The following is a 57,495-nucleotide window of genomic DNA, read 5'->3' on the forward strand; positions in this document are numbered from 1 at the left end:
GGTGCTGGTCGCCGTCCCAAGGGATATCCGGCTGCAGCGAATCAGGAACCGCTCTCTTCAGCAATTTGGCGACAGGGCGTTGCCGGGCGGAGATTTATATGACAGGCAGGAGGGCTTCTTCCATTTCGCCGCTGCCAGGGCGGAGGATACCGTGGAAGAATGGATCAAAGTCCTGGACTGCCCCATCCTGCGGGTGGACGGCACGAGGCCCATCGCAGAAAATACGGCCTTGATCATAGAACAGCTGTAAAGCCATCGCCCCACAGCTTCACCTTACAGGATATCCGATTTCCTGTAAAGCAAAGCCGCGGGGCGATGCGGGTTTCAGTCCTCCAGGTACTCTCTATAGTCTGCCTCGCTGGCAAAGAGGACATATCTTCCGTCCACCAGTCCCATGTAACCGTCCGATGTATTGTATCCTTTCATAAAATTACCTCCTATTCAAAATCAGCCTGTCTGCTGTTCTGAATAGAATGTAACATTTTTTGAGGGTCATAAAACTCCCTCAAAATTTTCATCCGGCCACTAAAGCCAATTTTCATGCAACTCTGCCCTCAGCTACCCTCCATCCCCTCCAAAAGCATCTCCGCCTCTTTCAGGAAATCCTCCGTGCGCTCCATCAAAAGCTCCGCATCCTTTTCTATCAGCCCGGTCTTCTTATATTTATAGGCAAAAGACGGCTTACCGTAGGCCGTAAAAGTCAGGTTCGGGCCATATTTCCGAAGAAAATCCGGAATCTTCGCCGGATTGATGCCGGCGTCCGGGCGGAAGAGGAAAGTGATTTTCTCATTCTTGCCCTTGATATCCGTCATATACAGTCTGTGGGCGGCCACCCGAATCAGGGCGATGCGCAGCAGATTGTCCACAGACTTGGGAATCTCCCCGAACCGGTCCAGAAGCTCGTCCTTCATGTCATCCCGCTCTTTCATGTTCTCAATGCTGGCAATCCGCTTGTAGATATCCAGTTTCTGCACCTCATTGACAATATAGGCAGGCGGGATAAAGGCGTCCACATCCAAATCAATCACCGTGGCGAAATCCTGCGCCACTTTGCCTCCCTTTAAGGTATGCACAGCCTCATTAAGCATCTTGCAGTACAGGTCGTAGCCCACGGCCTCCATGTGCCCATGCTGGCGCACCCCCAGCAGATTCCCCGCGCCCCGGATTTCCAGATCCCGCATGGCAATCTTGAAGCCGCTGCCCAGATCCGTGAACTCCCGGATGGCGGACAGACGCTTCTCCGCCACCTCCTTCAGCATCTTGTCCCTTTTGTACATCAAAAAGGCATAGGCAGTGCGGTTGGAACGGCCCACCCGGCCCCTGAGCTGATACAGCTGGGACAGCCCCAGGTTGTCGGAATCGTGGATAATCATGGTGTTGACGTTAGAAATGTCTAACCCGGTCTCTATGATCGTAGTGGACACCAGCACGTCTATCTCCCCGCCGATGAAGTCGAACATGATTTTCTCCAGCTCGCTCTCTTTCATCTGGCCATGGGCATAGGACACGGTGGCCTCTGGCAGCAGCGCAGCCAGCCCCGCGGTCACATCCGCGATATTGTTCACGCGGTTGTAGACATAGTACACCTGCCCGCCTCTGGCCAGCTCTCGGGAGATGGCCTCCCGCACCAGCTCTTCATTGTATTCGCACACAAATGTCTGGATGGGATGCCTGTCCCCGGGCGGCTCCTCCAGCACGCTCATGTCCCTTATGCCTATCAGGCTCATGTGGAGCGTCCGGGGGATAGGGGTGGCCGTCAGGGTCAGCACGTCCACGTTTTCTTTCAGCTTCTTGATTTTCTCCTTGTGGGTGACGCCGAAGCGCTGTTCCTCATCTATGATCAGCAGACCTAAATCCTTGAATTTCACATCCGCCGACAGCACCCGGTGGGTGCCGATGACGATGTCCACCAGACCTTTCTGCAAGTCCGTTATGGTCTTCTTGATTTCTCCCGGAGTGCGGAAACGGCTCATCAGATCCACCCGGATGGGGTAATCTTTCATGCGCTGCACAAAGGTGGTATGGTGCTGTTGCGCCAGTATGGTGGTGGGCACCAGGTACACCACCTGTTTGCCATCCTGCACTGCCTTGAAAGCGGCCCTGATGGCGATTTCCGTCTTGCCGTAGCCCACGTCCCCGCAGATCAGGCGGTCCATGATTTTGGTGCTCTCCATATCCGCCTTGGTGTCCTCGATTGCCGCCAGCTGGTCCTCCGTCTCCTCAAAGGGGAACATCTCCTCGAACTCCCGCTGCCATACAGTGTCCCTTTCAAAGGCATGGCCCTCACTCTGCTGGCGCAGAGCGTAGAGCTCCACCAGGTCTGCGGCCACCTCGTTCACGGCGCTGCGGACTTTTGTCTTGGTGCGCTCCCACTCTTTCGATCCCAGCTTGTTCAGCTTCGGTTTCCTGGCATCGGCGGAGGCATACTTCTGTATCACGTCCAGCCCGGTGGCCAGCACGTAGAGATTGCCGCCGTCCCGGTATTCTATCTTGATGTAATCCTTTACCACGCCCTCCATCTCTACCTTTTCGATGCCTTTGTAGATTCCAAGGCCGTGGCTTTCGTGCACCACGTAGTCCCCTACTTTCAGTTCGCCCCAATCCTTGATTTTCTGGCCCTCGTAGAGTTTTTTGGCGCGCTTTTTCTTTTTTTCCGCGCCGAAGATATCTGTCTCGGACAGCACAACGAATTTCAGCATCGGATACTCGAAGCCTTTGTTTACATGGCCATAGTAGGTGACTACCTCCCCCGCCTGGGCCTCTCTCAAAGGATCCTCCGTGTAAATAGCCGTGAGCTCCTGATCCCGCAAGTCCTCCGCCAGACGCTTCGCCCGCATGCGGGATCCGGACAGCAGCAGGACACGGTAGCCGTTCCTGCGGAACATCCTCAAATCCCGCACCAGGGCCTCGAAGCTGTTGTTGTAGGGGGCCACGTTCCTGGCGGCCACGTCCATTTTCCTGTCAGGCTTGAAATAGCCCTTTGTCTCCAGCGTGGACACGGTGACCACGCTGCCCCGCAGCAGCCCGGCCGCCACCTGTTCCCCGCTGTAGAGGATGTCCATCTGGCCGGGCAGGATATAGCCCTTTTCCGCCCGCTGCCTCATGCTCTCGGAGAATTCCAGTTCTATGGCATCGGCCTGCTCTTTGACGCGGGCCGGTTCCTCCAGGAAGAAGACAGGCCTGGCGTTGCCGTTTCCCGCCAGGTGCACCAGCAGCTCCGGCAGAGTCATGGTGTCCTCATAGAAGTACCGGATGTACCCCTCCAGGTTCACCTTTGCCTTGAATTCCAGGAGCTGTTCTTTCAATTCCTTTACCTGGGAAGCGATACGGTGGGCTTCTTCCGTCCGAAAAGCATCCCGGAAGATTTTCTGCTGCTTTACGCTCTCCGCCTCCAGCTTTTTCAAGCCCGCACGGATACGCTCCTCCTCCAGCACGAATTCCGTGGCGGGAAAGACGGAGACGCCCTCCAGGTTCTCGATGGAGCGCTGGCTTAAGATGTCGAAGCTGCGGATGGACTCCACCTCATCCCCCCACAGCTCGATGCGGTAGGGATTCTCCTCCGTCAGGTCAAAGATATCGATGATGCCGCCCCGGACGGAGAACTGTCCCGGGCTCTCCACCTGGTAGCTCTTCTCATAGCCCATGTCCACCAGCCGCCCGCACAGCTCCCCCTCATCCAGGGAACTGCCCTTGTACACGTCTATCACATCTTTGTCCGCATCCCACAGAACCTGGGGCGTCATCAGGGCCGCATAGGTGGTGACGATGGTCACGGGCTTTTTCTCCATAAGCCTGCGCAGCACCTTCACCCTGTCTTTCACCAGTTGGTTGCCGTGGATGTCCGCCTGGAAGAAAATCAGGTCCTTGGCCGGATACAACATGACATTCCTGTCATAAAATTTGTACTCCTCGAAGATTTCCTTTGCTTTCAGGTCACTGTAAGTGACGATGACCTTGATGCGGAAGCCATCGCCAAGTCCGTAAATCATATGCAGTTTCTGGGAATCCACGCATCCCGTCAGGGACGTGACCCCGGCGCCCTTTTTGATGGCCTCCCTGATATTGCCGTATTCCGCCAGCTCCTGCAGCGGTGCCAGTAATGCCTGCATCCTGTCCTCCTAACTCTTTGTCGCCTCCGGCTCCAGGGGCGCTTTCTTCACGCTGTTGAACTGATTCATGGCAGCGTCCGCGCCCTCCGAGATAATCGTGTGGATGGCGTCCGCGGCCCGGTCCGCCGCCTCTTCCACAGCCTCCCTGTCCTTAGGCGAGAATCTGCCCAGCACATAGTCTGCCAGGTCCCAGCCCCTGGGTTTCTCTCCCACTCCCATCTTCACCCGGATGAAGCTGTCGTGACCCAGATGGGCAATGATGTTCTTCAGACCGTTGTGGCCTCCTGCGCTGCCCTTCTTGCGGATGCGTATCTGCCCCGGCTCCAGGCTGATGTCGTCGGAGATGACTATCAGCTCCGAGGTCTCGTCTGCCTTGTAGTAATCCAGCATCTGCCGGACGCTCTCCCCGCTCAGGTTCATATAGGTCTGGGGCTTGGCCAGGATACACTTTGCGCCCGCCACGACTCCCTTTCCGATGATGGCCTTATGTTTTTTCTCCAAAATGGAGATGTTCTCTTTTGCCGCCAGCTTCTCCAGCACAAGGAAGCCCACATTGTGTCTCGTGCCCTCATATTCTCTGCCGGGATTCCCCAGTCCGACTATGATTATCATTTCCTCTCCAATCTGCCCGCCCGGGCTTTAGACCCGGCCAGGCTCTGCTCTATAATCCCTCTCCAAGCTTTTCACCGCGTATCAAATCAAATTTTATATCAAATATCGCTTCCTCGATCACTTTAATGCATTCATCCGTATTCTTCAAGATTTCTCTGCCCCAAAAACGAATCACTGTCCACCCGAGAAAAAGAAGTTCTTTATTTATTTCATCATCATGTTCCATATTTCTGGCAATTTTTCTTACCCAGAAATTACCATTATCACCTTTTTCAAGCCGTGGCTTTAAAACCTCCCAGTCCTTCCCGTGAAAAAACTCGCTGTCACAAAAAATTGCAATCTTATACTTCGTGATTACTATATCCGGTTTTCCAGGGAGTTCCCTGTAATTCTTTCGGTATCGATATCCTTTTTCCCACAAAGCTTTCCTCAGACATAATTCAATTTTTGTGTCCTTTGAGTGGATATTCTGCATGTTTTTTCTCCGCTGTTCCGGAGTAAGTACATCCGCCATCCTAAACCACCTCTACACCTTACAGTTATTCAACACATTTATCACTAAGATAATCGGCAACCTTTTTGGCAATATGCCAGAACATTACCGGAGGAACTGCATTGCCAATCTGACGGTAAGCATCCGTTTCACTGCCTGAAAATTCAAAACTGTCGGGAAAGGATTGTATCCTGGCGGCTTCCCTTGGTGTAAAACGCCTGTAAAGCTCTTTGTGCGGATCTACCAAGAGCACTGGATCTCTTGAATTTAAGCTGACTTTTGCCAAATGGCTGGTCACTGTCAAACATGGCTCATCCAGTTTTTGCCATAAGCCTCTTTTCATGTTTGGCTTGGCATTTTTCATCCCTAATACCGCTTTTTCAGAAAAATAATACTTTTGCTCATCTATGGCAAGCCTAGGTACGGCAACTGACAGAGGCACCCAGGCACCTTTATTTGTTTCCCCGGGAAATTCAAACTTTATGTTTAAATCATTCCGAAATCCTACCAAAATGACTCTTTCTCGCTTCTGTGGCACACCATAATCGGCTGCATTCAATAAGCTGTGTGTTACTGTATATCCTGCTTCCTCAAATGCCTCACAAATCCTTTTAAATATAGCACCCTTATGCAATGTCTTCAAGCCTTTTACATTCTCCGCAATAAATACCAACGGCTGTTTATCTTTCACAATGCGTACCATTTGTTTATACAGATTTGCCCGTGCATCAAAAGGATCCTTTGTGGGATTTACAGTGCTGAATGACTGACAGGGAAATCCTCCGATTATCACATCACAGTTCGGTATTTCCGCAGATTTTACTTCACATACATCCGCACGCTTGACTATACTGGCATGAAAATTTAGCATATGTGTATCCAGCGCTTTCTGGTCTATATCCATCGCATATGTCAAATCAAAAGGAAGTCTTTCATATTTTTTATTGTTAAATATAAAATCCCCTACAATTCCCTGATCGCATCCGCCGCATCCGGCAAACAAAGAAACAACCTTATACATCAATCTGCCTCTTTTCTAATCAATATCAGCCTGTCTACGCTATTGCTGGAAAAATCAAAACGATATGTCATCGGTATAGCCTGAATCCTTCCATCGTCAATTTTATCGGCGACATTATCAATCACGAAAACCGAAACACCCTGCCGGGTAAAGAACACCCTGTATATAGCATAATATCCCCGGTGCTGACGAGCAGCTATCCACTCGTTTCTTGTTACATTCAGAGTATCGATCCAAAGCGTATCGTTTAAATCCGGACATGTAAGCCTCTTGGTGGATTTAACTTCTATATATTTCACAAATTCCGCTTCATCACCTGGTTCCGCTATGACAGACTGAATATCATAACCAATCCCTTTTGTTTTTCCAAGAGAAAGCACCTTGTTAGCCAGTCTGGCGCTATATGCAGCAACTCTCTTTTTTTCATACTCATATATGAGCGCCTCTCCTTCATCCCCAAAATCAGTAAGATTCACTCTCGTTTTGGCAGACTGTTTTTTATCAATTCCGTCACTCTCTCTTTTTTCTTCAAACATAAGAGCATCCGAATATGTGGCAAACTTCGAGGCATAGACAGATAAGCCCGCATAATATGCATCCCAGTCATACTGAAACTTCTTTCTTACTTCAACGTCTCTTAAATTATATGAATATACGTCAAAAGCAGGCTTTTCTTTATATGCTGCTGCAAACAAATCTAAGGTTTCTTTTTCATTTGGATTTAGTACCACTCTTTTATCATCAGTAATCCGAATGAGATTTGCCAACTCCAGGTAATTAATCTGCTCATTAATATGCTGATGTGTGTATGAAGATGCTTTCCCCGGCATTTTTATATCCCATTCCACCCCGGCTTTCTGATCCTTTTCTATTACCTCCAGCACCTCATACGGGCTCGCATTTCCCTGCAGTACATCCAAAGAATTCAGGACATAATATCCTAATGCTTTCTTTGTTATATTAACTTTTGCAACTTGTGCAATTTGCAATAATTTGATTATGAATGAATTGGGTCTTATATTTATTTCATTTTTCGTGCGCTCAATCACCGTTGTGGCAACCTTCTGCATTCCATTTGGGAACTGCATTTTAAAGCACACATCCTTAAAAAAAGCTGGTTGATCGTTATCCTCAAGATATTTCTGAGTTCGTTCAGACTCATATACCATTCCATCATCTGCAAAAAAATACATTCCAAAAAGTTTTCCGGAAATTTCTGTCCTGTGATTGTCCAATGTCTTCTTTATGCGCTCAGACTCCGGCAGAAACCGTCTAAACGCATTATTAAATAATTGCTCGAAGTCTTCATGGGTACATGGGCATATTTCATCAATAACTTTTGCATATGCCGGAAGAAGATCATCCATTTCTTTTTGTGATTTTCCCCTGATTATCGTACATCTATACTGTTTTCTATGATCATACATTATACCACCTCTAAACAATATTTTCTTTTCTTGCTTTATCACGTACTTTGCCGCCAACTATATCACACTATACTGCTCTGCCGGATTATATGCCATTATTCTTCCTCCTTCAAAATATCTTTCAAGCTTTCTGCTATAGCTTTGGCCAACAAAGGAGGCACTGCATTCCCTACCTGTTTTAACTGGCTTGTCTTTATGCCCACAAATTCAAATGTATCCGGAAACGACTGTATTCTCGCAGATTCTCTTACCGTAGGCACCCTGTTCTCCTTATAATGGAAATGATGGTTATGTCCTGTATCTATTGTAAAACATGGTTTTCTGCTATCCATCCTTGTCCAGGCAATATGTACTTTCCTTGTATTCCACAATTCTTCCGGCAAATCTTTATAATTTCCACCATCCGGAACCATCGCTATAATCTCTTTCGTCCTGGTATTATGCAGAGTTATCGAATGGTTCAATATACTCTTACTGCCCTGCCGCATTGTTTTCTGATAATCATTTTCTGCAGGCAGTTTATACGCAATATCCTCGCCGAGAACCCTGTCATCAGGCACAAAATCCAAATCGCTTATGGCATCCTTGCTAGTCCAGACATCCAATCCCATTCCCACCCCTCTCACAGGTTCCGGGTAAGAATATTCGATACCCCTTTCAGCCAAATCATCTCTGATACCGACGAAAAACACTCTTTTTCTCTGCTGCGGAACGCCATAAGCATCCGCCGATAGTATCTGCATTTGCACATGATATCCGATATTTGTAAAATCTTCCTTTACCTGTTCTGCAACCTGACCTTTAAACAGTCTCACAAGCCCTGGCACATTCTCCATTACGAACACTTTAGGTTTTATTTGAGAAACAATCTGTACATAAGATTTGTAAAGCCTGTTCCTTTCATCATCTATCATTCTCTTCCCGGACACGGAAAAACCCTGGCACGGGGGACCTCCGATAATGACGTCAACTTCATTCGCATTTAGTCTGCTACCTTCCAGAATGTCCTTTCCTGAAACCTTTGTTATGTCTTCATTCAGAACTGCTGCTTCCGGAAAATTTTTCTGATATGTAATCGTAGCATCTTTCCACATATCAATTCCAAAACAGATTTTAAAACCGGCTTCTTCAAATCCCTTTGAAAATCCCCCGCATCCGCAAAAGAGATCCACAACATTAAGCTTTCTCATAATGGCAATCCGCCTTCCTTCTTTTATCATTTGGTTTTTCCGCATCCAACGGAATTGCCCAGTTTTCACCAAGTTTAAAAACGCCCTCTATTCTGTTTTGGGCACACAGAATCTGAACCCGTCTTTGCGATATATTCCATTTATCTGCTGCTTGACTTGCCGTCATATATTTCATATTGTACCTCCACCAATACGTCTCCGTACATTCCATATTATATTCGATGGGGCGAATAATAGCAAGCATTTTCTTACTTTTATACCACAGCAATGGCCGAAATCAAAAAAATTTCTTGCCATCCAGATTCCATTATGCTAAAATAAAGCCAGTCAACAGAAAGGTACCATTCGGTAGAAGGTGAAAGAATGAGCAGTCGATAACATGATTTGGAGCAGCAGACAGTTTAAAGCAAGCCTGTGGTACAGGTTTGTTTGCGTATGCCGAATCAGTCTATCGCCTCATTTTTGAAGCCTTTTTCTATGCCGCTATTCCACAGGGATTTCATTATAGCGCCCCAAAACCCGGAAAAGATTCCTGCCGGGCAGTTTTTCCCATTTACGGCATATTCCCCAGCAACAGGACACAGGCTTCCTTCGAGCGCAGACTTAAGGCCGGCTCCGCAGGCAAAAGCCCAGGCTTTAGCAAGGAGTCCGCTGAAAGCATCCCGGCGGGCTTAAAGCAGGAGGCCTTATATGTTACAGATAAGAAAATTAAGCATCACCCACAAAAAAGATTTCCGCGTCATCCTGCAGGACTTTACCTGCGCGCTGAATAGCGGAGACAAAGCCGTCATCATCGGCGAGGAGGGCAATGGCAAGTCCACTCTGCTGAAATGGCTCTATGACCCGGAACTGATTGAAAATTATGCCGAAGCTAAGGGCGAGCGAATCACGGCCCGGGAACAGATGGCGTATCTGCCCCAGGAACTGCCCAGGGAAGACCGCGAGAAGACCCTCTACGAATTCTTTGCGGATTGTCCGGCATTCTACGAGCAGTCCCCCCGGGATCTAAGCGCTCTCGCAGGCAAGTTCCACCTGCCCCAGGACTTCTTCTACGGCGACCAGCTCATGGGCACCCTGTCCGGCGGCGAAAAGGTCAAGGCACAGATGATGCGCCTGCTTTTGTCCCGGCCCACAGCCCTTTTGCTGGATGAGCCCTCCAATGACCTGGACATCGAGACCCTGGAATGGCTGGAAGCCCTGATTCTGGAATGGCCGGGCATCGTGCTCTTCATCTCCCACGACGAGACGCTGATCGAACGCACCGCCAACATGGTCATCCACATCGAACAGCTTCGCCGCAAAAGCGTCTGCCGATATACGGTAGCCCATGTTCCCTATCTGCGGTACAAAGACGAGCGCGGCGATAAGTTTGAAAGGCAGGCCAGGCAGGCGGCAGCCGAGCGCCGGGAAAAGGAAATCCGGGATGAGAAAATCCTCAAAATCGAGCAGAGCGTGGCCTCCCGTCTGGACAATATCTCCAAAGCGGACCGCGACGCAAAGGGCAGGCTCCTGAAGAAAAAGATGAAAGCGGTCAAAAGCCTGGAGCATCGCTTCGAGCGGCAGGACGCCGAAATGACCCAGATGCCGGAGGAAGAATCCGCCATCTTCTTCAAGCTTGGTGAAAAATCCCGGGCGATTCCCGCCGGGAAGACCGTCATCGAATTTTCCCTGGACTGCCTGCGCACGCCGGACCAGTCCCATGTGCTGGCCGAAAATATCTCCCTGCACATCCGCGGCCCTGAAAAAATCGGCATCATCGGCAAAAACGGCGCGGGAAAGACCACGCTGCTCCGGCTGATAGCAAAGCAGCTTCTTGCCCGGACGGACATCCGCGCCGCGTATATGCCCCAGAATTACGAAGACCTGCTGCATCTGGAGATGACGCCGGTGGAATACCTTGCCGCATCCGGCGACAAGGAAGAGACCACCCGCATCCGGACTTTCCTGGGCTCCCTGAAATATACCGCCGACGAGATGGACCACTCCATCGCCGAGCTGTCCGGCGGCCAGAAAGCGAAAGTGCTGCTATTGAAAATGAGCCTGTCCGGAGCAAACGTGCTGGTTCTGGACGAGCCCACCAGGAACTTCTCCGCTCTGTCCGCCCCTGTGATACGGGGCATGCTGTCAGAATTCCCGGGAGCCATCCTCAGCATCTCCCACGACAGGAAATATATTTCGGAAGTCTGCCGGAAAGTATACCGGCTGACGCAGGACGGTCTTCTGAAAGAAGACGAAAAGCAGTAAACACATGTAAAAAAAGCCATGGCGCTTACCGCCATGGCTTTTTGGGGATTTAATTGTCTTTTATCCTATGCTGTCACGTCTCATTCCCCGTCCGGCTCCGTCAGGGCCCTCCTGTAGCTCTCCAGGATGACTTTCTGGATCGCTTCTCTGGCGGACGCATTGATGGGATGGGCAATATCCTTGTATTCTCCATCTGCCGTCCTCTTGCTGGGCATTGCAATGAACAGCCCCTTGTCTCCTTCTATTACCTTGATATCATGTACTACGAATTCCTCGTCCAAGGTAATGGACACAATCGCCTTCATCCTGCCCTCCTTCGCAATCTTTCGCACGCGAACATCTGTAACCTGCATCTCTTAAACCCCCTTACTCGGAATCCATACCGCACACCAGTAAAACTTGCTACAAATCCCGACTGCAGATCACCGACGGGATCTTTGTTCGTTTTCCTAATTGTAAAGCCCGGCGGTCTGCAGTATAAAGCCACCTATGTCACATCGTGTATCTTTCGTTTCTCTCTACTACAATGCGAATCTGCCCATCTTCCCCCACATAGCGGGAATTTGCCCGAATGGTGCTATGGCTTTCTAAGATGCAATTCTCGATGTAAGTGTTGTCGCCGATATACACATCATTCAGAATGATGGAATTCTTGATGACACAATTATTGCCTATATAACTCTTTTTGAATACGACGGAGTTCTCTACAACACCGTTGACGATGCAGCCGCTGGATATCAGGCTGTTCCGCACGCTGGCTCCCACATTATACTTTGCAGGGGCCAGGTCGTCCACCTTGGAATAGATGTCCGGGTATTGCTTGAAGAAATAATTCCGCACCTCGGATTTCAGGAAGTCCATGTTGGTGCTGTAGTAATCCTCCACCGAGGCTATGTTCCTCCAGTAATCCTTTATCTTGTAACCAAAGATTCGTTTCACATCCTTATGGCGGATGAGGATGTCCCTGACGAAATCGTACCGGTCCTCCTCGATGCATTTCTCCACCATCTCTATGAGCTGGCGCCTGCGGAGGATGTAGATGCCGCAGGAGATGACCCTGGATATAGCCTGCAGCGGCTTTTCCTCGAATTCCTCGATACGGCTCTCCTCATTCATGCGGATGGTCCCGAAGCGCTCCAGATCCGCCTGGGGGCTCATATCCCGGCAGACCACGGTGATATCCGCCTTTCTCTCGATATGATATTCCAGCACCTTGCCATAATCCATCTTGTACACGCCGTCCCCCGATGCCACCAGCACATAGGGTTCATGGCTGCTCTTTAGGAAATCCAGATTCTGGTAAATGGCATCCGCCGTGCCCCTGTACCAGTTGCTGTTCTGCGCTGTCACCGCCGGTGTGAATACATATAAGCCGCCCTGCTTGCGCCCGAAATCCCACCATTTGGAGGAGCTTAGGTGTTCATGCAGGCTGCTGGCATTGTACTGGGTCAGCACCGCCACCTTCTGGATATGGGAATTCGACATGTTGCTCAAGGTAAAATCGATACTGCGGTAGCTGCCCGCGATAGGCATGGCGCACACGGCGCGTTTGTGTGACAGCTCCTGCATCCTGCGGTTATTGCCGCCGGCCAAAATGATTCCGATTGCCCTCATTGCTGTTCACCTGCCTTAATCAAAGTTTTGCCCCCTGGCAGATAGGAATTCTCGTAATCCAGTCCTGTGGTGACGCCGGAAATCACCGCGTTCTTCCCCACCGTAATGCCGTTGGGGATGACACTCCGCTCCCCTATAGTCACGATGTCATGGTTATAGATATGCGGGGCGATTTCATTCTCCACCGGCTCTCCCAGCCCCAGCTTCACGTAATCGCCTATCCGCACCTCCTCCGCCACGATGGCCTTGTATAGCTCGCAATGGTTTCCAATCTGGGTCTGGTTCATGATGATGGAATCCCGGACTACCGTGTCCCTGCCGATGGTGACCCCGCAGCCTATGACGGAGTTGTACACCTTGCCGTAGACATCCGTGCCCTCGCCGATGATGCTTGTCTCCACTATGCTGTCCGGCGCAAAATACTGGGGCGGCTGAATCTCGCTCTTGGTGTAGATCTTCCAGTATTCCTCATACAGATTGAACTCCGGTACGATGTCGATCAGCTCCATATTGGCCTGCCAGTAGGAATGCAGAGTGCCTACATCCTTCCAGTAACCGTTGAACTCGTAGGCGTAAAGGAACGCGCCTTTCCTGTGACAGTAGGGAATCACATGCTTGCCAAAGTCCAGCGCAGGCTGTTCCGCCATGGCTACCAGGGCCTTTTTCAGGGTCTTCCAGTTGAAGATATAGATGCCCATACTGGCCAGATTGCTCCTGGGATGTCTGGGCTTTTCTTCAAAATCCGTAATCCTGCGCTTCTCATCGGCTATCATGATGCCGAAGCGGCCAGCCTCCTCCATGGGCACCGGCATGACGGCGATGGTCACATCCGCATTGTTGTCCTTATGAAAGTCCAGCATGAGCTCGTAGTCCATCTTGTAGATATGGTCCCCTGACAGAATCAGCACATAATCGGGGTGATAGCCCTCCATATATTCCAGATTCTGGTAGATGGCGTTGGCCGTGCCCGTATACCATTCGCTGTTGGAGCTTCTCTCATAGGGCGGCAGCACCGTGACGCCGCCGATATTGCGGTCCAGATCCCAGGGGATGCCTATTCCGATATGGGAATTCAGCCGCAGGGGCTGATACTGGGTCAGGACTCCCACCGTGTCCACTCCCGAATTGATGCAGTTGGAGAGCGGAAAGTCAATGATTCGGTACTTTCCTCCGAACGCCACGGCAGGCTTTGCCATCTTGGACGTCAGTACGCCCAGCCGACTGCCCTGCCCGCCTGCCAGCAGCATGGCAATCATTTCTTTCTTTACCATGGTTGTCACCTCTGTTTCGTGTATTATCGGAGCAAGTCAAATCTGATAATCAACGCGCGCCACACGGCTTTCTGCGCTCGACTTTCATGCTTTGGTTGAAGTCATTATGCCACAGTTCCGTGCGCCCCGGCGCACATGGAATCAAAAGTTGACACAATGTCCTTGTGTGTCAACATTATATCATACGGCTTGACAAAATGGAATATTTAATGTCAAAATATTTATTTTTTATATTCTTATTTGTGTTGAAAATTAACATATTTTCAGCATAATGGACTCTATTTTTATATATTTTTTCTATTTTTTATATTTTATGCACACAATTTTCTCTGTCACCTTGGTCAACTTTGGAAACTGTATTTCATATTGATTTTTTTTCGCCGCCGGTGCTATAATAATAATGAAAAGAAAATCCAACAAGGAAGTACAGCGATATGTATACAATTGATTTCAATCATCCCTCCTCCCTCTACTTTGTGGGCATCGGCGGCATCAGCATGTCCGGGCTGGCGGAACTGCTGGCCGACGCGGGCTTTCAGGTGTCAGGCTCCGACCGCGCTCCCAGCGCCACCACCAGGATGCTGGAGGCACAGGGGATTACCGTATTCTATGGACAAAAGGCAGAAAATATTACCGATACGATAGACTGCGCCGTCTTCACCGCCGCCATCCGCCCCGACAACCCGGAGTACAGGGCTGTCCACGAAAAGAATCTCCCCTGCCTGACCAGGGGACAGCTCATGGGACAGGTGATGAAGAATTACCGGATTCCCATTGCCGTCAGCGGCACCCACGGCAAGACCACTACCACCTCCATGATCAGCGAAATCCTCCTGGGCGCCGGTCTGGATCCCACCCTGTCCGTGGGAGGCATCCTGAAAGACATCGGCGGCAATATGCGGATAGGACATTCGGATTACTTCGTGACGGAGGCCTGCGAGTATACCAACAGCTTCCTGGACTTCTTCCCGAAGATAGGCATCATCCTGAACATAGACGAAGACCATCTCGACTTCTTTAAAGACCTGGAGGATATCCGCCATTCTTTCCGGCGGTTCGCGCAGCTCCTGCCCGAAGACGGCTGTCTGATCATCAATGGGGAGACAGAGCGTCTGGAGGAGATCGTCGATGGGCTGGCCTGCCGCGTCGTCACTTTCGGCATCGGCAATACCTGCGACTATTATGCCACGGACATCCGCTACGACGAATTCGGCAATCCCGCTTTCACCCTGCACGATTCCGCGGGCAGGGAACGGGCCGTAGTTTTAAGCGTCCCCGGCGAGCACAATGTGAAGAACGCTCTGGCGGCATTTGCGCTGGCCGACTGTCTTTCCATTGACAGCGCGGCGGCGGAGACCGCCCTGCGGGGCTATAAGGGTACCGACCGCAGATTCGAGTACAAGGGCAAAGTGGGCGGCGTCACCATCATCGACGACTATGCCCATCATCCCACGGAAATCACCGCCACTTTGACTGCTGCCGCAAACTACCCCCACAGGAAGCTGTGGTGCGTGTTCCAGCCCCACACCTATACCCGCACAAAGGCTTATCTGAAAGAGTTCGCGCAATCCCTGTCCCTGGCGGACGAAGTGGTGCTGGCGGACATTTACGCGGCCCGGGAGACGGATACCCTTGGCGTCCACTCGGAAGATCTGCAGCGGGAAATCCAGGCCCTTGGGCATGAGTGCCATTATTTTCCGAGTTTTGATGAGATAGAAAATTTCCTTTTGGAAAATTGCATAAACGGCGATGTGTTGATAACCATGGGGGCGGGAGACGTGGTAAAAATCGGCGAAAATCTGCTTGGTTCGTAATTATCCACATTATCCACAGAAAAGATGGAAATCCGGACTGTGGATATTTTTTCAGAAAGGCCCTGTAAAATCCGGGGCTCTGAAAAGTTGTACACCGTTTCCACAATTTCCACATTTTTGCCCGGGCCCGATTCCCAAAATGGATTCCGGCAATTTTACTATTTCTTTTTTTATGACCTTATGCTATACTTTTTCTACTAAAGCGATTGTTATGAGAGGCAGGGAGACCAAATGGCGCGTTTGACGATTTACCCGGATAATCATGTGGATTCCACGGTAGTGTCCAATCTTTTCATCGATGAATATATGAAGGATGCCAATGACGCGCAGCTGAAAGTCTACCTCTATCTGCTCCGCATGATGAATGCCCAAATGCCCACCAGTGTGTCCGATATCGCGGACAAGTTCAACCACACGGAAAAGGATGTGCTGCGCGCTCTCAAGTACTGGGAGAAGCAGCGTATTTTAAGCCTGGACTATGACGGGAGCAAGAATCTGGTGGGAATCCATATCCACGATTTAAACGCCGCGACCGAATCCGGCGCTGTTTCGGTTCCCCGGACTCCGGCCTCTTTCGTGCCTGTGCCCTCCGCGGCGGCAGCTCCGGCGGAGAGTCCCCGGGAGATTCGTTTTCCCGAAGAGAGCATCTCTGTTCCCATGCCTCAGGAGACTTCCCCCTACGAAAAGCCCTCTTACTCGGCCGACCAGCTCAGGGAATTCAAGAACAGGCAGGAGACCACCCAGCTTCTGTTCGTGGCGGAGTCCTATATCGGAAAGCCGCTGACGCCGTCGGAGATCAAGACCATCCTGTACTTCACGGATGTGCTGCATTTTTCTGACGACCTGATTGACTATCTGATTCAATACTGTGTGGATCGGGGCAAAAAGGATTTCAAGTACATAGAGAAAGTTGCGGTGAACTGGGCGGAGCAGGGCATCACCACCCCCAAGCAGGCCCAGAAAAACGCCACCCGCTACGACAAGAATATCTACACTATCATGAACGGGCTGGGGAAGAGCAATTCTCCCACCGCCAAGGAGATGGAGTTCATCACGCGCTGGCTGAAAGATTACGGTTTTTCCGTGGATATCATCATCGAGGCCTGCGAGCGCACGGTCCTGGCGACGGACAAGCACCGCTTCGAGTATGCTGAGAGCATCTTGAGCAGCTGGAAGCGCCAGAACGTGCACCACAAATCCGACATCCAGGGAATCGATGATATGTACCAGCAGCGCAGGAAGAACACCGGCTCCGCCTCTTCCAAGCAATCCGGCGGCAATAATAAGTTCAATCAGTTCACGCAGAACAGCTATGATTTTGTCGCTCTGGAACAGGAACTGGTCAGTAACTGACCGTAAGGCACAAAGACAAGGAGATCAGAAGTGGCACTCAGCAATTCCCAGTACGAAGCCATCATAAAAGGATACCAGCGCACAAGGGACGAGAACAGGATTCTTGCGGAGACCAGGAGACAGAAAGTCTATGAAACCGTGCCCGAATACCGCCGGCTTGAGGAGTCCATCAGCACGCTCTCCGTTGCCGGCGCAAGGCGCATGCTGGGGGGAGATGAGAACGCTCTGGCCAGGCTGCATGAAGAGCTGGCTGAAGTCACCGCCAGACAGAAATGTCTCCTTGCAGAGCACGGCTTTCCCGCCGATTATCTGGAGCCTTTATACCGCTGCGCCGACTGTCAGGACACGGGCTATATCACCTCCGGGAACGGCCTCCGGGAAAAATGCCATTGTTTCCGGCAGCAGGAAATCTCCATCCTTTATGCCCAGTCCCATATACAGGACACCATCGAACGGGAAAATTTTTCCACTCTTTCGTATGCATATTATCGGGATGACGATTTGCGCCGTTTTGAGACGGCGGTGGACATCAGCCGGAAATTCATAAAGGATTTCCGGGAAAATTATCAGAATCTCTTTTTCTATGGCACTGTGGGAACCGGAAAAAGCTTCCTGTCCGGCTGCATAGCGGGAGAGTTGCTGAAAAACGGCAATTCCGTGATTTATTTCAGCGCGTCCGGCCTCTTCGACACGCTGGCCAGATATACTTTTGACGGGAGGCTGAAAGACAGTCTCCACGATTTATGCGAAGATTTGTACAGCTGCGACCTGCTGATTATCGATGACCTGGGGACAGAAATCACCAACAGCTTTGTGACTTCCGAGCTGTTTTCCTGTCTCAACGAACGTCATCTGCGCGGCAAGTCCACTTTGATTTCTACCAATATCAGTTTAGAAGAGCTCAGGGATCGCTATTCCGACCGGATTTTCTCCCGAATCACCAGCGGCTTTACCCTCTGCAAGCTCACCGGGCCGGACATCCGCATCCTGAAAAAGCGCCTGTCCAATGCCGCAGCCACATAACATACATAGTACCTGCAAGATCTTCTTCCGGATTCAGACAACAAAGGAACCAATAAGCACGCAAAAGAATAGAAAGGGACACATCATGGGCAACCGCGAAGAAAAAAGAAACTTGGAAACCATTCCCGTAGGCTCTCTGGGAATTATCGCGCTGGAGGGCTGCAAGCCTCTCTCCGAACGAATCGACAAATATCTGGTGAAATGGCGGGCGGAACGGGAAAGCGAGCACAAGGACTCGCTGGCTTTCTCCGGTTATCAGAAAGACTCCTACCTGCTGCACACGAAAGTCCCCCGTTTTGGATCCGGGGAGGCAAAGGGAACCATCCAGGAATCCGTCCGGGGCTTCGATCTCTATCTGCTGGTGGATGTCTGCAATTACTCTCTGACTTATAGTCTGTGCGGCCATGAGAACCATATGTCGCCGGACGATCATTATCAGGACCTGAAGCGGATCATTGCCGCTGTGGGCGGAAAGGCCCGCCGCATCACGGTCATCATGCCTTTCCTCTACGAGAGCCGTCAGCATAAGCGCACCAACCGGGAATCCCTGGACTGTGCCCTGGCGCTCCAGGAACTGGTGCAGATGGGCGTGGACAATATCATCACCTTTGACGCCCATGACCCCAGAGTCCAGAATGCCATCCCTCTGCATGGCTTCGAGACGGTTCAGCCCGCCTACCAGTTCATCAAGGGACTGCTGGGCCATGTGGACAATCTGCAGATGGACTCGGACCATATGATGATCATAAGCCCCGATGAGGGCGGCATGTACCGGGCCATCTATATCGCCAATGTGCTGGGGCTGGACATGGGAATGTTCTACAAGAGGCGGGATTACAGCAAGCTCGTCAATGGGCGCAATCCCATCATCGCCCATGAATTCCTGGGCACCAGCGTGGAGGGAAAGGACATGATCATCATCGACGACATGATTTCCTCCGGGGACAGCGTGCTGGAAGTGGCAGCCGAACTGAAGAACCGCAAGGCGAACAAAATCTTCGTCTTTGCCACTTTCGGCCTCTTCACCAATGGACTGGACAAATTCGACATGGCATATGCGGACGGTACCATAGACCGGGTGCTGACCACTAACCTGATCTACCAGACTCCGGAACTGCTGCAGCGGGAATGGTACATCAACTGTGACATGAGCAAATACATCGCCTACATCATCGACACCCTGAATCACGACTCTTCCATCAGCGATCTGCTGAATCCCAATGAGAGGATTCAGAGCATCGTGGCAAGATACAAGAATGGGGATTTGAACTCCTGATTGAGGTTTTATTTGAAAGGCCGCCGGATTCCGGATATCCGGCGGCCCTGTCTTCAGGCGCCGGTAAAGGTATCATAAAGCGTCACGATGTTGCCTTGCGCGTCGTACATGGTAATCGCTCCGCACTCGATGGGGAGCACCACGGCGAAAGGTTCTTCAGCGTTGACCTGAATGGTTTTCTGATCCGCATTGCTGTCCACTACGATTTTACATACCTTGTCCTCATTCAGGGACAGCAGCGCGATTCCTTTGTCTTCAAATACCACGCCTTTCACTCCCTCCTCCATATAGGCATCGGTACCGCCCTGCCTGAAGAAGTAGCCGTATGACAGCCCCTCCTTTGTCAGGTATATGGAATAGGTGTAATTCTCTCTGACATCATCATAGAAAAGCATGGCACAGACATCCTCATTGACATCCTGGGCCATTTCCCAGCTGCCGGCGATATTCTGCCTCTCCCTGGCGTCCTGCTCCAGCCTGTCCCTGGACACGCCGAAAATCCCCGCCTGCCATATAATGAGAAAAGCCAGCAGAATAATCAGCACCAGTCCTATCAATGCCGGTATCTTCTCCACTTTCATGTTCCCTACCTCCTGGTTCTCATGTATTCCTCTATTTTGAAATCATTTCCGAAAATTCCTGATTATGGAAATATTCTAACATATCTTCCCGGATTCGTCCAGCCGTAAAACAGCCCTGACTTCGCGGCGCCGCCTGTTGACAGCGGCAGGCCGTCACTTCCGCAGATAGGTTATGAACTGGTTTCCGCTCTTCCCGAACCATTCTGCAGCCTCGCTGTTCTTCATGGTATATATGCTGCCTGTGGACGGATTCATGATGCCCACCTCTATCTCGTTGAAGCCCACCAGCAGCACGGCTCCCTCATTTTCCGTCAGCGCCAGCACGGGGATGTCCTGATTCACATAGTACAGCACCGCGTCCAGACCGCAGCCGGCGAGGTCCAGAATCACCGTGTCCGACAGACTCTCCTGAAGAATCTCAAGGATGGTTTCTCCCCGCTCCAGATAATATTGGGTGTTCTTGTTGATCCCCTCGTAAGACAGCATCGTATTCAGGCATATGGTCAGCGCGCCATTCTCCGGCGTGGCCTCCGCCTCCTTGATGGCCATAATCTGGTTCTTCGCCGCCCGGTTCCCCCGCCGCCAGATTAGCTGGCCGCCCTCGTCCATCACCATCCCGGAGGCCCCATAGGCAAGGTCCACAGCGCGGCTGGGAGAATAAAAGATGCCGCAGACGCCGTAAGCTCCGTACACATAATACCTCTCCCGCTCTTTCCGCTCCGGCAGGGAAAGTCTCCTGCCTCCCTCGTACATCACTTCCTTGGGGGTCAGAATCATGGCCGACTTGCCCTCCGTGGTTTTCCGCATCTGAATGGCTATATATTGTTTGTACTTTTCCGTCTCCAGGACCGTCACCACATTCTTCCCGGTTTCCTCCTCCATATTGTTCATCACATGATCCTGTTCTATCTCCTGATAATAGCCGGGTTCGGTCTCTCTCACCCGATCCAGTGTAATCTGGTTGGCTTCCACGGTGCATTCCGTGACATAAATCCCTGCCTGTCCATACTCTTTCAGAAGCTCGCCGTCTGAATTGCAGATGCGGATGGTATGCATGGGAAATAGAATCCTGCCGGAATTTTCCTCCGTCACATCTGCCGCATGGGCTATGCCGTAGATGATGTCCTCGTCCATGAAACCCAAGGGTCTGATGACCTCCCCGGAGGGCACCGTAATGCTTTTCCTGGTATCGCTGCCCAGATTCTGGATGTTCAGCGCATCGCTGTGATAGATATCTTCCCCGGAGGGCCACACGATGATTTTGTGGTTCTCCGATACCTGAAGCCCTTCGTCATGGATGGTCTCTATGAGAAGCGAATAGGTTTTCTGGACCAGATCAATCCCATATACCTCCCCGTCCAGCACCAGATACAGTTTCTGCTCACGGTTTAAATACAGAAGCTCTTCCATCTGGGCCGCCAGCACGGAATAGGGCCTGTCATAAGGGATGTAGAGCAGCTCCTCCACCGTGTTCTGCCCGCTGTTGTAGGTGTACAGCTGGATGCCCACCTCTCCTTCATGTCTTCCCCGGTTCATATATCCGTAGACGGCAAACTGTACATTGCCGCCCTCGTCCACATTCAGTATCTTGATATCGTGCTGATCGTACATGGTACGGGCATCCGCGTTCTCCGCGTCATAGAAGCTGAACACCGCTGCCAGCTTATTGGTGGTGATGTTGTAGCAGTAGAGCTGCTTCGCCGTCTCGAATACCACTACATTTCCGTCTTCGCTTTCGAGCATGTCCACATCCGCATCGGTGATGCCAAGCTCAATCCTGCCATCCACGCACAGCCTCTTCCGTTCCGGCATCTGGGTCATGGTGCGCTCGTAAGTCAGAAGATAAATCCTGTCCGCGGTATAGCGGAGGCGGAAATATTCCCTTACCCTGTAATAGGTGCTCTCCCCCTCCTCCGATGTGGCCACCATGTAATCTGTCAGAACAGAGGCTGTCTGCTCAGCAATCTCCGTCAGCCTGTATACGGGCTCTCCTATCTCCACCACACCTAAGTCCCCCCATGTAATCTGGCGGAAACTGCTGTAGATATTCACCTTGTGATAAGATTTGTTGTCCTCCAGCCGGGCATTGGACTCCAGATACTTGGTCAGTTCCCTGGCCGCCTCCTTATCGTACAGGCGCTCATGAAAATCCCGGCAGAAATCCAGCTTTTCCTCCACATGGAAGCTGTCGCTCCATACGACTTTCGTGTAGTAGGAAATCTGCTTTTCTCCGCCCAGAGTGATCAGTATCGTCAAAGAATATTCGGTATCCCGTTCAATCAGATCTTTCAGGGCGATAGTACCGCTGATGCGCCCCTCCGTCTCAAAGTAATCCGTAATCTCGGTATCCTCAATCAGCCTGGTGCCGTCCGAGCTCCTCACCTGAATGGAAATACCTGACACCTCCGCGCCGTAGGTATCCACCACAAAGCCGGTATCCCTGCTCTCCCCCAGCACAGTCACAGCGTCCCGCTGAAAGGCTATGTCCACAGCCCCGCCGTAGCCGTGGAGTTCATTGCATTCCATGCCGTTCATCACCATGGTGACTATGGGGTAGGAGGCAGGCGCCATCTCCATGGTCAGGTTGTCATGCCCTCTGTTCATAAACTGATTCACTATGAACGTTGCCAGCAGAAAGACCAGGCAGCATACGAAAAGCTTAATGATTGTCTTCTTCATATAACAGCTCCTTCAGGGTGGGGTCCACGTGCAGGAATTCCATAATGTGCTCCAGCGCTGCGCTCCCTCCGGCACGCGCGCTCCCGGGGCGTATCCTGCCGGACTTCACGGCCCTGATCATCAGATTCTTCGGCGTGTGTTCCATGTCGATGAACTCCAGAATCTGCGTGTCATAACCCTGCTCCTCCAGCAGGTCCGCCCGCAGGGCGTCCGTAATCAGCGCAGCCATCCGCTCTCTGATCACGCCGTATCTCAGCACAGGCTCAAGCTCCCGGCACTGCATCTGTCCGTTCAGCTCATGCTGGCAGCATGGTACCGCCAGGATTACGGATGCCCCCCATTTCACGGCCTTTTCCAGAGCGTAATCCGTGGCCTTGTCGCAGGCATGGAGCGACACCACCATGTCCACTTTTTCCGCATCCTGGAAAGTGCTGATATCCCCCTGCATGAAAGTCAGTCCGTCGTACCGGAGTTTATGGGCCAGCTCGCCGCAATGGCGGATGACATCCTCTTTTAGGTCCAGCCCTGTCACCCGGATGTCCCTGCCCTGAAGCCGGTTCAGATAGTAGTACATGCCGAAAGTCAGATAGGACTTCCCGCAGCCGAAATCCACGATACGGATGGTACGGTCTGCAGGAAGCTTTTCCAGAATATCCTCTATGAATTCCAGATATCGGTTAATCTGCCGGAATTTGTCGTACTTTGCCTTGACGATGCGCCCCTGGGGCGTCTGCACCCCGAGGCTGACCAGGAAGTCCACCGGCTCTCCCTCCCGCAGGATATATCGTTTTGAGCGGTCATGGGACATATTCGGAAGCCTGTTCGTATTATCGTCTGAATTATTTCTTTTTTTCGTCTTTATTGTCACAGTTCCCTTTTTGCCCACAAGGATATTCGCCTCCATCCCGGCGCAGCTTATCTGGGCCTGCCCGAACAGGCTCTCCATGTATCCGGTCAGGCGCTCTGCCAGCTCCTCTTTCTCCAGATTAGAGTGGAAGACCTGTGTGCCCCTGTAGAGGGTCTCCTGAAAGCTTACTTTCCCTCTGATCAGCACCGGGCGCAGCTTTACCTTTGCGGCCCGGGTCGCGTCCCTTGTATTGCTCAGTGTAATCTGTATGATATTTTGATCCGGCAGCTGCCGGAAGAATTCTCTTAGTTTATCCATGCATGGAATGCCTTTCATCCATTTCCCGTTTTACATCTTATGTCTGTTTCCTATTCTTTTTCAAAACGCCGGGCCTACGGCCACGCCAGGAAGCTCCCTCTGCGGCCCCCATGGCGGCGCTTGTATACTTCATTGCACAAAAGGACCTGTACCATGTCCTCCGCAGGCGCATTTCCTTCCTCATTCTCCAGAATCCTGCACATCGACTTCGCCAATGCCTGCAGGCTGTACCTGTCCGGATATTCGTCATAAATCATGCTGCCCTCATAGTCTGTCCTGTCCAGGATTTCCGCTATCCTCCGCTGACAGCGCCTTACCTCTCCCGGATATATCTGCTGTAAATATTCCAAATCCCGTAATAATCTTTCCTCATTCTCCGCTCCCCGGTAATCGGGGTAGGTCATATAAAAAGGAAGGGGCCCGTTACAGCCCCTTGTCCTGCTTTCCGGAAGCGGCTGTAACAGTTTCGAGTGAAATTCCATATGCGTTCCTCTTAAGGCTTTTTTACAGCATATGCGCCTTTTCCTCTAACTGTTACCAGCGGCTGCCTTTCGCGCCGCCTGCGCTCCGGATTCTTATTATTTTAGGAATGGTCAGCCATTCTTCAATACCTGTATCCGCGCGATGGCCCTCTGCAGCGCCGTCTCGGCCCTGGCCACATCCGTATCGGCAGTCTTGCCCTGTAAGCGCTGCTCTGCCCGCTCCATAGCGGATTTCGCACGGTTTTCGTCAATCTCGCCGGGCCATTCGATGACTTCGGCCAGAATCGTCACACCCTCCGGCAGAATCTCCGCGAACCCCGCATGCAGGGCCGCTTTCTTCTCCTCCTCCGTCTCATGGATGTAAAGGATGCCAGGCTTCACGATCACTGTCATCGGAATATGTCCCGGCAGCACGCCAATCTCTCCCTCTGTCGTGTTGAATTCCACCATATCCGCCCGGTTCTCATAGAAGACCCTGTCAGGCGTGATGATGCGCAGAAGGAAGCCGCTTTTATCTGCCATAGTCACCCTCCATCCTTATGATACTCTCGCCAGCACGTCATCGATGCTGCCCGCGTTCAGGAAATAACTCTCCGGAATATCGTCATGCCTGCCTTCCAGAATCTCCTTGAAGCTGCGGATTGTCTCGTTGATGGGCACATATTTTCCTTCCATGCCGGTGAACTGGCCTGCTACGAAGAAAGGCTGGGACAGGAATCTCTGCACCTTACGCGCCCTGGATACTACTAGCTTGTCTTCCTCCGACAATTCGTCCATACCAAGGATGGCGATGATATCCTGCAGCTCCTTGTAACGCTGGAGTATCTCCTGTACACCGCGGGCCGTCTGATAATGCTCCTCGCCCACGATTCTGGGATCCAGGATACGGGAGGTGGACTCCAGCGGATCCACTGCCGGATAGATGCCCAGCTCCACGATGGAACGGGACAATGTGGTGGTCGCATCCAGATGGGCAAATGTGGTGGCCGGCGCCGGGTCGGTCAGGTCGTCCGCAGGCACATAGACTGCCTGCACGGAAGTAATGGAACCGTTCTTGGTGGAAGTGATCCTCTCCTGCAGGGCGCCCATCTCCGTCTGCAGCGTAGGCTGGTAACCCACTGCTGAAGGCATACGGCCCAGCAGAGCGGAAACCTCGCTGCCCGCCTGTGTGAAACGGAAAATATTGTCGATGAACAGCAGCACGTCCTTGCCGCCCTTGTCACGGAAATACTCCGCCATGGTAAGCCCCGTAAGGCCCACGCGCATTCTGGCTCCGGGGGGCTCGTTCATCTGCCCGAATACCATGGTGGTCTTGTCGATAACGCCCGACTCCATCATCTCATGGTAAAGGTCATTTCCCTCACGGGTACGCTCGCCCACACCGGTGAACACGGAATAGCCGCTGTGCTCCGTAGCGATATTACGGATCAGCTCCTGAATCAGAACCGTCTTGCCCACGCCTGCGCCGCCGAACAGACCGATCTTACCGCCCTTCTGATAAGGGCACAGCAAATCTACGACTTTAATGCCTGTCTCCAGAAGCTCTTTCTCCGTAGCCTGCTCCTCGAACTTCGGCGCAGGCCTGTGAATGGGCTCATAGGAGACTCCTTCCGGAGCCGGCTTGTTGTCAATGGGCTGGCCCAGGACATTGAAGATACGCCCCAGGGTCTTCTCGCCCACCGGAACGGATATAGGGGCACCTGTGGCCACCGCGTCCATTCCTCTCACCAGACCGTCCGTGCTTCCCATGGCGATACACCTTACGGTGTCATCGCCCAGATGCTGGGAAACCTCCACGGTCAGTTCAGCGCCGTCTCTGGTAGGAATGCGAATAGCTTCGTTGATTTCAGGCAGCTTACCCTCATCGAAGCGGATGTCCAGCACCGCGCCGATGACCTGGGTAACCTTGCCTCTGTTTTCTCCTGCCATTTCTACCTCTTTCCCGCCCGCTTGCGCGGGCATAAATCTCATTTCATAGTAAATCTTTCATTCACACTTAGCCCAAAGCTTCGGCACCGGCAATGATTTCTGTCAGTTCCTGTGTGATGGAGCCCTGACGGGCCCTGTTGTATTTCAGCGTCAGATCGCTTATCATTTCCTCAGCATTGCTGGTCGCATTGTCCATGGCCTGCATACGCGCGCCGTTCTCACTGGCCACTGACTCCCGCAGCGCCCCGTAAATCAGGCTGGTGACGTACTTGGGGATGAGCAGGTCCAGCGCCTCGGTATCCTCTGTCTCAAAGTTCATGATTGCGGAAACCTCGCCCGACGGCTCGTTCCGGGCCGTTCCCTCTTCCTCGGAGATGTCCACCGGAAGCAGGCGCAGCAGCGTGGGCACATGGCTCACCGTGTTCTTGAAGCCGGTGTAGGCCAGATAAATCTCGCCGATTTCACCCGCCGCGTAGGAAGCCAGAAGCTTTGCCGACAGCGCGGCGGCGTCCGCGTACACGGGGCTCTCCACGATGTCGTTGTCGCACTCCTTGATTCCGTAGCCATAGCGCGCAAAAGTCTCCCGGCCCTTATTTCCCAGGCAGTAGATGTCCAGCTCCTCTTTCTTCCACTGGGGATGTCTGGTCACCAGCTTCGTCACATTGGAGTTGTAGCCGCCTGCCAGTCCGCGGTTGGACGTAATTACGACTACCGCTTTCCTCTGGGATTCCCCGGGCGTCAGATAGGGATGATCTATATGTCCTACGCGCTGCAGGATATTGTTCACCGTGTCGTACATGCAGGTAAAATACCCTTTTGAGCGCTCCGCGCTGGCTCTGGCGCGCTGCAGTTTCACAGTGGATACCAGCTTCATGGCTTTGGTAATCTGCTGCGTCCCCTGGATACTGCTTTTGCGACGCTTTATATCACGCATTGATGCCATAATCTATATCCTCTTTCTACTTAAACTGCGCCTTAAACTCCTCAATCGCTTTCTTCAGGGTGGCTTCCGTCTCATCGGATATCACCTTTTCGGATGCAATGTTTCCGGGAACTTCAGGATACTTGGTGTCCAAAAATTCAAAGAATTCCTTCTCGAATCTGGTGATGTCTTCCGTGGGCACATCCAGCAGGTACCTGCGGGTCGCCGCATAGATGATGATGACCTGGTACTGGACAGGCATGGGATCGTACTGGGGCTGCTTGAGCACCTCTCTGATGCGCTCGCCCTGTGCCAGAGTCTCCTTGGTATTGTCATCCAGCTCGGAGCCGAACTGGGCAAAGCTTGCCAGCTCTCTGTACTGGGCCAGCTCCGTACGGATGGGCGCCGCGATTTTCTTCATGGCCTTGATCTGGGCAGCGCCGCCTACACGGGATACGGAAAGGCCCGCATTGATGGCAGGGCGGAAGCCCGAGTTGAACATCTCCGTCTCCAGATAAATCTGGCCGTCGGTAATGGAGATGACATTGGTAGGAATGTATGCGGACACGTCTCCTGCCTGGGTCTCGATGATGGGCAGCGCCGTAAGGGATCCTCCGCCGTACTCCTCATTCATCCTGGCCGCGCGCTCCAGCAGTCTGGAATGCAGATAGAATACGTCGCCGGGATAAGCCTCACGCCCGGGCGGACGACGGAGCAGCAAGGAGAGTGTACGGTATGCCGTCGCATGCTTGCTCAGGTCATCGTACACCACCAGAACATCCCCTCCGTTCTCCATCCACTCCTCGCCGATAGCACAGCCTGAGTAGGGAGCGATGTACTGCAGGGGCGCAAGGTCACTGGCCGTGGACACTACCACAGTCGTGTATGCCATTGCCCCGTATTCTTCCAGGGTCTTCACAATATTGGCAATCGTGGAAGCCTTCTGGCCGATTGCAACATAGATACATTTTACGTTCTGGCCTTTCTGGTTGATGATGGTATCAATCGCGATGGCCGTCTTACCTGTCTGACGGTCACCGATAATCAGCTCGCGCTGGCCTCTTCCGATAGGAATCATGGCGTCGATTGCCTTGATACCTGTCTGGAGAGGGGTATCTACGCTCTTTCTTGTGATGACGCCGCTGGCCACACGCTCAATCTTACGATATTTATTCGTCTGAACGGGTCCCTTGCCGTCAATGGGCTGTCCCAGCGCATTGACCACGCGCCCCACCAGCGCATCCCCTACCGGAACTTCAACCACGCGTCCGGTCGTCTTGACAGTGTCGCCTTCATTAATGTTCTTCGCACTGCCCAAAAGCACTACGCCCACGTTATCTTCTTCCAGATTCAGCACCATGCCGTAGACTTCTCCGGGAAATTCCAGCAGTTCACCCTGCATGGCGTTTTCCAGTCCATGGACACGGGCGATGCCGTCCGCCACCTGGATGACCGTACCTACATCGGACACATCCAGCGTAGAGGCATACCTCTTAATCTGATCCTTGATAACTGAACTTATTTCTTCCGGTCTTAAATTCATGGATCTGTCGCACCTTTCTTCCAGCCGGTCATCCCAACTGAATTTGTAATAATTGTTTTTTCAAACCATCCAACTTCGTGCGGACACTGCTGTCCACCACTCTGTCATTGATACGGATAATCATTCCGCCAATGATAGAGGCATCCACCTCATAATGCATCTCCATCTTCTCATAGCCGCTGGTCTCCAGGAGCTTTTCTTTCACCGCGTCCCTCTGGCCCGCGTCCAGCTCTACGGCAGTGGTCACATAGGCCATGCCGATCCTCTGCTCCTCTTTCACCCTGTTGACGAAATAGGTAAAGATGGCCCCCAGCTCCCGGTAGCGTTCCTTGGAGACCACCACCTCCAAAAGGCCTGTCAGCTCGTCGCTGATCCGCCCCTTGAAGACGCTCTCCACCACCTGGAGCTTCTCCTGTTTCGGAACTCCGGGATGCCCCATCAGCTCGTCGAACTCAGGATTAGATGCCAGTATCTCTTCCACACAGCGGATTTCCTCCATCAGTTCTGAAGTCTTGCCCGCCTCCACGGCTACTTCGTACAAGGCTTCACCGTATGTCTTGGATACTAATTTAGCCATGTCTTATCACCCATTTCCTTCAAGGTCTCGTCTATCAGCTGATTCTGCATGGCGGTATCCACGGATGCCGACACAATCTTGCCTGCCATCAGGGACGCGATTACGATGATCTCCCGCTTCACGTCATCGGACATCTTCTGCTTTTCAAGTTCCGCTTCCACCCGGGCCCTGTCCAGGATACGGGCCGCCTCTTCCTTCGCCTCGGCCACAATCGCGTTCTCATTGGCCAGCGCCCTCTTGCGCGCCTCGCTTAAGATGCCCTCGGCTTCCTTATCGATTTCCTTCAGCTTCGTCTCATATTCCTGCTTCAGGCTCTGCGCGTTCTCCAGGGAAGTCTTTGCGGTATCCAGCTCGTTCTGAATCTTCTCCTTACGGCTGTTCAGCATCTTCCGCGCAGGGTTGAACAGGAAATAGCTCAAAATCAGGAACAGGAAAAAGATGGCAATAATCATCAGACTGGAATCAGCCAACAGCTGCCAGTCCAGATCGAACAATCTCGACATGGACTCACCCTCTGTTAAAAGTATCATTTTTGCCTCCTTTCTGCCTCTTTATTTATGATATTTCCGGGAAGAACGCTGCACCTGCGTTCTTCCGTGCGGAATTTAGAATTTCCCAGGCGGCGTCCTTCAGACGCCTTAGAAATTCTTCCCGCACTATCAGGGCAGAAGAGGTTTCACGAACATCAGCAGAATTGCCACCAGCAAGCCGTACAGACCTGTGGTCTCAGCCACTGCCTGACCAAGAAGCATGGTCTGCATGACCTTGGGCTGTGCGCCGGGGTTGCGTCCCACTGCCGCCGCGGCGTGTCCTGCCGCGATACCCTGTCCGACACCAGGTCCGATACCGGCGATAACTGCCAGACCTGCGCCAATTGCGGAACATCCTAAGATAAAGTTTTCATTGAAATCCATTCTTTTTTCCTCCTAAATAAAAATATGAATAAATCATAATACCAGCAAAATACTTCTCATCTGTTAACGTCTGGTTCCATCACCAATCTCATTTGAAATGTATGTCATGGTCAGCATGCAGAACACGTAAGTCTGGATTGCCCCTGAGAACAAATCAAAGTACACATGAAGCGCTGCGGGCCAAGCTGTGGCGAACCATCCGAGCAGTCCGTACAGCAGCGCCATCATGGCCGTTCCCGAAAGGACGTTCGCGAACAGACGCAATGACAGCGAAATCGGCACCGCGATCGCGCTGATCACATTGATGGGCAGCCATATCGGCAGCCAGGGCGGCAACGGAGAACAGAGATCCGTCCAAATCGTCAGGGGTTTCTGATATTTCCATTTGTTGTAATGAATCAATGAAAACGTCAGAATCGCAAGGGGCAGCGTCACGCCGTAATCCGCCGTGGGAGGCCGCAGGCCCAGCAGACCAGATATGTTGCTGACCAGGATAAAGATAAAAATGGTTCCGATGTAATTGTAATACTTCGGAGCAGCCTGGCCCATAGAGCCGCCTACCATGCCATCCAGCTTCTCGACAATCATTTCCACCACATTTTGAAAGCTGCCCGGCACCTGCGTGGCTTTCGCCATGCACCGGTTCGCGGCAATGGCAAAGGCTATCAGCAGAAGCATCACAATCAGGATGCATATGTGCGATGTGGTAATCCATACCGGATGCCCGAAAAAGGAATACTGAAACACCCCATGGATATTAAAATCCACCTCTGCCCCGCCGGACAGCAAAATTCCATATCCCATACTCTCACCTCTCTTTCCTTAATATTTTGAAGCCGGGATTTCTCCCTCCTGCGCCTCAGGCTCCTCCGGCAAAGGATCCAGATCCTCCTCATGGAACAGCCTGTTGCACAATTTATGAGTAATCGGCTGAAGATAAGCCGTTACTTTCAGACTCATATAGCCCAGGAAAAAGACCAGCGGGTTCATCACCTCTGTCACAGAGATGATCACCAGCACCACGGCCAGCAGAAAATAGCGGAACAGATATCCTCTCGTGACCATCCCCGATGCTTCACTGCCGCACAGCAAGGCCCTGTCCAGGGTACGGCACATATGGATGCTGCCCGCAAAGGCAAACGCCACGCCGAACCAGAGGCCAAGCGCGTAAGTCCCCTGCTCTTTTACCAGGAAAGCTCCCACAATCTGGCACACCAGTCCAAAGAAAACCATGCCCATATGCATTTCCAAAAGCGTCCTATTCATCCTTTTCGCCGCTTCGATCATCTTCATCGGAAACTCCCTGTCCTCTGTCCGGCTCTTCCCCGCCGCACATGCGCCTGGCCATGCGGTACACATTCTGCCCTCCGGCCACAGCGCCAATCACAAAAAAAAGAATCGTAATCCAAGAGGTACCCACCTTGCTGTCAAGCCAGATTCCCACCGCGCACATCATTGCTATGGGCACTATCATGTTCAGGCTAAACTGTGTAATCATCGCAAGAGACTGGTACACGATTCTTTCATCATCTTTGCGCCGTTTCATACAAACACCACCGAATCTGCCGCTTCCGCAGCACCTAAGACCCTTTCCGCCCACATATGATTATACTCATTTTTGCCAAAAATGTCTAGGGCAATTACAGGATTTGTCATATTTTCATTTATAAACAGTTATAAACAGTTACCTTTCACTATATTCATGGCAACAATAGCCCACATGCAGACTATACCTGTAAATTTCTGTAGAAATTTCATAAAAAGAAATTCCTATGCATTGACTATCTTTCACCGCCGCTGTATCATTAAAAAAACATAAAAAGGAGCCTGCCATGAACATATCCAAGATATACCGCAAGCGAATCATCCCCGAAGACCTCATCCTGCTGAAAGATGATATCATCGTAGCCCAGGACGAGGAGACTCTCATCACCAAATGGAACACCCTGAACCCCAAAACCGCCTTTTCCCACGGCTGTTCCTGCTTCTTCCTGAAAGAGGGCATCAAGGTGAGCAAGGTATACCGCAGCGACGGCTCCCTGCTCCGCTGGTACTGCGATATCGCAGACTTTTCCATCTGCCCGGAGGAGGAGAGCATGACTTACACGGATCTGCTGGCGGATGTCATCATCGATCCGGAAGGGACGGTGAAAGTGGTGGACCTGGACGAGCTGGCCGATGCCATGGACCATGACTGGATCACAAAAGAGCAGGCGGTTCGCTGCCTGCGCAATCTGAATCGTCTGCTCTCTTTGATTTACCGGGATAAATTCGACAGGCTCCAGGCCAGGCTGGACAGCCTGGGACTGTAAAAGTGTGAGAAGAAGTTCTAAGTCTGCAAAGTACGCAGACTAAGAACTTCTAGGCTCATAGGCGAACAAGTTCGCTGATGAGCCATCTCACACGGAAGAATGCCCATAGTGCGGGCATTCTTCCAGACTCGCACCGGTTCCGTGCTCAGTAGAACACATGGCCGCCGATGTTGATGCCGCTCAGGCCCTCGATGGGCGTCCTGAAGTACACGCAGCTGCCCACGTTCGTCACGCCCGACATGGCCGCGTCCGCCGCCCTGTAACAGTTGTCGGTGGCCATGTTGGTGGCAAGGGCAAGATCCAGGCGCCCGCTGGCAACGGGGGAGAACTGGCCGCTCTGATAGATGACGCCCACCACCGTATCCGGATACTGGGAACTGAGCACCCTGTTGATGACCACGCTGCCCACCGCCACCTGTCCGTCGTAGGGCTCTCCGCCCGCCTCGCAGTAGATCAGGTTCGCCAGAAGCTTTCTGTCCCCTTCGGAGAAGACAACCTCCGAAATATCCCGCCAGACGCCGTTCGCCGCCGCCTGGGACATGGCGATTTCCTCTGCCAGTTTCTGTCTCAGATAATCCAGATTCTCTTCCCTTTTCTTGATTTCCGCCTCATAGGCCAGGGCCTTGCGCTCCGCATCGGATATCTGATTGGCGTACTGGTTGATGGAACTGGACGCCTGATCGATCAGGCCCGAGACCTTGTCCTTCTCAGCCCGGGCCTGGCCCGCCAGATCCTCCAGCTCGGCTTTTTCCGCCTCGAGCCTGGCCTCCTGTTCCTCGATCAGAATCCTGTTGTTCTTGTAGGTCTCCAGCATCCTGTCATCGTAGGCCGCCACCTTTTCCATCTGATCCGCCAGATTCAACAGCTCTGCCAGGCTGCCCGCAGACAGCAGCGTGGTCAGATAGTTGTCCTCCTGCCGCTCATACATGCAGCGCACCATGGCCTCCATGCTCGCCTGCTGCCACTCCTCTGTGGCCTTTGCCTCCTCCAGCGCTTCCAAAGTCTCCTCGATTTCCTGCTCTTTCTCCTGAATCCGCCTCTCCAGCTCCTCCAGATTCGCCACCACGGCGTTCATCTGGGAATTCAAGTAAGACAGTTCCTTTTCCAAGCTGTCCCGCTTGTCCTCCAGGCTGTCCAGATTCTCCTGCGTCTTATCCAATTCGTTTTGAAGAGTATCCTTCTCCCGCTCTGTCCGGTCGATTTCCTCTTTTGTCTTGGAAGTAGCCGAAACTGTCGGCATGTCAGAAACGGGTTCAAATGTAGCCATCAAAAGAACCACTGCCAGAATGAACGCTGTCCTCTTCCAAATCTTCAAAACATACACCGCCTTTCACAGCGCCAAGCCCTATTGTATTACACTTTGTCTCTCAGTGACTGTTCTCGTCATTTCGTGCCGAAGATACGGTCCCCGGCATCGCCCAGACCGGGGACGATATAGCCGTGGTCATTGAGTCTCTCATCCAGAGCGCCCACATATATATCCACATCCGGATGGGCCTCTTTCATGGCCTCGATTCCCTCCGGCGCCGCGATGATGCACATAAAGTGGATATTCCTGCAGCCTTTCTCCTTCAGCATCCGGATAGCCGCCACGGAGGAGCCTCCTGTGGCCAGCATGGGATCCACCACGAATACCTCCCTCTCAGCGCAGTCCGCCGGAAGCTTGCAGTAATATTCCACAGGCTTCAGGGTCTCCGGATCCCGGTAAAGGCCGATATGCCCCACTTTCGCGGCGGGAATCAGAGTCAGCATCCCGTCCACCATGCCTAATCCCGCGCGGAGGATGGGGACGATGGCCATCTTCTTGCCGCTCAGTTCCTTGACTGTGGTGGTACAGATGGGTGTCTCGATCTCCACGTCTGCCAGCTTCAGCTCCCTGGTGGCCTCATAGCAGATCAGCATGGCGATTTCGCTTATTGTCTGCCGAAAGTCCTTGGTGCCGGTGTCCTTCTTGCGGATAAGTCCGATTTTGTGCTGAATCAACGGATGATCCATGATGAATACGTTTGCCATTCTGTTCTCCTCCTGTAGTAGCGGCGCAACCGCCTTTCTGCTCTGGTTTTGTATCTCTATATTTCTTCGATTCGGTCAATCCTCCGCTGATGGCGGGCTTCGCCGGAAAACGGGGTGTTCAGAAAGACATCCACGATTTCCATGGCCAGGTTCTCACCCAGGATTCCGCCTCCCATGGCCAGCACATTGGCATCATTGTGCAGCCTGGTCAGCCTTGCGGTCAGACCGTCCGCGCACAGGGCGCAGCGGACGCCGGGATGCTTGTTGGCAGCCATGCTGATGCCGATGCCGGTGGTGCAGATGACGATGCCTTTCTCGCACCGTCCCTCGGCCACTGCCTTTGCTACCGCATGGCCGTATACGGGATAGTCACAGCTCTCCGGGCTGTGGCATCCCATGTCCTCGCAGGGGATATGCACTTCCTCCAGATGCCGGATTACTCTCTGCTTCAGCGCATAGCCGCCATGGTCGCTTCCAATCGCTATCATATCGATGTCTCCCTCCTCTTGTCATTTTGTCATTTTACCGTTCTGTCGTCACTTTTATTATGATGATTCGTTCTTGATGATTCCTTTGCAATGATTCATGTACCGTTTTCATCAGCGGACAGCCTGACAATCCTGTGCCCCGCCGCTTTCAGCAGACGGTTCATGATGGCCTGTCCCAGACCTTTGGACGAAAAGCTCTCGGAGTAGATGCTCTCGACTTTCTCCCCGTCAAGCTCCCGGAGGACGGAGAACAGGTTCCTGGCGATGTCCTCTTCCGCTTCGCGGTTCCCTATACATTTTACCACATCTGCCTGGTATTGTTCAAGTACTTCTGTGGTGCCGATGACGCCTGTTTTCTCCCCTTTTCCGCGGTCTTCCTCCGCGTGGCGGTTGATGTAGGCGATTACCTGCTCCGGCGGCCCCTCCACGATCGTCAGGCGGCCCCGGGGCGCGTAGTGGCGGTACTTCATGCCGGGCGCTTTGGGGGCCTGCCCGCTGTCCGGCTTTATAATTGTGACATCTATGTCAGTTTTCTCCAGAGTGCCGTCCAGCATTTCCCGGGTGACGTATCCCGGGCGCAGGATGCGGGGTGTCTCTTCTGTCAGGTCGACGATGGTGGATTCCAGGCCAATCCCCACTTCCCCGCCGTCGATGATCATGTCGATCCGGCCGTCCATGTCCTCGGCCACATACCGGGCCAGGGTGGGGCTGGGGCGGCCGGAGGCGTTGGCGCTGGGGGCGGCGATGTAGCCCCCGCTGTACTCTATCAGCTTCCTCGCCACGGGGTGGGAGGGAAAGCGCACCGCCACGGTGTCCAGCCCGCCCGTGGTCTCCCGGGGGACTGCCCGGGACTTGGGCAGTATCATGGTCAGGGGGCCGGGCCAGAATGTGTCCGCTATCTTCACTGCCGTCTCCGGCAATTCCCTTACGATTTTGCGTATATCTTCAAAACTGCTGATGTGGACGATGAGGGGATTGTCCGAGGGCCTGCCCTTGGCGGCGTAGATTTTCCGGGAAGAGTCCGGATTCAGGGCATCTCCGCCCAGACCGTATACGGTCTCCGTGGGGAATGCCACCAGGCCGCCTTTTTTGATGATTTCCGCGGCCTGGCGCAAATATGCCTCATCTTCGCATGTGAAAGCCCCGCCATCTATCCCTATTTGAACGAGCTTCGTCTCCATTGGTTCCTGCCTCCCCTAACTGTGCATATATCCTCTCGGCATCTCCGGACCACATATCACGCTGCTTTCCGGAGCTCCTTTGGACCGCTTCCCCCCGCTTTCTCCGGATGCCTTTCCGCCTCAATGCCTGCTTCTGCTTCCTGAGATTCCGAGAGCCTATTATGTGTGCTGCCCCTTTTCATACTTCCCTTTCCCCACAACCAATCAGGCATTTCTTTCCCTCAAAGGCAAAGCCGTATTTCCTGATATTCTCCGCAGGGATGCCGGATGCCAGCAACTCTGCTTCATATTGCTTTTCCTCTATCTGAGCAAGGGCCCTGGTCACCGTGTCCTCCAGCGTCCGCTCCCCCTCGTCCCTGTCCAGAACCTTGAATTCGAACAGGAACGCCTTTTCTCCTTTGGCAAAAGGCTCTATTATGACATCGTATCTGCCGTATCCGCTCTCGCGGTTGGACTTTACTTTATAGTTGTCCGCCAGGTCTACCACCAGGCCAAGCACGAAGCCATGGTAGAATCGTTCCGGCTCAGCCTCCTCTGACGGCTTCTTCCCGCTGTCAAAAGAGCTGAAAGTGTTCAGTGCCACTTTGTTCATAAAAGTGTTCATCCGCTTCACATCGTCCCGCAGCAGGGCTTTGATGAACTCATTGTACTCTGCCGCCGTGCTCTCGAACCATCCCTGCACCATTCTGGCGAACATGCTCTCGATCTCCATATTCGTCAGCCGTAAGGTGTAGTATTTCTTTAAAAGCCGTCCGCGCCTCCCTACATTTTCCACCCGCAGATATCCCGTGGCAAGGAGCAGGCTCCAGACAGCATTCTCATTTTGGGCGAGCTGATTGAAGACAATCTGTTCGTCAATCTCTGTTTCAAAGCTTCCCCCCTGCAGCAGCAGTTCCATGGTCTTCTTCATGTCTGCCGACCCTTGCTTTATCAGGGAATTCACTAGCCCATTTCCGCTGCTGTCTGCCCAGTAGGCGCTGTATTCTCCATTTTGCTTCATAAAATTGATAATGGACCAGGGATTGTAAATATCCCTGACGTTTCCGAAAGTAAAGCCGTCATACCATTCCTTTACCCCCTGCTTCTCTGTCCCCAGCCCCACACTGTCCAGTGCCCGGAAGACCTCTTCTTCGGTAAAGCCAAACTGCGTTGCGTAAGCTTCAGAAGTAGTAGTCACCACCGCCAGGTTATTCAAATCCGAGAAAATGGATTCCTTTGAAATCCGCGTGATTCCGGTAATCAATCCCCGCAGCAGATAAGGGTTGGTCTTGAACGTGGCGTTAAAGAAGCTCCTGAAAAAGCTCACGGCCTCATCCCAGTAGCCGGACAGCCAGGCCTCCTGCATAGGGGTGTCGTACTCGTCAAGGAGGATGATGACTTTTCTGCCATAATAGCGGCTTAAGTAAAATGACAGGTTATTGACCGCATCCACTGCCACTTTTCTGTCCATGCCCGGCTTTACGCTGTTGAAGTATTCCTTTTCGTTTTCGTTTAAATAGTCTCCTTCCAGTAAAAAGAAGTTCTTCTGGTAAGCCTGGAACAGGATGGTCGATATGGCATATTCCATATCCTCATAGTCCGTCGCCTTGATCTTCGCAAGGCTGAGAAAGATCACGGGCCAGGTTCCCTGCAGTTCCCGGAAGCGCTCTTCTTTCCATATGGAAAGCCCCTCAAAGAGATCCGCCCTGTCGGCATACTGGTTCGAGAAAAAGCATTCCGTCATGCTCAGGTTCAAAGTCTTGCCAAAACGGCGGGGGCGGGTGATCAGCGTCACGCTGTCCTCATTGTCCCACCACTGTCTGATGAAGTCCGTCTTGTCCACATAGAAAATATTCCTGGTCCGGACCGTTTCAAAGCTCTGCAGGCCGATTGCCACTTTTCCTGTCATATCTCTCCTCCTCAATCCCCGCGGTTTTGATTTCTTTGCGCAAGACACTTCTGCCATATCACAGGACAAGTATATATTATATCGGCGTGCGCCCTATTGTCAACAATCATGCGCAATCTTACTGCATGAAAGCCCCGGTGATGCAACTGCTCCAATTGCTTTAAGGCTGTCTGCAAAGGCACAACTCCGCTGCCACAGGGCATAAAAATCCAAAAACAGATTGACTCTGCCGTTAGGGAAGCGTTTATACTATAGGAAAACCATTACATGGAGGATCAGGGATATGAATGATTGCATCAAAATCAGGGAAGTGACCGCCAGGTACGACATTTCGGCCCGCACGCTCCGATATTATGAGGACATGGGGCTGATCAACAGCGTCCGGAGCAGCGACTATGCCTACCGGCTGTACGACAAAGCCGCCATCCGTGACGGCACAGGCCGAATCGGGCCAAAGGTGTCGATTATGGCACTTTTGTACGGGCCTGTGCATAAAACGGCGATTCCGGAAACCGGAACCGCCGCTTCGCTTTGAGAGGCAGAGCCCTGCCCTCCTACCGCCCGGTCAGCGCCTGCTCCTCTCTCCAGCCCTCCGGCCCATCCTCCGGTTCCGCAAAGGAAATGCGCAGACCGGCCTCATCAGCCGCTATCACCCAGCGCTGCATATGGGGACTGGTACGGAAGCGAACCAGCAGCACGATTTTCCCCGCTTCCTCCATGCAGGAAACCGCCATTATGAGCCTCTCCCGGAGTTCTCCGGGAAGATGTCCTCCGAGAGCAGGCTGCACATGCCGCATATCGCACTGGTTCCTGGTCCAGCAGCCCGTTTTCGCCCTCACGGTCTGAATGCTCTGTCCATCGTCAAAGGCCAGCTGCACGCTGTCCCCGCCGGACTTTATCCACAAACTGCCGAAATTCATGCCGTTCGCCTCCAGGCGGTAGCTTCTGTCAATCTCCGGCAGCGCTCCTCCTCCGGGAAGCGGCGCGAAAGAATGCACTTTTCCCGCTCCGACAGCACCGTCCATGCTCTCCAGCAGATTGAAGACCCCGTCCATTTCTTTCTGCATATCGCTGACAAGAGCCTGCACGGCCACGAACAAATCGCGCTCCGGCAGAATCACCAGGAGCTGCCCGAAGGCTCCGTCTCCCCGATATCCTCCCCTGCTGTTGCGCCAAAGCTGATAGCCGTAGCCGCTGCACCAGTCCGGCGTCCCATTGCCGGAATTGTCGGACACGCAGGAGGAGGCCTCCCGAATCCAGGCCTCTGACAGGATGCGCCTGCCCTTATAGATGCCGCCGTTTAAATACATTTTCCCAAGCTTTACGATGTCGTCGCTGGAGACATGCAGCCCCGCGCCGCCCACGCATCTGCCGTCAGCGCAGCGCCTCCAGGAAATGTCGGTCATCTCCATGGGATAGAACAGATTCTCACAGGCATACTGGAAAAAGTCCCTGCCGGTGACCCTCTCTATCACCGACACCAGCATGCAGCTTGCGCCTGTATTGTACGTAAAATGCGTTCCCGGCTCATACACTGGCTCCACGCCGAAAAACGCCTCCGCGGAGTCCTCCGCCACAATCATCTCAGGAATGACACATCTGTCATGTCCTGTGTTCATGGAGAGGAGGTGGCGCACGGTGATATGCGACATCTTCTCCGAAGCCCCTTCCCTGCCGAAGATATCCACCAGCCTGTCCTGGACGCGCAGCAGCCCCTGCTCCACGGCGACGCCCACCACCGTAGAGGTGAACATCTTGCTCAGGGAATAAACCTCCCTGGAATCCGTGCAGGAATAGGGTTCCTGCGCCAGGCGTATGAGCTGCCGTCCCCCCCGGTAGATCTGCATGGTGTGCACCTCAATCCTGTTCTCCTCCATATACTCGAAAAAGCAGTCCAAAGCCTTCCCGTCCAACGATGAATCCACGAACCATTCCATTTCCTCATCCCTCCTGTCTTTTTTTTCATCATATAATAATACAGCGCTCTTTGCAACTGTTCCTTATGAATCCTAATTGCGTTTTTTCCGTATTTGGGTTAAAATATCATGGTACCATCGTCTCCCTTTTGGAACTCTAAAAAAGGTATCAGAAAGGACAATTTATTCATGGGAATTCTGGCAGGCTTCATGGTCCCTCACCCGCCCCTTATCATACCGGATATCGGCAGGGGACAGGAACGGGAAATTCAGGACACAATCAACGCATACAGGAAAGCGGCGGAGGAAATCGGACGGCTACAGCCGGAGACCATCGTGCTGCTCTCGCCCCACCAGACCATGTACGCGGATTATTTCCACATCTCGCCGGGCAGAAGCGCAAAGGGCGACTTCGGCCAGTTCGGGGCACTTCATGTGCGCATGGAGGCCTCCTGCGACACGGCGTTCGTGGAGCATCTGGGGGCGCTGGCCGGGGCCAAAGGCTTACAGGCCGGCACTTTGGGCGAGCGGGAGCGGAAGCTGGACCACGGCACCATGGTTCCTCTGTATTTCGTAAATCAATATTGGACGGAATACCGTCTGGTAAGAATCGGCCTGTCAGGCTTTCCTCTGATAGCCCATTACCGGTTGGGACAGTGCATCCGGGAAGTCTCAGAGGCACTGGACAGGAAAACCGTAATCATCGCCAGCGGAGATTTGTCCCACAGGCTGAAAGAGGACGGGCCTTACGGGTATCAGAAGGAAGGCCCGGAATATGATTCCAGAATCATGGATGTGATGGGCCGGGGCGCTTTCGGGGAACTGCTGGAATTTTCAGAGGATTTCTGCGAAAAAGCCGCGGAGTGCGGCCACCGCTCTTTCACCATCATGGCCGGAGCCTTTGACCGGACGGCCGTGAAGACAGAACGCCTCTCCTATGAGGGGCCTTTCGGCGTGGGCTACGGCATCTGTATCTATCGCCCGGGCGGCACGGATTCCGCGCGGAATTTTCAGGAGCAATATGAAACAAAAGAGCGGGAAAAGCTCCGGCTTCAGCGTGAAAAAGAGGACGCTTACGTCCGGCTGGCCCGGCACACCATCGAAGAATATATACGCACCGGGAAAAAGCCGGAAGTACCGGAGGGACTGCCGGAGGAGCTGTACCGTGGCAGGGCCGGGGCTTTCGTGTCCCTAAAAGAAGACGGAAAACTGCGGGGCTGCATCGGCACCATCCAGCCGGTGCGCAGCTGTCTGGCGGAAGAAATCCTGCACAATGCAGTCAGCGCCTGTTCCGAAGACCCAAGGTTCTCCCCTGTGGAGCAATGGGAGGCAGACCGGCTCACCATCAGCGTGGACGTGCTGGGGGACACGGAGCCTATCGACTCGCCCGATGACCTGGACGTGGCACGCTTCGGGGTCATCGTGACAAAAGGCGGCAGGCGCGGACTGCTGCTGCCCAATCTGGAGGGCGTGGACACCGTGGAGCAGCAGATTGCCATCGCGAAGCAGAAAGCGGGCATCCGGGAGCATGAGGACGTAGCGCTGGAGCGGTTCGAGGTAGTCCGGCATACTTAATGCCCCCTGAAAATGTTTTGTTTGTATCCAAACACCAGAAGCCGCGCTGCCTGGACTTCTTCATGCACAACGACACATATGGGGAAATCATCAGACGGCTGTATATTATCGGCGTCTATGGAAGCGCGGAAGCCTCTCCTGACTATCTTTCCTGCTTCGAAAAGCGGTTCGAACGCTCTCCCTGCCAAAATCACGTATCGGGCATCGAACGCCGTCTCTACCGCCAAAAGCTTCAGGACAACGTGCTGGATGTGGCGGAAGTCCGGGCAAAAATCAACAGTTTTATAAGGCAAGGAGAATAGAAATGACAATCAAGCGAATAGATATCTACCAGGACAACCGTTTTTCCCAAAATGTCCTCTACCAGCACGGCTGCTTTCTTGCGGACGAGGTCCCTTATGAGGTGGAAATCATTTCCCACAGCGAGGCGGTGATACGAGGGGCAGACCCTGAGAATTATCCGGCAATCATTGAGGACTTCCGCTTCTATACGCCCCATATCACCCGGTTTTACGATGAAAATCGGTGTATCGTGAAAGAATTTACGGCAAGGCAGATTCTCACATTGCAGCTGAACCAGATTCAGCCCTCCCAGTTCTATGTGGACGAAGACAAAATTGCTGCCATCAGCAGCTTTATCCAGGAACCCGACGACATCATCATCCAGGTGCTGCCGCATCAGGACCGGTACATTTCCCTGGACGGCCATACCCGGCTCTATTACGCTGCCATGAAAGGCTGGCAAAGCGTCCGGGCCGTGACGGAAACCGCCGATAATTGGGTCTACAGTTTTGTGGAAGAGGCAAGAAAACGCAATGTCCACACGCCGAAAGATTTGATGTTAGTCAGCCATAAAGAATACTTGGAAAAGTGGTACCGCTTCTGCGATGATTTTTTCGCCAGGGCAAAAGATAAATAACGGCAGCATTTCCCAAAACCGCGATTCCAGCTGACAGCTCTCCCGAAAGGCAGGTACCCTCATTCATGAAAACCACTTGTCAGGTATGTATACACCACTGCAGTCTGTCCCCCGGCCAGACCGGGCTGTGCAGGGCCAGGAAAAACCTGGACGGCATCATCCGGTGCGACAATTACGGCCAGATCACTTCCCTGGCCTTAGACCCTATCGAGAAAAAGCCGCTGAAGCACTTCCGCCCGGGGAGCCTGATTCTGTCCGTGGGAAGCTACGGCTGCAATTTGAGATGCCCTTTCTGCCAGAATCATGAGATTTCCATGGCAGGGAGCGCGGAGGCCGAAGCCAGGTATGTGTCGCCCCGGCAGCTGGCGGACATGGCCCTGGAGTGGAAGGAGCGCAAAAGGGCCGGAAACATCGGCATCGCCTATACCTACAACGAGCCCCTGACCGGCTGGGAGTATGTCCGGGACACCGCCAGGCTGGTAAGGGAATACGGCATGGTCAATGTACTGGTGACCAATGGGACAGCCTCCCTGGAAGTGCTGGAAGAGCTGCTGCCCTACATTGACGCCATGAACATTGACCTGAAAGGGTTCCGGGAGGATTACTACCGCATGCTGGGCGGCGATTTCGGCACAGTCAAAGCTTTCATTATGAGAGCCGCGAAAGGCTGCCATGTGGAGCTCACCACCCTGATTGTGCCCGGTGAAAACGACAGCATGGAAGAGATGGCGGAGGAGGCCCGCTGGATTGCGGATTTGAATCCTGAGATTCCTCTCCACATCACCCGGTTTTTCCCGCAGTACCGCATGGCAGACCGTGCGCCCACAGACGTAAAACAGATATACCGCCTGGCGGAGACGGCAAGGCAGTACCTGGCAAATGTATATGTAGGGAATGTATGAAGAGCCTGCAGTAAAATTTATCAAAAATTCAGAACATGCAAGTGGTATAGAATATCAGAAAATGATATACTGAAACCAGAAACGCAATGATGTTTTGGGAGATTCCCTGAATAAGAAAGGATGTTCGTTATGACAAATTCACAGGCATGGGATTATGCAATAGGAATGATTAAAGTAGACGGTCTGGAGCCTACGGAAGACTTTAAAAAATATATTGAAAAAGAAAAAAAGGAGAAATTACCATGGAAGATGCCAAGTGCTTTCTGGACAAAAAATACAAAATGAAGGAGTCTGCTAATGCGTGTTGGCGTTAAACGCTTTGAGCGGCAATTACCACACAGAACATCTGCTGAAAATGCATGAGTATATATTCCAGGATCTCTTTGAATGGGCAGGTATGCCAAGGACAGTCTCCATCTACAAGGAAGAGGATATATTAGGAGGCCTGTCGATAGAGTATTCTGATTCTTTCGACATAGTAAATGATATGCATCATACACTTTCAGATATGAGAGCCAAAAACTGGGCAGGCATGACCACCAGGAGGCGTCATGCCCCAGAAGCGTCGTGCAGCAGACGATGTGGGCCTCCGGATATTTCCCGCGAAGTCTCCTCAGGAACTCTCCGTAGCCTGCCCGCCATTTCACCGCGGGAGCGCCCTGATAGTCCTCTTTCATATAATCCACCGGGTGGGCGTCATTCTGCCCGATAGCCACGACCACCACCTGGGGCGTATACTCCCCGAAATCCCACCGGGAAGCCGCACCGAATTCCGGATTATAATGCACTTTATCCCATACGCTCTCCATCCCCAGGGCATCGGGCTCCAAGAACCATCCTGTCCCGTCCGGCAGAGCGATTCCGCCCTGGGCAATGTCATGAATCTGGGCATCCAGCTTTCTGGCCGTCATCCAGGCATAGGAATACCAGCTGTTGGAATACTGCCCATTGTGCACAGGATCCGGCTGTCCCACATACTCCACGGCCTCCGATACCTCTCCCGCGGAAACCGAATCCCCATATACCTCCATCTTCCTATCCGGCTTAAAAGGCGGGGACAGCAGGTTCTCGCCATCTCCTATTTCCAGCCCCAGAAACGTCACTTCATGGCAGGAATCCTGCCGCTTGAACAGCAAAAGCTCATGCTCTCCGTCCCCCTCCACAGGAATCTCCAGCAGGGATTCCCCGTTTTTCAGAAGCTCCGCCGCATACTGCTTTCCGTCCAGGATATAGCCCAGATAATTGTCCCAATACGCATTCCTGTTCCGCACATGCACCCTCAGCAGCCTCCCGGTGAACCTCACCGCCACACTGGTACAGGGGAACACAAATACGGGCGCTTTCCTGTCATTCCAATCGATTCTCCCGCTGTAGGACAGCAGGGGATTGTCCGGCTGTATCTTCATATCCACTCTCTCCTTATTGCATTCGTTTTCATCACAGGCCCTCCGGCCTCTTCCTGCCGATATACAAGGACATGATATCACAGCCAAGTCCCCTGCACAAGCCGGAAGAAGCCGAATCGCCGTAATCTCCTCCTATACTTCCACTTATCTGTAGTACTGCGCCTGGGCATTCCACAGTTCGCTGTATTTTCCGCCCTGTTTTGCCAGCAGTTCCTCATGGGTCCCGCACTGGACCATCTCCCCCTGATGTATGACTACAATTCTGTCGCACATCCGGCAGGAAGAAAGCCTGTGGCTGACGAACAGCACGGTCTTGCCCCGGGTCAGTTTTCCGAAATTTTCATACACCTCGTACTCCGCGTAAGGGTCCAGCGCCGCAGTGGGCTCATCCAGCACCATGACCTGCGCGTCCTTGTATATGGCTCTGGCTATGGCCAGCTTCTGGGCCTCTCCGCCGCTGATATCCGCCCCTCCCTCGTCAAAGTCATGGAACAGGGGCTGCCGGATTCCCTCCGCATATCCGGCCACACGCTCCCACAGCCCCGCTTTCACAAGCGCAGCCCTCACTCTCTCCCCGTCATATTCCCGTGAACCGGCCACATTTTCCGCAACGGAAAAGGCGAACAGGGAAAAGTCCTGAAAAACCGTTGCAAACCGGCTCTGATATTCTTCACAGGGGTATTCCCAGATATCCCTGCCCCCAAACAGGATCCTCCCCCCCGTGGGCCGGTACAGCCTGCAGAGCAGCTTGATCAGCGTGGTCTTCCCTGAGCCGTTTTCACCCACGACCACAGTCTTTTCCTTTGCGCGCAGCCTCAGGTTCACATTCTTCAGGGCATAAACGTCACTTTCGGGATATCGGAAACTGACATTCTCAAAAACGATATCCCATTCCTCAGCGCACTCCGCCGGTATGGGCCGGACAGGCTGCTGCCCCATGGGAAACGCATTTTCCTCTCCGGCATTCTGCCCCCTTTCCTCCCGCGTCCCGGCCATCCGCGCCGCTTCCGTCCGCTCCTCGGGCAGGTCCATATATCGGAAATACCGCAGCAGATGCTCATTATTATTCCGCAGATCCGTCACAATCTCCGCTGTCCTGGCGATGGCCTCAATCATCCGCGTCACTGTTGCGTACAGCAGCACAATGCTCCCGCACCCTATAATCCCCTCCATGGCCTTGCGCCCGATCAGGAGATACACAATGCAGCCGCAGATGACGGAACAGCCAAGCTTTACGCCGTCATAACGGTTCACGGCATTGTACTCCCGCTCCGCCCCGGCCGCCAGATGTTCAAAGCATTTCGACTGACACTGGGACACAATCAGGCTCTCCTGCCTGTAAATCCTGGCATCCATGGCCGCGTCCTCGTCCGGCAGATAGGAGATATGGTAATAATCCCCATATCTGGCATACCGGGCCCCTTTCCGGAACAGCGCGAATGTCACGTCGAACCGTTTTCCCGTCATCTTGCCGGACAGAAAAGAACCCGCGGCCACCAGCGCCCCGATGCACAGAATCATCAGCGCCGTGCCCCCGGCCGCCTCCGCGCTCCCCGCAAGTATCATCCTGCAAAAGAGAACACCGGAAAGGGCAACTCCGATTCCCGCCGAAAGGAGATTCGTCCAGAGCACATCCATGTCCCAGTACAGGCTCGCCATCCCCGCCCCGGACAGGCTGATGCTGCCGGACACCTCGTCCCGAAGCCGCCTGGTGCTGTCCTGCTCCAGCAGTTCATAAGGCAGGAAATAGGATTTATTCGTCAGGCCGATCTCATGGGAGGCAAACAGCCTCTCATATCCCGCCTCGATACGGCATTCCTCAAAATTTCTCCAGACAGACAAGGCAAACAGCAGCCCGGTGCCCAGGATGCAGAACAGGAACAGCCTGGCCCTGTCCCGGCTCCCTGTCAGTTCATTCAAAATGTATGCGGCCACCGCCGTCTCGATGAACGGAATTCCGGCTATCAATATACTTCTAATCAGCACATGCGTCATCTGTCCCTGCAGAATGCGGCCGAATTCCCTTATGCCCCGCCGGACAATCGTCATGTCCTGCCTCAGTGTCCTACCGTTTTTCTTCATCTGCCCTCTCCTCCCTCTTCGCTTCTGATAAAAGGCGCGTCCTTTGCGCCGCATTCGATTATAGGAAGCCGCTCTTGCTTCCTAAATGGAAGCCGCTCTTGCTTCCTAAACCTCCATGCCCGCACATTTGGCACCACCATAAATGAAACTGCGCAGGCGGTAGGTTATTGAATTTGTTTGTGCCATTGTTTATACTTATAGCAACGGCAAAGATCGTGTTTATTTTGGGCTGGAAACCCGTTTCCTAAACTGATTTCAGGTACTCTCATTTGCACCACCACCTGTCCAGCCTCTTGTTCATGGCAAAAGGACGTATAGTAAAATGATAAAAGACAGAGTACCGTGCCGTAAATTCTTCCAGAAGGTGCCTGTATGGATAAAATTTACGACAAATGTTGTGGTATTGATGTGCATAAAAAACTTATCGTCGCCTGCTTCCGATGCGGCAGAAAGCAGGAGGTGCGCGAGTTTGGTGCAACAACCAGAGAACTTCTTACATTGACTGACTGGCTCAAAGAAGGCGGCTGTGAAATGGTCGCTATGGAGAGTACAGCCTCTTATTGGAAGCCTCTGTATAACATCCTTGAATCTTCTGACTTGAATGCCATGGTGGTTAATGCCCGCCATATGAAAGCTGTTCCAGGTCGAAAAACAGACGTAAAAGATGCGGAATGGATCGCTGACCTTTTACAGCATGGTCTGCTTCAGCCCAGTTACATTCCCGACAAAGATCAGCGGGAACTGAGGGAATTAGTCCGTTATCGTAAAAGCCTTGTAGGTGAACGTACCAGAGAGTTGAACCGACTCCAAAAGATGCTGGAAGGAGCCAACATCAAGTTGTCCGGGACCGTATCCGACATCAATGGCAAAAGTGCCCGCAGCATCCTGGAATATCTCCTGACTGGAGAATCCATCGATGAGGCAAAATATGATGAGATGTATAAGCGGAAGGTTATTGCCCATAACCTCAAAGCCACCAAGGAGCAGATTATTGATGATCTCAATGGTGTCATGTCATCTCTTCAGCGCCGGATGATGAAGGAACTTCTCAACCATTTGGATGAACTGAATATTCACATCAGAAATCTGGATGATGAGATTGACAACTTCATGAAACCGGAGGAAAAGCAAGCTTCCCAGGCGATCCAGGACGTGACTGGCATAGGCAATACCAGTGCCCAGGCCATCATTTCTGTGATTGGTACGGATATGGAGCGTTTTCCAACGGATAAACACATTTCATCCTGGGCAGGATTGTGTCCTGGAGACAATGAAAGCGCGAAAAAGAGAAAATCTGGAAAGACCAGAAAAGGGAATTCTCTACTACGGACAACATTGATCACCTGTGCGCATGCCGCTGTAAAAAACAAGAAGTCTTACTTCCATGCCCAGTTTATGCGAATAAGTGCCCACCGAGGGACAAAGCGTGCCTATGTGGCCGTTGCCCATTCCATGCTCATTGCGATATACCACATCCTTAAGGATGGCGTTGTTTTCAAGGATCTTGGAGCTGATTATTACAATCAGTTTAATAAGGAACGTAAAATCACTGCATACCTTAAGAAGTTAAAAGCACTTGGCTGGGAGGCTCCTGTAGTTGCCGCTTAAGCCTGTCAGTTAAGTTCAAAATCAACCTTTTTAAGTTTGACAGGGGCAGTCTGCGCTTTTTTGGTTACCCGAAAGGTTATGTTTCATAGTAAATGGAAGCCGCTCTTGCTTCCTAAATGGAAGCCGCTCTTGCTTCCTATAATACCGGCTCTGCACCCGGAACATATCCGCGTACTTTCCGTCTTTTGCCATCAGCTCCTCGTGGCTGCCGCTCTCCGCGATTCTCCCCTCTTCCAGGAACAGAATCCTGTCGCAGAATCTCGTGGAAGCAAGCCTGTGGGAGACAAAGACCGAAGTCTTCCCCGCAGTCAGCTCTCCGTATTTCTGATAAATCCCGCTCTCCGCAATGGGATCCAGCGCCGCCGTGGGCTCATCCAGCAGCAGCACAGGCGCGTCTTTGTACAATGCCCTGGCCAGGAGCAGCCTCTGCTCCTGCCCGCCGGACAAGTCCGCTCCATCCTGGGAAATCTGCCTCACCAGGCAGGTCTCCTCTCCCGCCGGAAAGGATTTCACTTTTTCCTCCAGCCCGGCCTGGCGCAGCTTATCCCACATGGCAGCCCTGTCCTGCCGCTCTCTTATGTCCAGCATCACATTCTCCGCCACGGTGATCGGCAGAATCCGGGAATGCTGGAACACCGCGGCAAACTTTCCGTAGAGCTCTGCCCCGGGAATGGTCCGGATATCCCGGCCATCCATGAGAATCCGCCCCTCATGCGGCTCAAGCAGGCCGCACAGCAGCTTCACCAGCGTGGACTTCCCGGCGCCGTTTCTGCCTACCACCGCCAGGCGTTCCCCCGCCCGGATCTCCAGATTCAGGTTTCGGAAAATCGGGACTTCCCATTCCTTTCCCTCCTCCTGCATCCGATAGGAAAAGGAGACATTTTCCAGCACAAAGGACACGGCCTCCCCAGTCTCGGTGGCTTTTTCCGGGCGTGTCCCCTGCAGTCCCTCATCCTCCGCAAGCTCCATGAACTCGTAAAAATCCCGCACATAGTTCCCGGTCTCCCGAAATCCCGACACTGCCCCGGCCAATTGCCCAAGCCACATGCCGATTCCTGCGATTGCCGAGAAATACAGGGAAAAATCCCCTATCGACATACCGCCGTCCAGATACCGGCCAATCAGGAACAGATAGGCCAGCCCGTCCCTGACAAAGATCAGAAGCGCCGTTATGCCTAAGCGGAGGAACTGCCATCTCTGTACTTTGACGGATATCCGGCTTTTGCCCCGAATCACTTCCTCCGTAATCTCTCTGAGCATGCCGCTCATGGAGAACATGCGGATATCCTTGGCCTCTTTCATGCCTTTCGTGCCATAGGCGATATAGTTGAGCCGTCTGTCCGCTCTGGCCTTTTCCTCTTTGAAGCCCTGCTTCTTCTCCTCTATCCGGAGACCACAGACCAGCTCTGTCAGGAAGAACACCCCCAGGAATGCCAGAATCGCCGGGTGGAGCGTCCCCACGATGACACAGTAGACGGCCAGCCCCGCTCCCGCCTCCAGCAGCGCGGTCTCCCGCTTCATGAACTCCACCACGCCCCGGTTGGGGCTGCTGATAGCCTGTCTGGCTTTTTCCATGGCGATTTTCCCCTGTTTTGAGACAAAGATGCCAAACCTTAGCCGGAGCATCTTTGTCTCCCACAGGGAATTCAGCCTGCGATGCAGGAAAGTCCGGGAGCATTTTTCGATTTCATTGTGGCTGACCAGATTCAGGACAGTGACGGCCAGCAGCCCTGTGCCGAGGAGGGCTGTATCCGCCAGAAACGCCTGAAACGCCATTCCGCCCTGGACGGCGTCCAGCACGAATTTGGGCAGCAGCAGAGTCAAAAGGGACTGGGAAACCTGTGACAGACCTGCCAAATATGGCAGCGCGACGCTGTACCATTTATATTGGTACATTTGATGATGCAGGAACTTCATTCCATCCATTCCTGCGCGATTTTTCTTATTTCTGTCCATATGAATTCCTTTCTGATTTTACACGATTCCCACCAGCACGCCTGAAAACGCCACGTAAATCAGAATCCATATGGATCCTCAGATACTGTCTGTTGGCCGATGGGGAAGAAAAAAGACATACAAAAAGAAACCTCCCGGCTCAGACAGCCCGGCGTCCTTTTCCATGTCCTTGTCTGCGCAATCTCTATTTACGCATTCTTCCGCATCTGAATACCAACATGACAATTACCTCGTTTCTGTCCTCATTATACGGGCGGTTTTCCGTCCTGTCAAGCTTCCCTGCGCAGAAATATCGTAAAAACACTTGATAAAGTCGGCTAAGCATAGTAGGATAGAATTAGCTGGCTTGCATGAGGGGAAGCAGGCGCTACGGCCCGTATATCCCCATTGAATCATGGTTCCCATTGTGAAAAATTCGCAAGTTGCAGAAAGGCATGGTTGTTTCTATGAGAGATTATGTGATTTTTACAGACGGTGACGTGGATTTGCCCTCTCCCTACGATAAAGAGATTTCTCTGCTGCCCCAGTATTACTATTTCGAGGAAAGCACTATATACGGAGACGAGCAGGTTCTCTCCCGGGAAGAATTCTTTGAGCAGCTGCGCAGCCGCAGGGCCTATACCGCCGGGGTCAATCCCGATTTCGCCCGAGGGAGCTTTGAGGCCGTGCTGCAGGAGGGAAAGGATGTCCTGTGCATCGCCGTATCCTCCGCTCTCAGCGGCTCCTACAGCACTATCTGTATGGTGGCGGGGGAACTGCGCCCCCTGTATCCCGAACGTCAGATAGAGGTCATCGATTCCTTAAGCGCCACTCTGGGCAGCGGCTTTCTGTGCGTGGACGCCATTGAGCTGAGGGACAAGGGGATGTCCCTGACAGAGACCGCCGCGGAAATCAGACGGCGGGTGGACCTGATCGATGTGTTCTTCGTGGTGGACGATTTCAAATACCTGGTCCAGGGAGGCCGCGTCTCCCCCAGCGTGGGCAAAATCGGGGACATCCTGGACATCAAGGTGACTCTCACCATCACTGAGGGGCGCATCGTGCCCTACAAGAAGAACCGGGGCATCAACGCGGCCCTGCGCAATATCCAGTCCATCGCACAGTCCGGGAAGACTGCCCGGCTGGGCTCCATCTATGTGGGCAATGAAGCTCTCTTTGAAAAATGCCGTTCCCTGGTCCAAAGCAGCTGCCAGGCGTCCCTGAACCTGATCGTGGCCTCCCATGTAGGCCCCAACACTACCGGCATCGCCATCGAGTGGGCTGAAAAAGCGTAGTCAGAGCCGTTCAGGCAGCCCCTTTCCGCGGCGCAGAAATCGCTCCCAAAAGGTTTGCCGGCAAAGGGAATATACTACATAACGCCAGAATTTACCGTACTGCATTGGTTAAACGTATCTGGCTGGCGTTATGTAGTCTTTTTTTTATTGTCTCCACAATTCTATTGACATTCTTTTTTTATCATGTTATCATGAAGTAAGCTTCACATGAAGCAGACTTCATATCCTGATTCAGCCACCCGCATCATTTCCCACAGACAGCTCCCGCCATTGTCGGCTGTCTGCACAGAAAGGAATGTGCAAATGAGAACAAAAGTCAAAGAACTGCGCAGCGCGTCCGGCCTGACGCAGCAGCAGCTGGCCGACCTGGTCCATGTCTCCGCCCGGACCATCATCTCCATCGAAAAAGAGCAATACAAGCCCTCTCTGATGCTGGCCTATCGGATAGCGCAGATTTTCCACACCAGCGTGGAGGATCTGTGCTGTCTGGAAGAGAATAAACGCAAGGAGGATGAAGAATATGCGAAATTGTAAAGACATGAACTATGAGACACAGATAAAGCGGCGCATCCGCATCCTGTATCTGCTCCTGACCGCCATGCTGGCATATATGGTGGCCATCGCCGAGATGGGCGGCGGGGATTCCAGAATCATGACGGATCTGGCGGACAGATTCAGCCGTATCGTCTTCTTCGGGGGCATGATTTATGTCATCTCCAGAATCGTCCACAACAAAAAGCTTTTGCGCAGCCGGCTTCTGCTAAAGGAGCAGATGCTGGAGGAGACGGACGAGCGAAACCGCTATCTGCATGACAAGAGCGGCGGCCTTGTTCTGGACATCCTCCTGGCGTGCCTGCTCTTCATCACCCTGACCGCCTCCCTGTTCGACATGACGGCCTTTTATGTGTCCTTCGCGATACTGGCTGTCGCTCTCATCCTGAAGGCAGGGGCTTATCTCTGCTACAGCCGGTTCTGACAGTCCCGGGGATGTTTTCTTCTCTCTTCCGCAGAGCGCGGAAAAGCCGCGCGGGAGGCGCTTGTCCATGCCCGGGGGATGGAGAAAGCGGCGCTCTCAAAAGCCCGCAGAACCCGCCCCGCGGCTTCCCCGGGACAGGCGCGCACAAGATGCATGGAAGCGCCTTGCGATGCGCACGGGCGAACGGCATCGCATATGACACACTTGTCATATGCGGAGGGCAGAGAATCGCTTGCGCAAAATCCTCAGAGCGTTTATAATAAGGGCAGCGCAGCGATAACAGAGATGTCGCAACGACAGCAGGGACATCGCGGCGATGGCAGAAACGTTGTGGCGGCAACAGAGACACCACAGCGATAACAGGAACATCGCGGGGATGGCCAGCATAAACATGCGCGAAAGCGAAAGGAGACGCTATGAGCATCAGAATCGGTATTTTAGGCTACGGCAATCTGGGACGGGGCGCGGAGTGCGCAGTCCGCCAGAATCCGGATATGGAACTGAAAGCAGTGTTTACCAGGAGGAATCCCTCAGATGTAAAGATTCTCACGAAAGACGCGCAGGTCTGCCATGTGGAGGAGGCGGCCCGCTGGACGGATCGGCTGGACGTGCTGATCCTCTGCGGCGGCAGCGCCACCGACCTCCCGGTGCAGACACCTGAGTATGCGAAACTTTTCAACGTAGTGGACAGCTTCGACACCCACGCGAAGATTCCCGAACATTTCGCCAATGTGGATGCCGCGGCAAAGGAGGCCGGCAAGACCGCTATCATCTCCGTGGGCTGGGATCCCGGCATGTTCTCCCTGAACCGGATGTACGCCAACGCCATTCTTCCCGACGGAAAGGACTATACTTTCTGGGGCCGGGGCGTCAGCCAGGGGCATTCCGACGCCATCCGCAGGATTGACGGCGTAAAGGATGCAAAGCAGTACACCATTCCCGTGGACAGCGCTCTCGAGGCAGTGCGCGCCGGCGAGAACCCGGAACTGACCACCCGGCAGAAGCACACCAGGGAATGTTTCGTAGTGCCCAGGGAGGACGCGGATCTGGCGAAAATCGAAGAAGAAATCAAGACCATGCCCAACTACTTTGCCGACTATGACACCACCGTCCATTTCATCAGCGAGGATGAGCTAAAGCGCGACCACAGCCGCATCCCCCACGGAGGTTTCGTGCTGCGCAGCGGCTCCACCGGCTGGGGACAGGAGAACCGCCATCTGATCGAATACAGCCTGAAGCTGGATTCCAATCCCGAATTTACCGCCAGCGTAATCGCCGCCTACGCGAGAGCGGCATACCGGCTGTCCAAAGAGGGCGCCCATGGCTGCAAGACCGTTTTCGATATCGCCCCTGCCTACCTGAGCGCAAAGAGCGGCGAAGAACTTCGGGCCTCACTGCTCTGACCTGTTTTCTGTCCCACACAGAACGGCTCATTGAACCGAACCGCACAAAAAGGCGCAGATATGCTACCCTGCGCCTTTTTTATGCAGAATCCAGCCCTCTCCTGCCATCCCTGATTCCGTTCACCCCTCACTGTTCAGGTACTGCAAAATCCCCATATGTATGGCCCAGGCCACCCGCTGCTGATATTCCGGCGTACAGAGCTTTTCTGCCTCGGCGCTGTTGGACAAAAAGCCGCATTCGGATTCAGCTCCTAATAGGCAGACTTTACATTACAATGGGTAATCTACTAATAAAATGCACTTGCTTCATTTAATGTTTACAGAATAAGTCAACACCCCCGCTGCAAGCAACGGGGCATCAAGCTTTCAGCGCTGCAAAGCTGAAAGTGTCCTGCGGGCACTTTGGTATGCGACCCTCTCGGCATTCGCCAAATGGATGCCGGCGCATCCGCCTGGCTCATTGCCCTCGGGAATCAATTAAACGGATTAAAAATCAATAAAAAGGTTTAATTCGGTTAAAAATGTGGTATAATGGATAAAACGGATAAGGAGGTACGCATATGGGACTCAGAGCAGAAGATGTCTTCCGCCCCGGGGCATTTCCGGAATACACCTATATATCGCGAAAATCTGCCATTTCCGACCTGCCCTATGAATTCCGGCTGATGCAGGCCATCAAGGTATCCGGCTTCCTGACTTCTCTGGTAGGCCCTTCCAAAATGGGAAAGACCATTTTATGTGAAAAGGTCATTGGATTCGAACATATCGTGGAGATTTCCGGAGCAGACTTCGATGAGGATACGGACTTCTGGAAGCTGGTCTCTGCCAAAGCCGGGCTTGCATATGAAGGCCAGTTTGCATCCGAAAAGCAGATTCCCAGCACCAGCGACAAATATACCAAAAAGGAAACTTTCTCCCTGACCAAGGATAAGATTATAGAATATTACAAGGAAAACGATCTGGTTCTGGTCATAGACGACTTCCACTATGCCCCGGAAGGAAAACGAATGCAGATTGCACAGCAGCTCAAAGATGCCATCCGCAGGGGATTTAAAGCCATTGTGGTCTCCCTTCCTCACAGGGCAGACGAAGCAATTCGGCAGAATGCAGACCTTTCCGGCCGCTTAAGCCTGATCAACATGGAGCCATGGGAAGTAGACGATTTAAAGGAGATTGCGAAGCTGGGGTTTGGAAAGCTGAACATTTCCATTGAGGATTCCATTGCAGCGCAGATTGCCGTAGAAAGCCTTTCCTCTCCTCAGCTGATGCAGTATATCTGTCTGAACATCTGCACCATGCTGGAAATGTCCGGGGAGGAAAGCCGGCAGATCCGCCAGGAAATTCTGGAAACCGCCTATCACTACACCACTGCAAACTTTGAATACGGAGATGTGGTGTCTCTGATGCAAAAGGGGCCGAATACGCGCGGTAAAAGCCGGAACACATTCCGGACTGTCAATGGAGAGGAACATGATATTTATGAGTTGATTGTAAAATCTATTGCAGAAAATCCTCCCATTATGAAGTTGGAATTTGAGGATGTGAAAGAGCGCATCTACCGCCTGCTTGCAGACGACAGCAAAAAACCGTCCCCTCAGATGCTCCGGGAAAGCCTGGCAAAGCTGAAAGAATTGCTGTATGGGCGGGAAGATATTTTTAAGGTACTTGACTGGAAAGAAGGGAGCCTCTATATTCTGGATCCTCTGTTCTTATTCTATCTGCGATGGGGAGGCGCACGCTGACAACATGTTTAATAGTATGAACAATTACATAACAAGTATACCGAATGCCGTTACACGGCTGAAAGATGTAAAAGATGGCCAAGAATTTTCCTCTTTACTGGCTGGTTTGAGGACTTTTCTGAAAACACTGGACAGCAACCCGCAATGCCTGATGGAGTTGGAGCAGCGGGCGTACTATGTTGTAAATGAATATTCTGACAAAGAGACAATGAGCAATCTGGATTCTGCAAGGAATCGGGTCATTGCATATCTTGAACAGATTATGACTGGTTCTCCTGCAGATGAACGCCTGCTCACCATACTTGAAAATTACTATCTTTTTCTGGAAGCTCTTCTGGAGCGTCCGCCCCACGGGCGTGGCGGCATCCAAACAGAACAGCTGTCAGGGCTGAAAATCCAGAATGAATACGATGTCCAACATCTGCTGTATGCCTATCTGAAACCCATTTATCCGCTGGCAAGGGCTGAAGTCAGCGAGGATACAGGCTATGGCACAGTCCGGACAGATATCTTTCTGGATTCTCAGCATGTCATTGAAGTAAAGTGCACTCGGGGCAGCATGCCGCAAAAGAAACTGATAGAAGAACTGGAAGCGGATATGGTGCATTACCATGCGGAACATATCTATTTCTTTCTCTATGATAAGGAAAAGATAATTGAAAATCCCAGGTTGTTCCGCAATATCTATGAAAACAAAGTAAAAGGGAAACAAATACATATTGTTATCCATCAGCCTAAAATACTATAAAAGTCTTTCTGCGGAGAGAGGAATCAGCTGCCGATCAAGTCTGTCCTAAAAAGGCATCCTTAAATAATGCTCTCCGCAGAATGCTTTACGAGCTCTCCTGCCTATTTTTCATTTTCACTCAGATACTGCAGAATCCCCATATGTATGGCCCAAGCCACCCTATCCTGATACTCCGGCGTGCAGAGCTTTTCCGCCTCTGCGCTGTTGGAAAGAAAGCCGCACTCCACGATGACGATGGGCACCCCTGTCTTCTTCAGCAGATAATAACTGTCATTAGCCTTGACCTGCCGCTTATTTTCCGAATCCACATTTTCCACCAGCTGACTCTGAATACTCTCCGCCAGCCTCTGCCCCTGTACGCTTCCCGTGTAGTAAAATACCTGCGCCCCATGCACATACTCCTCCGGATAGCTGTTCTGGTGGATGCTGACAGTCAGCGCCGGGGCCGTCTCCTCTATCAGCGCGATCCGCCGCTTCATGTCCTGGACCTTTTTGTTGGAGGCATCCGCGTCGTTCAGCCCGGCATCCGACTCTCTGGTCATCACTACCTCCACGTCATTCATCTCCAGATACTGCTTCACCAGCTCCGCAATCTGCAGATTCACATCCTTTTCATTGGCTCCGTTGATTCCCACCTTGCCGGGATCGTCCCCTCCATGCCCGGCGTCAATGACAACGCACCTCTTTTCCTCCTGCGCCTCCACGCTGGTGCCTGCCACATAGGCAGCCGCCTCCCGCCCCACATACAGCATGGCGGCCAGCAGCAGCAATGTCATGGCAATCGAAGAAAGCTTATACTGAAATCGGTTCATTTCCTGTCCTTATGCATTTCTTTCTACTATCTATATTCAGCAGAATCAAAAATTT

54 protein-coding genes and 1 pseudogene (2 of these 55 running past the window's edge) are annotated in these 57,495 nt (G+C 52.7%); 19 read left to right on the top strand and 36 right to left on the bottom strand.

Translation table 11 applies throughout. From position 1 onward, the window contains the following. A protein-coding gene (locus tag NFS35_RS08725; RefSeq protein WP_251206745.1) for an AAA family ATPase crosses the window boundary here: on the top strand, positions 1-250 show its 3' end. It extends 287 nt beyond the left edge of the window; the window shows 250 of its 537 coding nt (coding positions 288-537); its start codon lies beyond the left edge, outside the window; the stop codon is at positions 248-250. A 304-nt stretch (positions 251-554) separates the two neighbouring features. Here NFS35_RS08725 and mfd read toward each other — a convergent pair whose 3' ends face one another. Genes mfd through NFS35_RS08760 form a run of 7 tightly spaced genes read right to left on the bottom strand, consistent with a single transcriptional unit; the run spans position 555 to position 9,027 of the window. Next, complete coding sequence (gene mfd / locus NFS35_RS08730; protein WP_251206746.1) at positions 555-4,109, bottom strand: transcription-repair coupling factor; 3,555 nt, start codon at positions 4,107-4,109, stop codon at positions 555-557. Positions 4,110-4,118: 9 nt separating this feature from the next. After that, positions 4,119-4,721 (bottom strand): aminoacyl-tRNA hydrolase, encoded by a 603-nt coding sequence (gene pth, locus NFS35_RS08735; protein ID WP_251206747.1) that lies wholly within the window; start codon positions 4,719-4,721, stop codon positions 4,119-4,121. A 49-nt stretch (positions 4,722-4,770) separates the two neighbouring features. Then, positions 4,771-5,235, bottom strand: coding sequence for a very short patch repair endonuclease (locus NFS35_RS08740; protein ID WP_251206748.1), 465 nt, complete (start codon positions 5,233-5,235; stop codon positions 4,771-4,773). Positions 5,236-5,260: 25 nt separating this feature from the next. Beyond that, complete coding sequence (locus NFS35_RS08745; RefSeq protein WP_251206749.1) at positions 5,261-6,235, bottom strand: DNA cytosine methyltransferase; 975 nt, start codon at positions 6,233-6,235, stop codon at positions 5,261-5,263. Next, positions 6,235-7,704 (bottom strand): protein NO VEIN domain-containing protein, encoded by a 1,470-nt coding sequence (locus NFS35_RS08750; RefSeq protein ID WP_251206750.1) that lies wholly within the window; start codon positions 7,702-7,704, stop codon positions 6,235-6,237. Before NFS35_RS08750 ends, NFS35_RS08745 begins: the two co-directional genes overlap by 1 nt. 53 nt (positions 7,705-7,757) lie before the next feature. Then, a complete protein-coding gene (locus tag NFS35_RS08755; protein WP_251206751.1) occupies positions 7,758-8,852 on the bottom strand; it encodes a DNA cytosine methyltransferase in 1,095 nt (364 codons plus the stop codon). Continuing rightward, positions 8,839-9,027 (bottom strand): helix-turn-helix domain-containing protein, encoded by a 189-nt coding sequence (locus tag NFS35_RS08760; protein WP_251206752.1) that lies wholly within the window; start codon positions 9,025-9,027, stop codon positions 8,839-8,841. The genes NFS35_RS08755 and NFS35_RS08760 overlap by 14 nt, the downstream gene beginning before the upstream one ends. 515 nt (positions 9,028-9,542) lie before the next feature. Here NFS35_RS08760 and NFS35_RS08765 point away from each other — a divergent pair. After that, positions 9,543-11,096, top strand: coding sequence for an ATP-binding cassette domain-containing protein (locus NFS35_RS08765; protein ID WP_251206753.1), 1,554 nt, complete (start codon positions 9,543-9,545; stop codon positions 11,094-11,096). 80 nt (positions 11,097-11,176) lie between these two features. Here NFS35_RS08765 and spoVG read toward each other — a convergent pair whose 3' ends face one another. From spoVG to NFS35_RS08780, 3 genes are all read right to left on the bottom strand, one after another. Next, positions 11,177-11,449 (bottom strand): septation regulator SpoVG, encoded by a 273-nt coding sequence (gene spoVG, locus NFS35_RS08770; RefSeq protein WP_251206754.1) that lies wholly within the window; start codon positions 11,447-11,449, stop codon positions 11,177-11,179. A gap of 139 nt (positions 11,450-11,588) precedes the next feature. Further along, on the bottom strand, positions 11,589-12,710 hold the full coding sequence (gene glgD / locus NFS35_RS08775; RefSeq protein ID WP_251206755.1) for a glucose-1-phosphate adenylyltransferase subunit GlgD: 1,122 nt from the start codon (positions 12,708-12,710) through the stop codon (positions 11,589-11,591). Beyond that, positions 12,707-13,981 (bottom strand): glucose-1-phosphate adenylyltransferase, encoded by a 1,275-nt coding sequence (locus NFS35_RS08780; RefSeq protein WP_251206756.1) that lies wholly within the window; start codon positions 13,979-13,981, stop codon positions 12,707-12,709. The genes glgD and NFS35_RS08780 overlap by 4 nt, the downstream gene beginning before the upstream one ends. A 434-nt stretch (positions 13,982-14,415) precedes the next feature. Here NFS35_RS08780 and murC point away from each other — a divergent pair, with 434 nt between their 5' ends. From murC to NFS35_RS08800, 4 genes are all read left to right on the top strand, one after another. Beyond that, positions 14,416-15,795 (top strand): UDP-N-acetylmuramate--L-alanine ligase, encoded by a 1,380-nt coding sequence (gene murC, locus NFS35_RS08785; protein WP_251206757.1) that lies wholly within the window; start codon positions 14,416-14,418, stop codon positions 15,793-15,795. 231 nt (positions 15,796-16,026) lie between these two features. Beyond that, positions 16,027-17,148 (top strand): DnaD domain protein, encoded by a 1,122-nt coding sequence (locus NFS35_RS08790; protein ID WP_251206758.1) that lies wholly within the window; start codon positions 16,027-16,029, stop codon positions 17,146-17,148. A 30-nt stretch (positions 17,149-17,178) separates the two neighbouring features. After that, complete coding sequence (locus NFS35_RS08795) at positions 17,179-18,171, top strand: ATP-binding protein (protein ID WP_251206759.1); 993 nt, start codon at positions 17,179-17,181, stop codon at positions 18,169-18,171. An 85-nt stretch (positions 18,172-18,256) separates the two neighbouring features. Then, a complete protein-coding gene (locus tag NFS35_RS08800) occupies positions 18,257-19,447 on the top strand; it encodes a ribose-phosphate pyrophosphokinase (protein WP_251206760.1) in 1,191 nt (396 codons plus the stop codon). Between the two features lie 53 nt (positions 19,448-19,500). Here the strand turns inward: NFS35_RS08800 and NFS35_RS08805 are convergent, their stop codons facing one another. The 14 genes from NFS35_RS08805 to NFS35_RS08870 form a co-directional block, all read right to left on the bottom strand. Beyond that, positions 19,501-20,028 (bottom strand): hypothetical protein, encoded by a 528-nt coding sequence (locus NFS35_RS08805; RefSeq protein ID WP_251206761.1) that lies wholly within the window; start codon positions 20,026-20,028, stop codon positions 19,501-19,503. 153 nt (positions 20,029-20,181) lie between these two features. Continuing rightward, positions 20,182-22,707: a hypothetical protein gene (locus NFS35_RS08810; protein ID WP_251206762.1), complete on the bottom strand. Its 2,526-nt coding sequence runs from the start codon at positions 22,705-22,707 to the stop codon at positions 20,182-20,184. Continuing rightward, positions 22,688-23,872 (bottom strand): class I SAM-dependent methyltransferase, encoded by a 1,185-nt coding sequence (locus NFS35_RS08815; RefSeq protein ID WP_251206763.1) that lies wholly within the window; start codon positions 23,870-23,872, stop codon positions 22,688-22,690. The genes NFS35_RS08810 and NFS35_RS08815 overlap by 20 nt, the downstream gene beginning before the upstream one ends. Before the next feature lie 74 nt (positions 23,873-23,946). Continuing rightward, positions 23,947-24,354 carry a hypothetical protein gene (locus NFS35_RS08820; RefSeq protein ID WP_251206764.1) on the bottom strand — a complete coding sequence of 136 codons (408 nt, stop codon included), beginning with the start codon at positions 24,352-24,354 and terminating at the stop codon, positions 23,947-23,949. 111 nt (positions 24,355-24,465) lie between these two features. Then, positions 24,466-24,876, bottom strand: a complete 411-nt coding sequence (atpC, locus tag NFS35_RS08825) for an ATP synthase F1 subunit epsilon (protein WP_251206765.1) — start codon at positions 24,874-24,876, stop codon at positions 24,466-24,468. A 15-nt stretch (positions 24,877-24,891) separates the two neighbouring features. After that, positions 24,892-26,283: a F0F1 ATP synthase subunit beta gene (gene atpD, locus NFS35_RS08830; protein WP_251206766.1), complete on the bottom strand. Its 1,392-nt coding sequence runs from the start codon at positions 26,281-26,283 to the stop codon at positions 24,892-24,894. A gap of 67 nt (positions 26,284-26,350) precedes the next feature. Next, positions 26,351-27,226, bottom strand: coding sequence for an ATP synthase F1 subunit gamma (atpG, locus tag NFS35_RS08835; RefSeq protein WP_251206767.1), 876 nt, complete (start codon positions 27,224-27,226; stop codon positions 26,351-26,353). A 16-nt stretch (positions 27,227-27,242) separates the two neighbouring features. After that, positions 27,243-28,748, bottom strand: a complete 1,506-nt coding sequence (atpA, locus tag NFS35_RS08840) for a F0F1 ATP synthase subunit alpha (protein ID WP_251206768.1) — start codon at positions 28,746-28,748, stop codon at positions 27,243-27,245. A gap of 28 nt (positions 28,749-28,776) precedes the next feature. Next, a complete protein-coding gene (atpH, locus tag NFS35_RS08845) occupies positions 28,777-29,325 on the bottom strand; it encodes an ATP synthase F1 subunit delta (RefSeq protein WP_251206769.1) in 549 nt (182 codons plus the stop codon). Beyond that, positions 29,313-29,828, bottom strand: coding sequence for a F0F1 ATP synthase subunit B (gene atpF / locus NFS35_RS08850; protein ID WP_334303551.1), 516 nt, complete (start codon positions 29,826-29,828; stop codon positions 29,313-29,315). The genes atpH and atpF overlap by 13 nt, the downstream gene beginning before the upstream one ends. 156 nt (positions 29,829-29,984) lie before the next feature. Then, positions 29,985-30,239, bottom strand: a complete 255-nt coding sequence (atpE, locus tag NFS35_RS08855) for an ATP synthase F0 subunit C (protein WP_103239897.1) — start codon at positions 30,237-30,239, stop codon at positions 29,985-29,987. Between the two features lie 63 nt (positions 30,240-30,302). Then, on the bottom strand, positions 30,303-31,043 hold the full coding sequence (gene atpB / locus NFS35_RS08860; RefSeq protein ID WP_251206771.1) for a F0F1 ATP synthase subunit A: 741 nt from the start codon (positions 31,041-31,043) through the stop codon (positions 30,303-30,305). A gap of 18 nt (positions 31,044-31,061) precedes the next feature. After that, positions 31,062-31,532 (bottom strand): ATP synthase subunit I, encoded by a 471-nt coding sequence (locus tag NFS35_RS08865; protein WP_251206772.1) that lies wholly within the window; start codon positions 31,530-31,532, stop codon positions 31,062-31,064. Then, positions 31,498-31,785 carry an AtpZ/AtpI family protein gene (locus tag NFS35_RS08870; protein WP_251206773.1) on the bottom strand — a complete coding sequence of 96 codons (288 nt, stop codon included), beginning with the start codon at positions 31,783-31,785 and terminating at the stop codon, positions 31,498-31,500. Before NFS35_RS08870 ends, NFS35_RS08865 begins: the two co-directional genes overlap by 35 nt. 286 nt (positions 31,786-32,071) lie before the next feature. Here NFS35_RS08870 and NFS35_RS08875 point away from each other — a divergent pair, with 286 nt between their 5' ends. Then, positions 32,072-32,551, top strand: a complete 480-nt coding sequence (locus tag NFS35_RS08875) for a DUF402 domain-containing protein (protein WP_251206774.1) — start codon at positions 32,072-32,074, stop codon at positions 32,549-32,551. Between the two features lie 145 nt (positions 32,552-32,696). Here the strand turns inward: NFS35_RS08875 and NFS35_RS08880 are convergent, their stop codons facing one another. The 5 genes from NFS35_RS08880 to NFS35_RS08900 all read right to left on the bottom strand — a co-directional run bounded on the left by NFS35_RS08880 (position 32,697) and on the right by NFS35_RS08900 (position 38,121). Further along, complete coding sequence (locus NFS35_RS08880; RefSeq protein WP_408629631.1) at positions 32,697-33,866, bottom strand: cell wall hydrolase; 1,170 nt, start codon at positions 33,864-33,866, stop codon at positions 32,697-32,699. A gap of 68 nt (positions 33,867-33,934) precedes the next feature. Beyond that, a complete protein-coding gene (upp, locus tag NFS35_RS08885) occupies positions 33,935-34,564 on the bottom strand; it encodes a uracil phosphoribosyltransferase (protein WP_251206776.1) in 630 nt (209 codons plus the stop codon). Positions 34,565-34,620: 56 nt separating this feature from the next. Beyond that, on the bottom strand, positions 34,621-35,052 hold the full coding sequence (gene rpiB / locus NFS35_RS08890; protein ID WP_251206777.1) for a ribose 5-phosphate isomerase B: 432 nt from the start codon (positions 35,050-35,052) through the stop codon (positions 34,621-34,623). Between the two features lie 95 nt (positions 35,053-35,147). Beyond that, the gene (locus NFS35_RS08895) at positions 35,148-36,233 is read right to left on the bottom strand and encodes an L-threonylcarbamoyladenylate synthase (protein ID WP_251206778.1); all 1,086 of its coding nucleotides are present in this window, start codon (positions 36,231-36,233) and stop codon (positions 35,148-35,150) included. Between the two features lie 178 nt (positions 36,234-36,411). Next, on the bottom strand, positions 36,412-38,121 hold the full coding sequence (locus NFS35_RS08900) for an AAA family ATPase (RefSeq protein WP_251206779.1): 1,710 nt from the start codon (positions 38,119-38,121) through the stop codon (positions 36,412-36,414). 283 nt (positions 38,122-38,404) lie between these two features. On the opposite strand from NFS35_RS08900, the gene NFS35_RS08905 reads away from it, so the two are divergent. After that, positions 38,405-38,656: a MerR family DNA-binding transcriptional regulator gene (locus NFS35_RS08905; protein ID WP_251206780.1), complete on the top strand. Its 252-nt coding sequence runs from the start codon at positions 38,405-38,407 to the stop codon at positions 38,654-38,656. Between the two features lie 19 nt (positions 38,657-38,675). Here NFS35_RS08905 and NFS35_RS08910 read toward each other — a convergent pair whose 3' ends face one another. Then, positions 38,676-40,058, bottom strand: coding sequence for a serine hydrolase domain-containing protein (locus NFS35_RS08910; protein ID WP_251206781.1), 1,383 nt, complete (start codon positions 40,056-40,058; stop codon positions 38,676-38,678). 168 nt (positions 40,059-40,226) lie between these two features. Between NFS35_RS08910 and amrA the strand changes: the two genes are divergently transcribed. The 4 genes from amrA (at position 40,227) to amrS (ending at position 43,433) form a co-directional block, all read left to right on the top strand. Further along, complete coding sequence (gene amrA, locus NFS35_RS08915; protein WP_251206782.1) at positions 40,227-41,612, top strand: AmmeMemoRadiSam system protein A; 1,386 nt, start codon at positions 40,227-40,229, stop codon at positions 41,610-41,612. Between the two features lie 62 nt (positions 41,613-41,674). Continuing rightward, complete coding sequence (locus NFS35_RS08920) at positions 41,675-41,914, top strand: hypothetical protein (protein ID WP_251206783.1); 240 nt, start codon at positions 41,675-41,677, stop codon at positions 41,912-41,914. Positions 41,915-41,916: 2 nt separating this feature from the next. Next, complete coding sequence (locus tag NFS35_RS08925) at positions 41,917-42,531, top strand: hypothetical protein (protein ID WP_251206784.1); 615 nt, start codon at positions 41,917-41,919, stop codon at positions 42,529-42,531. 65 nt (positions 42,532-42,596) lie between these two features. Next, positions 42,597-43,433 (top strand): AmmeMemoRadiSam system radical SAM enzyme, encoded by an 837-nt coding sequence (gene amrS, locus NFS35_RS08930; RefSeq protein ID WP_251206785.1) that lies wholly within the window; start codon positions 42,597-42,599, stop codon positions 43,431-43,433. A gap of 152 nt (positions 43,434-43,585) precedes the next feature. On the opposite strand, the gene NFS35_RS08935 is transcribed toward amrS, so the two are convergent. Both NFS35_RS08935 and NFS35_RS08940 read right to left on the bottom strand, forming a co-directional pair. After that, the gene (locus NFS35_RS08935) at positions 43,586-44,839 is read right to left on the bottom strand and encodes an SGNH/GDSL hydrolase family protein (RefSeq protein ID WP_251206786.1); all 1,254 of its coding nucleotides are present in this window, start codon (positions 44,837-44,839) and stop codon (positions 43,586-43,588) included. Positions 44,840-44,983: 144 nt separating this feature from the next. After that, positions 44,984-46,921: an ABC transporter ATP-binding protein gene (locus NFS35_RS08940; protein ID WP_251206787.1), complete on the bottom strand. Its 1,938-nt coding sequence runs from the start codon at positions 46,919-46,921 to the stop codon at positions 44,984-44,986. A gap of 372 nt (positions 46,922-47,293) precedes the next feature. Between NFS35_RS08940 and NFS35_RS08945 the strand changes: the two genes are divergently transcribed. Continuing rightward, entirely contained in the window at positions 47,294-48,529 is a 1,236-nt protein-coding gene (locus tag NFS35_RS08945) for an IS110 family RNA-guided transposase (RefSeq protein WP_251206788.1), read from the top strand. A gap of 30 nt (positions 48,530-48,559) precedes the next feature. Here the strand turns inward: NFS35_RS08945 and NFS35_RS08950 are convergent, their stop codons facing one another. Next, positions 48,560-50,485, bottom strand: coding sequence for an ABC transporter ATP-binding protein (locus NFS35_RS08950; protein WP_251206789.1), 1,926 nt, complete (start codon positions 50,483-50,485; stop codon positions 48,560-48,562). A 446-nt stretch (positions 50,486-50,931) separates the two neighbouring features. Here NFS35_RS08950 and NFS35_RS08955 point away from each other — a divergent pair, with 446 nt between their 5' ends. From NFS35_RS08955 to NFS35_RS08970, 4 genes are all read left to right on the top strand, one after another. After that, positions 50,932-51,759 (top strand): DegV family protein, encoded by an 828-nt coding sequence (locus NFS35_RS08955; protein WP_251206790.1) that lies wholly within the window; start codon positions 50,932-50,934, stop codon positions 51,757-51,759. 303 nt (positions 51,760-52,062) lie between these two features. Beyond that, a complete protein-coding gene (locus tag NFS35_RS08960; protein ID WP_251206791.1) occupies positions 52,063-52,293 on the top strand; it encodes a helix-turn-helix transcriptional regulator in 231 nt (76 codons plus the stop codon). Then, the gene (locus NFS35_RS08965; protein ID WP_251206792.1) at positions 52,280-52,735 is read left to right on the top strand and encodes a hypothetical protein; all 456 of its coding nucleotides are present in this window, start codon (positions 52,280-52,282) and stop codon (positions 52,733-52,735) included. The genes NFS35_RS08960 and NFS35_RS08965 overlap by 14 nt, the downstream gene beginning before the upstream one ends. A gap of 416 nt (positions 52,736-53,151) precedes the next feature. Beyond that, positions 53,152-54,138, top strand: coding sequence for a diaminopimelate dehydrogenase (locus NFS35_RS08970; protein ID WP_251206793.1), 987 nt, complete (start codon positions 53,152-53,154; stop codon positions 54,136-54,138). 120 nt (positions 54,139-54,258) lie between these two features. On the opposite strand, the pseudogene NFS35_RS29640 reads toward NFS35_RS08970, so the two are convergent. Further along, positions 54,259-54,378: pseudogene (locus tag NFS35_RS29640) on the bottom strand (N-acetylmuramoyl-L-alanine amidase); the annotation flags it as partial. A 320-nt stretch (positions 54,379-54,698) separates the two neighbouring features. Here NFS35_RS29640 and NFS35_RS08980 point away from each other — a divergent pair. Continuing rightward, positions 54,699-55,880, top strand: coding sequence for an ATP-binding protein (locus tag NFS35_RS08980; RefSeq protein ID WP_251206794.1), 1,182 nt, complete (start codon positions 54,699-54,701; stop codon positions 55,878-55,880). A gap of 4 nt (positions 55,881-55,884) precedes the next feature. Next, a complete protein-coding gene (locus NFS35_RS08985) occupies positions 55,885-56,628 on the top strand; it encodes a PD-(D/E)XK nuclease domain-containing protein (protein ID WP_251206795.1) in 744 nt (247 codons plus the stop codon). Between the two features lie 101 nt (positions 56,629-56,729). On the opposite strand, the gene NFS35_RS08990 is transcribed toward NFS35_RS08985, so the two are convergent. Then, positions 56,730-57,440: an N-acetylmuramoyl-L-alanine amidase gene (locus NFS35_RS08990; RefSeq protein ID WP_251206796.1), complete on the bottom strand. Its 711-nt coding sequence runs from the start codon at positions 57,438-57,440 to the stop codon at positions 56,730-56,732. A gap of 45 nt (positions 57,441-57,485) precedes the next feature. After that, a protein-coding gene (locus NFS35_RS08995; protein ID WP_251206797.1) for a glycosyl hydrolase family 18 protein crosses the window boundary here: on the bottom strand, positions 57,486-57,495 show its 3' portion. Its footprint extends 1,697 nt past the window's final position; only the last 10 of its 1,707 coding nucleotides appear in the window; its start codon lies beyond the right edge, outside the window; the stop codon is at positions 57,486-57,488.

This window comes from Acetatifactor aquisgranensis (assembly GCF_943193215.1).
GTDB classification, from domain to species: Bacteria; Bacillota; Clostridia; order Lachnospirales; family Lachnospiraceae; genus Acetatifactor; species Acetatifactor aquisgranensis.

Bases quoted from the DNA above. Each gene is read 5' to 3' on its own strand.
- mfd (WP_251206746.1), bottom strand. From the start codon at position 4,109: ATGCAGGCATTACTGGCACCGCTGCAGGAGCTGGCGGAATACGGCAAT.
- pth (WP_251206747.1), bottom strand. From the start codon at position 4,721: ATGATAATCATAGTCGGACTGGGGAATCCCGGCAGAGAATATGAGGGC.
- NFS35_RS08740 (WP_251206748.1), bottom strand. From the start codon at position 5,235: ATGGCGGATGTACTTACTCCGGAACAGCGGAGAAAAAACATGCAGAAT.
- NFS35_RS08745 (WP_251206749.1), bottom strand. From the start codon at position 6,235: ATGTATAAGGTTGTTTCTTTGTTTGCCGGATGCGGCGGATGCGATCAG.
- NFS35_RS08755 (WP_251206751.1), bottom strand. From the start codon at position 8,852: ATGAGAAAGCTTAATGTTGTGGATCTCTTTTGCGGATGCGGGGGATTT.
- NFS35_RS08760 (WP_251206752.1), bottom strand. From the start codon at position 9,027: ATGAAATATATGACGGCAAGTCAAGCAGCAGATAAATGGAATATATCG.
- NFS35_RS08765 (WP_251206753.1), top strand. From the start codon at position 9,543: ATGTTACAGATAAGAAAATTAAGCATCACCCACAAAAAAGATTTCCGC.
- spoVG (WP_251206754.1), bottom strand. From the start codon at position 11,449: ATGCAGGTTACAGATGTTCGCGTGCGAAAGATTGCGAAGGAGGGCAGG.
- glgD (WP_251206755.1), bottom strand. From the start codon at position 12,710: ATGAGGGCAATCGGAATCATTTTGGCCGGCGGCAATAACCGCAGGATG.
- NFS35_RS08780 (WP_251206756.1), bottom strand. From the start codon at position 13,981: ATGGTAAAGAAAGAAATGATTGCCATGCTGCTGGCAGGCGGGCAGGGC.
- murC (WP_251206757.1), top strand. From the start codon at position 14,416: ATGTATACAATTGATTTCAATCATCCCTCCTCCCTCTACTTTGTGGGC.
- NFS35_RS08790 (WP_251206758.1), top strand. From the start codon at position 16,027: ATGGCGCGTTTGACGATTTACCCGGATAATCATGTGGATTCCACGGTA.
- NFS35_RS08800 (WP_251206760.1), top strand. From the start codon at position 18,257: ATGGGCAACCGCGAAGAAAAAAGAAACTTGGAAACCATTCCCGTAGGC.
- NFS35_RS08805 (WP_251206761.1), bottom strand. From the start codon at position 20,028: ATGAAAGTGGAGAAGATACCGGCATTGATAGGACTGGTGCTGATTATT.
- NFS35_RS08810 (WP_251206762.1), bottom strand. From the start codon at position 22,707: ATGAAGAAGACAATCATTAAGCTTTTCGTATGCTGCCTGGTCTTTCTG.
- NFS35_RS08815 (WP_251206763.1), bottom strand. From the start codon at position 23,872: ATGGATAAACTAAGAGAATTCTTCCGGCAGCTGCCGGATCAAAATATC.
- NFS35_RS08820 (WP_251206764.1), bottom strand. From the start codon at position 24,354: ATGGAATTTCACTCGAAACTGTTACAGCCGCTTCCGGAAAGCAGGACA.
- atpC (WP_251206765.1), bottom strand. From the start codon at position 24,876: ATGGCAGATAAAAGCGGCTTCCTTCTGCGCATCATCACGCCTGACAGG.
- atpD (WP_251206766.1), bottom strand. From the start codon at position 26,283: ATGGCAGGAGAAAACAGAGGCAAGGTTACCCAGGTCATCGGCGCGGTG.
- atpG (WP_251206767.1), bottom strand. From the start codon at position 27,226: ATGGCATCAATGCGTGATATAAAGCGTCGCAAAAGCAGTATCCAGGGG.
- atpA (WP_251206768.1), bottom strand. From the start codon at position 28,748: ATGAATTTAAGACCGGAAGAAATAAGTTCAGTTATCAAGGATCAGATT.
- atpH (WP_251206769.1), bottom strand. From the start codon at position 29,325: ATGGCTAAATTAGTATCCAAGACATACGGTGAAGCCTTGTACGAAGTA.
- atpF (WP_334303551.1), bottom strand. From the start codon at position 29,828: ATGTCGAGATTGTTCGATCTGGACTGGCAGCTGTTGGCTGATTCCAGT.
- atpE (WP_103239897.1), bottom strand. From the start codon at position 30,239: ATGGATTTCAATGAAAACTTTATCTTAGGATGTTCCGCAATTGGCGCA.
- atpB (WP_251206771.1), bottom strand. From the start codon at position 31,043: ATGGGATATGGAATTTTGCTGTCCGGCGGGGCAGAGGTGGATTTTAAT.
- NFS35_RS08865 (WP_251206772.1), bottom strand. From the start codon at position 31,532: ATGAAGATGATCGAAGCGGCGAAAAGGATGAATAGGACGCTTTTGGAA.
- NFS35_RS08870 (WP_251206773.1), bottom strand. From the start codon at position 31,785: ATGAAACGGCGCAAAGATGATGAAAGAATCGTGTACCAGTCTCTTGCG.
- NFS35_RS08875 (WP_251206774.1), top strand. From the start codon at position 32,072: ATGAACATATCCAAGATATACCGCAAGCGAATCATCCCCGAAGACCTC.
- upp (WP_251206776.1), bottom strand. From the start codon at position 34,564: ATGGCAAACGTATTCATCATGGATCATCCGTTGATTCAGCACAAAATC.
- rpiB (WP_251206777.1), bottom strand. From the start codon at position 35,052: ATGATAGCGATTGGAAGCGACCATGGCGGCTATGCGCTGAAGCAGAGA.
- NFS35_RS08895 (WP_251206778.1), bottom strand. From the start codon at position 36,233: ATGGAGACGAAGCTCGTTCAAATAGGGATAGATGGCGGGGCTTTCACA.
- NFS35_RS08900 (WP_251206779.1), bottom strand. From the start codon at position 38,121: ATGACAGGAAAAGTGGCAATCGGCCTGCAGAGCTTTGAAACGGTCCGG.
- NFS35_RS08905 (WP_251206780.1), top strand. From the start codon at position 38,405: ATGAATGATTGCATCAAAATCAGGGAAGTGACCGCCAGGTACGACATT.
- NFS35_RS08910 (WP_251206781.1), bottom strand. From the start codon at position 40,058: ATGGAATGGTTCGTGGATTCATCGTTGGACGGGAAGGCTTTGGACTGC.
- amrA (WP_251206782.1), top strand. From the start codon at position 40,227: ATGGGAATTCTGGCAGGCTTCATGGTCCCTCACCCGCCCCTTATCATA.
- NFS35_RS08920 (WP_251206783.1), top strand. From the start codon at position 41,675: ATGCACAACGACACATATGGGGAAATCATCAGACGGCTGTATATTATC.
- NFS35_RS08925 (WP_251206784.1), top strand. From the start codon at position 41,917: ATGACAATCAAGCGAATAGATATCTACCAGGACAACCGTTTTTCCCAA.
- amrS (WP_251206785.1), top strand. From the start codon at position 42,597: ATGAAAACCACTTGTCAGGTATGTATACACCACTGCAGTCTGTCCCCC.
- NFS35_RS08935 (WP_251206786.1), bottom strand. From the start codon at position 44,839: ATGAAGATACAGCCGGACAATCCCCTGCTGTCCTACAGCGGGAGAATC.
- NFS35_RS08940 (WP_251206787.1), bottom strand. From the start codon at position 46,921: ATGAAGAAAAACGGTAGGACACTGAGGCAGGACATGACGATTGTCCGG.
- NFS35_RS08945 (WP_251206788.1), top strand. From the start codon at position 47,294: ATGGATAAAATTTACGACAAATGTTGTGGTATTGATGTGCATAAAAAA.
- NFS35_RS08950 (WP_251206789.1), bottom strand. From the start codon at position 50,485: ATGGACAGAAATAAGAAAAATCGCGCAGGAATGGATGGAATGAAGTTC.
- NFS35_RS08955 (WP_251206790.1), top strand. From the start codon at position 50,932: ATGAGAGATTATGTGATTTTTACAGACGGTGACGTGGATTTGCCCTCT.
- NFS35_RS08960 (WP_251206791.1), top strand. From the start codon at position 52,063: ATGAGAACAAAAGTCAAAGAACTGCGCAGCGCGTCCGGCCTGACGCAG.
- NFS35_RS08965 (WP_251206792.1), top strand. From the start codon at position 52,280: ATGCGAAATTGTAAAGACATGAACTATGAGACACAGATAAAGCGGCGC.
- NFS35_RS08970 (WP_251206793.1), top strand. From the start codon at position 53,152: ATGAGCATCAGAATCGGTATTTTAGGCTACGGCAATCTGGGACGGGGC.
- NFS35_RS08980 (WP_251206794.1), top strand. From the start codon at position 54,699: ATGGGACTCAGAGCAGAAGATGTCTTCCGCCCCGGGGCATTTCCGGAA.
- NFS35_RS08985 (WP_251206795.1), top strand. From the start codon at position 55,885: ATGTTTAATAGTATGAACAATTACATAACAAGTATACCGAATGCCGTT.
- NFS35_RS08990 (WP_251206796.1), bottom strand. From the start codon at position 57,440: ATGAACCGATTTCAGTATAAGCTTTCTTCGATTGCCATGACATTGCTG.